44 protein-coding genes and 1 tRNA gene (1 of these 45 cut by a window edge) are annotated in these 57,671 nt (G+C 58.4%); 33 read left to right on the plus strand and 12 right to left on the minus strand.

The window, feature by feature from the left end:
- The 15 genes from cpaB to lpxB all read left to right on the plus strand — a co-directional run.
- Positions 1 to 467: the 3' portion of a Flp pilus assembly protein CpaB gene (gene cpaB, locus ACXAH0_RS03520; protein WP_475182228.1), read on the plus strand. It extends 331 nt beyond the left edge of the window; 467 of the gene's 798 nt are visible here — the last part of the coding sequence; the start codon falls outside the window, past its left edge; the stop codon is at positions 465 to 467.
- Positions 468 to 840: 373 nt separating this feature from the next.
- Positions 841 to 1,668 carry a 30S ribosomal protein S2 gene (rpsB, locus tag ACXAH0_RS03525; RefSeq protein ID WP_475182231.1) on the plus strand — a complete coding sequence of 276 codons (828 nt, stop codon included), beginning with the start codon at positions 841 to 843 and terminating at the stop codon, positions 1,666 to 1,668.
- A 143-nt stretch (positions 1,669 to 1,811) separates the two neighbouring features.
- Positions 1,812 to 2,729 carry a translation elongation factor Ts gene (gene tsf / locus ACXAH0_RS03530; protein WP_475182235.1) on the plus strand — a complete coding sequence of 306 codons (918 nt, stop codon included), beginning with the start codon at positions 1,812 to 1,814 and terminating at the stop codon, positions 2,727 to 2,729.
- Between the two features lie 69 nt (positions 2,730 to 2,798).
- The gene (gene pyrH / locus ACXAH0_RS03535) at positions 2,799 to 3,518 is read left to right on the plus strand and encodes a UMP kinase (protein WP_475182240.1); all 720 of its coding nucleotides are present in this window, start codon (positions 2,799 to 2,801) and stop codon (positions 3,516 to 3,518) included.
- 111 nt (positions 3,519 to 3,629) lie between these two features.
- A complete protein-coding gene (frr, locus tag ACXAH0_RS03540) occupies positions 3,630 to 4,193 on the plus strand; it encodes a ribosome recycling factor (RefSeq protein ID WP_475182245.1) in 564 nt (187 codons plus the stop codon).
- A 30-nt stretch (positions 4,194 to 4,223) separates the two neighbouring features.
- Complete coding sequence (locus ACXAH0_RS03545; RefSeq protein WP_475189131.1) at positions 4,224 to 4,985, plus strand: isoprenyl transferase; 762 nt, start codon at positions 4,224 to 4,226, stop codon at positions 4,983 to 4,985.
- 15 nt (positions 4,986 to 5,000) lie between these two features.
- Positions 5,001 to 5,843, plus strand: a complete 843-nt coding sequence (locus ACXAH0_RS03550; protein WP_475189134.1) for a phosphatidate cytidylyltransferase — start codon at positions 5,001 to 5,003, stop codon at positions 5,841 to 5,843.
- 9 nt (positions 5,844 to 5,852) lie between these two features.
- Positions 5,853 to 7,061, plus strand: coding sequence for a 1-deoxy-D-xylulose-5-phosphate reductoisomerase (gene dxr, locus ACXAH0_RS03555; protein ID WP_475189136.1), 1,209 nt, complete (start codon positions 5,853 to 5,855; stop codon positions 7,059 to 7,061).
- A 108-nt stretch (positions 7,062 to 7,169) separates the two neighbouring features.
- Positions 7,170 to 8,312: an RIP metalloprotease RseP gene (rseP, locus tag ACXAH0_RS03560; RefSeq protein ID WP_475189139.1), complete on the plus strand. Its 1,143-nt coding sequence runs from the start codon at positions 7,170 to 7,172 to the stop codon at positions 8,310 to 8,312.
- Between the two features lie 302 nt (positions 8,313 to 8,614).
- A complete protein-coding gene (gene bamA / locus ACXAH0_RS03565) occupies positions 8,615 to 10,858 on the plus strand; it encodes an outer membrane protein assembly factor BamA (RefSeq protein ID WP_475189141.1) in 2,244 nt (747 codons plus the stop codon).
- 78 nt (positions 10,859 to 10,936) lie between these two features.
- Positions 10,937 to 11,974 carry a UDP-3-O-(3-hydroxymyristoyl)glucosamine N-acyltransferase gene (lpxD, locus tag ACXAH0_RS03570; protein WP_475189142.1) on the plus strand — a complete coding sequence of 346 codons (1,038 nt, stop codon included), beginning with the start codon at positions 10,937 to 10,939 and terminating at the stop codon, positions 11,972 to 11,974.
- Between the two features lie 52 nt (positions 11,975 to 12,026).
- The gene (fabZ, locus tag ACXAH0_RS03575) at positions 12,027 to 12,491 is read left to right on the plus strand and encodes a 3-hydroxyacyl-ACP dehydratase FabZ (RefSeq protein ID WP_475182267.1); all 465 of its coding nucleotides are present in this window, start codon (positions 12,027 to 12,029) and stop codon (positions 12,489 to 12,491) included.
- Between the two features lie 6 nt (positions 12,492 to 12,497).
- Complete coding sequence (lpxA, locus tag ACXAH0_RS03580) at positions 12,498 to 13,295, plus strand: acyl-ACP--UDP-N-acetylglucosamine O-acyltransferase (RefSeq protein WP_475182270.1); 798 nt, start codon at positions 12,498 to 12,500, stop codon at positions 13,293 to 13,295.
- 3 nt (positions 13,296 to 13,298) lie between these two features.
- Positions 13,299 to 14,183, plus strand: coding sequence for an LpxI family protein (locus ACXAH0_RS03585; protein WP_475189145.1), 885 nt, complete (start codon positions 13,299 to 13,301; stop codon positions 14,181 to 14,183).
- A gap of 8 nt (positions 14,184 to 14,191) precedes the next feature.
- Entirely contained in the window at positions 14,192 to 15,376 is a 1,185-nt protein-coding gene (gene lpxB, locus ACXAH0_RS03590; protein ID WP_475189146.1) for a lipid-A-disaccharide synthase, read from the plus strand.
- Positions 15,377 to 15,517: 141 nt separating this feature from the next.
- On the opposite strand, the gene ACXAH0_RS03595 is transcribed toward lpxB, so the two are convergent.
- The 3 genes from ACXAH0_RS03595 to gltX all read right to left on the minus strand — a co-directional run bounded on the left by ACXAH0_RS03595 (position 15,518) and on the right by gltX (position 21,302).
- Positions 15,518 to 17,944, minus strand: a complete 2,427-nt coding sequence (locus tag ACXAH0_RS03595) for a methyl-accepting chemotaxis protein (protein WP_475189148.1) — start codon at positions 17,942 to 17,944, stop codon at positions 15,518 to 15,520.
- Positions 17,945 to 18,357: 413 nt separating this feature from the next.
- Positions 18,358 to 19,650 (minus strand): citrate synthase, encoded by a 1,293-nt coding sequence (gene gltA, locus ACXAH0_RS03600; RefSeq protein ID WP_475182283.1) that lies wholly within the window; start codon positions 19,648 to 19,650, stop codon positions 18,358 to 18,360.
- Positions 19,651 to 19,877: 227 nt separating this feature from the next.
- Positions 19,878 to 21,302 carry a glutamate--tRNA ligase gene (gene gltX / locus ACXAH0_RS03605; protein ID WP_475189150.1) on the minus strand — a complete coding sequence of 475 codons (1,425 nt, stop codon included), beginning with the start codon at positions 21,300 to 21,302 and terminating at the stop codon, positions 19,878 to 19,880.
- Between the two features lie 138 nt (positions 21,303 to 21,440).
- Between gltX and ACXAH0_RS03610 the strand changes: the two genes are divergently transcribed.
- Positions 21,441 to 23,864, plus strand: coding sequence for a ComEC/Rec2 family competence protein (locus tag ACXAH0_RS03610; RefSeq protein ID WP_475189152.1), 2,424 nt, complete (start codon positions 21,441 to 21,443; stop codon positions 23,862 to 23,864).
- 4 nt (positions 23,865 to 23,868) lie between these two features.
- Here the strand turns inward: ACXAH0_RS03610 and lexA are convergent, their stop codons facing one another.
- From lexA to ACXAH0_RS03625, 3 genes are all read right to left on the minus strand, one after another.
- A complete protein-coding gene (gene lexA / locus ACXAH0_RS03615; protein WP_475189154.1) occupies positions 23,869 to 24,579 on the minus strand; it encodes a transcriptional repressor LexA in 711 nt (236 codons plus the stop codon).
- Positions 24,580 to 25,340: 761 nt separating this feature from the next.
- Positions 25,341 to 26,210: a hypothetical protein gene (locus tag ACXAH0_RS03620; RefSeq protein WP_475189156.1), complete on the minus strand. Its 870-nt coding sequence runs from the start codon at positions 26,208 to 26,210 to the stop codon at positions 25,341 to 25,343.
- Positions 26,207 to 27,787 (minus strand): acyl-CoA synthetase, encoded by a 1,581-nt coding sequence (locus ACXAH0_RS03625; RefSeq protein ID WP_475182301.1) that lies wholly within the window; start codon positions 27,785 to 27,787, stop codon positions 26,207 to 26,209. The genes ACXAH0_RS03620 and ACXAH0_RS03625 overlap by 4 nt, the downstream gene beginning before the upstream one ends.
- 307 nt (positions 27,788 to 28,094) lie before the next feature.
- Here ACXAH0_RS03625 and ACXAH0_RS03630 point away from each other — a divergent pair, with 307 nt between their 5' ends.
- The 9 genes from ACXAH0_RS03630 to ACXAH0_RS03670 all read left to right on the plus strand — a co-directional run bounded on the left by ACXAH0_RS03630 (position 28,095) and on the right by ACXAH0_RS03670 (position 41,435).
- Positions 28,095 to 28,904, plus strand: coding sequence for an alpha/beta hydrolase (locus tag ACXAH0_RS03630; RefSeq protein ID WP_475182306.1), 810 nt, complete (start codon positions 28,095 to 28,097; stop codon positions 28,902 to 28,904).
- A 232-nt stretch (positions 28,905 to 29,136) separates the two neighbouring features.
- Positions 29,137 to 30,771 (plus strand): sensor histidine kinase, encoded by a 1,635-nt coding sequence (locus ACXAH0_RS03635; RefSeq protein WP_475189158.1) that lies wholly within the window; start codon positions 29,137 to 29,139, stop codon positions 30,769 to 30,771.
- Between the two features lie 35 nt (positions 30,772 to 30,806).
- Positions 30,807 to 33,014: a bifunctional diguanylate cyclase/phosphodiesterase gene (locus ACXAH0_RS03640; protein WP_475189160.1), complete on the plus strand. Its 2,208-nt coding sequence runs from the start codon at positions 30,807 to 30,809 to the stop codon at positions 33,012 to 33,014.
- Between the two features lie 232 nt (positions 33,015 to 33,246).
- Entirely contained in the window at positions 33,247 to 33,993 is a 747-nt protein-coding gene (locus ACXAH0_RS03645) for an SRPBCC family protein (protein ID WP_475189162.1), read from the plus strand.
- A gap of 117 nt (positions 33,994 to 34,110) precedes the next feature.
- Positions 34,111 to 34,602: a (2Fe-2S)-binding protein gene (locus ACXAH0_RS03650; protein WP_475189164.1), complete on the plus strand. Its 492-nt coding sequence runs from the start codon at positions 34,111 to 34,113 to the stop codon at positions 34,600 to 34,602.
- A 196-nt stretch (positions 34,603 to 34,798) separates the two neighbouring features.
- Positions 34,799 to 37,159, plus strand: a complete 2,361-nt coding sequence (locus ACXAH0_RS03655; protein ID WP_475189166.1) for a xanthine dehydrogenase family protein molybdopterin-binding subunit — start codon at positions 34,799 to 34,801, stop codon at positions 37,157 to 37,159.
- Between the two features lie 75 nt (positions 37,160 to 37,234).
- Entirely contained in the window at positions 37,235 to 38,035 is an 801-nt protein-coding gene (locus ACXAH0_RS03660) for an FAD binding domain-containing protein (RefSeq protein WP_475189168.1), read from the plus strand.
- Between the two features lie 320 nt (positions 38,036 to 38,355).
- Complete coding sequence (locus tag ACXAH0_RS03665) at positions 38,356 to 40,110, plus strand: type I secretion system permease/ATPase (RefSeq protein ID WP_475189170.1); 1,755 nt, start codon at positions 38,356 to 38,358, stop codon at positions 40,108 to 40,110.
- On the plus strand, positions 40,107 to 41,435 hold the full coding sequence (locus tag ACXAH0_RS03670) for an HlyD family type I secretion periplasmic adaptor subunit (protein WP_475182339.1): 1,329 nt from the start codon (positions 40,107 to 40,109) through the stop codon (positions 41,433 to 41,435). Before ACXAH0_RS03665 ends, ACXAH0_RS03670 begins: the two co-directional genes overlap by 4 nt.
- Before the next feature lie 170 nt (positions 41,436 to 41,605).
- On the opposite strand, the gene ACXAH0_RS03675 is transcribed toward ACXAH0_RS03670, so the two are convergent.
- Genes ACXAH0_RS03675 through ACXAH0_RS03695 form a run of 5 tightly spaced genes read right to left on the minus strand, consistent with a single transcriptional unit; the run spans position 41,606 to position 47,084 of the window.
- Positions 41,606 to 42,811 (minus strand): molybdopterin molybdotransferase MoeA, encoded by a 1,206-nt coding sequence (locus tag ACXAH0_RS03675; RefSeq protein ID WP_475189172.1) that lies wholly within the window; start codon positions 42,809 to 42,811, stop codon positions 41,606 to 41,608.
- On the minus strand, positions 42,811 to 43,323 hold the full coding sequence (gene moaC / locus ACXAH0_RS03680; protein ID WP_475189174.1) for a cyclic pyranopterin monophosphate synthase MoaC: 513 nt from the start codon (positions 43,321 to 43,323) through the stop codon (positions 42,811 to 42,813). Before moaC ends, ACXAH0_RS03675 begins: the two co-directional genes overlap by 1 nt.
- Positions 43,324 to 43,335: 12 nt before the next feature.
- Positions 43,336 to 44,148: an indole-3-glycerol phosphate synthase TrpC gene (gene trpC / locus ACXAH0_RS03685; RefSeq protein WP_475189176.1), complete on the minus strand. Its 813-nt coding sequence runs from the start codon at positions 44,146 to 44,148 to the stop codon at positions 43,336 to 43,338.
- Between the two features lie 4 nt (positions 44,149 to 44,152).
- Entirely contained in the window at positions 44,153 to 45,166 is a 1,014-nt protein-coding gene (gene trpD, locus ACXAH0_RS03690) for an anthranilate phosphoribosyltransferase (RefSeq protein ID WP_475189179.1), read from the minus strand.
- A 25-nt stretch (positions 45,167 to 45,191) separates the two neighbouring features.
- Positions 45,192 to 47,084: a SurA N-terminal domain-containing protein gene (locus ACXAH0_RS03695; RefSeq protein ID WP_475189182.1), complete on the minus strand. Its 1,893-nt coding sequence runs from the start codon at positions 47,082 to 47,084 to the stop codon at positions 45,192 to 45,194.
- 229 nt (positions 47,085 to 47,313) lie between these two features.
- Between ACXAH0_RS03695 and tpiA the strand changes: the two genes are divergently transcribed.
- The 7 genes from tpiA to ACXAH0_RS03730 all read left to right on the plus strand — a co-directional run bounded on the left by tpiA (position 47,314) and on the right by ACXAH0_RS03730 (position 56,352).
- Entirely contained in the window at positions 47,314 to 48,072 is a 759-nt protein-coding gene (tpiA, locus tag ACXAH0_RS03700; RefSeq protein ID WP_475189186.1) for a triose-phosphate isomerase, read from the plus strand.
- 119 nt (positions 48,073 to 48,191) lie between these two features.
- Positions 48,192 to 48,578, plus strand: coding sequence for a preprotein translocase subunit SecG (gene secG, locus ACXAH0_RS03705; RefSeq protein ID WP_475182366.1), 387 nt, complete (start codon positions 48,192 to 48,194; stop codon positions 48,576 to 48,578).
- A 133-nt stretch (positions 48,579 to 48,711) separates the two neighbouring features.
- Entirely contained in the window at positions 48,712 to 50,340 is a 1,629-nt protein-coding gene (locus ACXAH0_RS03710; protein ID WP_475182369.1) for a CTP synthase, read from the plus strand.
- A 74-nt stretch (positions 50,341 to 50,414) separates the two neighbouring features.
- Positions 50,415 to 51,293 carry a VOC family protein gene (locus ACXAH0_RS03715; protein ID WP_475189189.1) on the plus strand — a complete coding sequence of 293 codons (879 nt, stop codon included), beginning with the start codon at positions 50,415 to 50,417 and terminating at the stop codon, positions 51,291 to 51,293.
- A 136-nt stretch (positions 51,294 to 51,429) separates the two neighbouring features.
- Positions 51,430 to 52,593, plus strand: coding sequence for an efflux RND transporter periplasmic adaptor subunit (locus ACXAH0_RS03720; protein ID WP_475189192.1), 1,164 nt, complete (start codon positions 51,430 to 51,432; stop codon positions 52,591 to 52,593).
- The gene (locus ACXAH0_RS03725; protein ID WP_475189194.1) at positions 52,594 to 55,743 is read left to right on the plus strand and encodes an efflux RND transporter permease subunit; all 3,150 of its coding nucleotides are present in this window, start codon (positions 52,594 to 52,596) and stop codon (positions 55,741 to 55,743) included. It begins immediately after the preceding gene.
- Between the two features lie 222 nt (positions 55,744 to 55,965).
- Positions 55,966 to 56,352 (plus strand): thiol-disulfide oxidoreductase DCC family protein, encoded by a 387-nt coding sequence (locus ACXAH0_RS03730; protein WP_475189197.1) that lies wholly within the window; start codon positions 55,966 to 55,968, stop codon positions 56,350 to 56,352.
- Positions 56,353 to 56,515: 163 nt separating this feature from the next.
- On the opposite strand, the gene ACXAH0_RS03735 is transcribed toward ACXAH0_RS03730, so the two are convergent.
- Positions 56,516 to 56,591 (minus strand) — tRNA-Lys (locus tag ACXAH0_RS03735).
- A 502-nt stretch (positions 56,592 to 57,093) separates the two neighbouring features.
- Between ACXAH0_RS03735 and ACXAH0_RS03740 the strand changes: the two genes are divergently transcribed.
- A complete protein-coding gene (locus ACXAH0_RS03740; RefSeq protein WP_475182385.1) occupies positions 57,094 to 57,387 on the plus strand; it encodes a hypothetical protein in 294 nt (97 codons plus the stop codon).
- The last annotated feature ends 284 nt before the right edge of the window (positions 57,388 to 57,671 follow it).

Consider the following 57,671-nt stretch of genomic DNA (forward strand, 5'->3'; position numbering starts at 1 on the left):
GTGAGCGTCTGATCCAGTCGGACAAGGGCTATATGGCCACCATGCTGCCCAAGGGCAAACGGGCAATTGCGGTGCGGGTTGAGCAGGAAACCTCCGCAGGCGGATTCATTCTTCCAGGTGACAAGGTGGATTTGATCCTTTCCCGGGAGGTGGAAGGGGTTGGGGTCGCCAGCGAGACCATTCTTGAGAACATCCGCGTCCTGGCAATCGACAGCACCACGGCCGGAGAGCAGGAGCAGAAGAACCTGTCGCCAAAGCGCACGGCAACCCTCGAGCTGACACTGTTTCAGTCGGAAGTCGTGGTTCAGGCCCAGCAGGTGGGCTCGATTGCCCTGGCTCTGCGCAGCGCCGAAGATTCGGCCGACAATGCGGAAGTTGCCGAGCGGCACCGGTCGCAGGTGTTTGTCCGCGTGCAGCCCGATCACTGGTCCGTCGGCTCCAGCCAGGGCGGCAATGTGCTCGATTGACCCTGGCTGGTCTTATCCATCTCTTTCCAATAGACTTGGAACCGCCTTTGACCGGCGTTCTTGACCTCGTGCTGCGCGTCGTCTGTCAGATTTGACACGTCCGCATGCGGGCAGTGCGGCTGGCGCCAGCCCCTTGCGCGGCAGATCTGGCAGTTTTCCTCCACCACCGGAGCACTTGTGTCCTTGAAAACGGACGACAAAACCGGGTTTTGGGTCTTGAAATAAAATTCTCTGCCCACTATAAGGCGCCCATTCCACACGCAAGGGGCGGAACCTGAGCTTATCGGGGTCCATCCGGTGGCCGACAGGAGTGATCCTCCGGCCCACATCCTCTTGCGGAGGTTAAACCGGAAAAATCAGGAGATTAAGGGCCATGGCATTGCCCGATTTCACCATGCGTCAGCTGCTCGAGGCTGGCGTTCACTTTGGTCACCAGAAACACCGTTGGAACCCGCGCATGGGTCAGTACATCTTTGGTGTACGCAACGATGTTCACATCATGGACCTGTCCCAGACCGTTCCGCTTCTTCATCAGGCGCTCAAAGCTGTGTCTGATACGGTTGCCGGCGGTGGCCGCGTTCTGATCGTCGGCACCAAGCGTCAGGCTCAGGAAGCCGTGGCGTCTTCTGCCCGCAACTCCGCTCAGTATTTCGTCAACGCACGCTGGCTCGGCGGCATGCTGACCAACTGGAAAACCATTTCCCAGTCCATTCAGCGTCTGCGCAAGCTGGAAGAGACCCTGTCTTCGGATGCGGCCAACGCCCTGACGAAAAAAGAGCGTCTCTTCATGGACCGCGAGCGTGAGAAGCTTGAGCGGAACCTGGGCGGTATCAAGGATATGGGCGGTATCCCGGACCTGATCTTCGTGATCGACACCAACCGGGAAGCCATTGCCATTCAGGAAGCACGCCGTCTGGGAATTCCGGTGGCTGCGATCCTCGATTCCAACTCCAATCCGGATGGCATCACCTATCCGGTGCCGGGCAACGACGATGCCGGCCGTGCGCTTTCGCTCTACTGCGACCTGATCGCACGTGCTGCCATTGACGGTATTTCCCGCGCCCAGGGCGCTGCCGGCATGGACATTGGCGAATCGGAAGAGGCTCCGGTGGAAGAAGCCCTGGCTGAGACAACCGAAGAAGCTGCTCCGGTGGCGGAAGACGCTCCGGTTGAAGCCGAAGCGGTTGCTGCCGAAGCCTGAGCTAAGGCTGCCGCGGGTTTACGCGGCAGTTTGTTGTTGAATTCGCAAGACGGGCCGCAGTTTGTTGCGGTCCCGTCATAAAGGCGCGGAAAGCCATCGGCTAAACCGTGTCTCATCTGAAACCCCCATCCACGAGGCAATCGATGAGCATTACCGCTGCGATGGTAAAAGAGCTCCGCGAGAAATCCGGCGCTGGCATGATGGACTGCAAGACCGCACTGAATGAATCAGGCGGCGACATGGAAGCGGCTGTTGACTGGCTGCGGACCAAGGGCCTGGCAAAGGCCGCCAAAAAGGCTGGCCGCGTTGCGGCAGAAGGCCTGGTTGGTGTTGCTTCTGGCGGCACCAAAGCGGCTGTGATCGAGCTGAACTCTGAGACCGACTTCGTTGCCCGCAACGAAGGGTTCCAGGAGCTCGTGGCCAAGGTCGCCAAGGTTGCCGTGGCAACCGACGGGTCCGTTGAAGCTTTGGCTGCGGCTGATCTTGACGGCAAGCCGGTTGCTGATGCAATCACCGAAGCGATTGCGACCATTGGCGAGAACATGACCCTGCGCCGCTCTGCGCTGTTGTCTGTCTCTGCTGGCGTCGTGTCCACCTATGTTCATGGCAAGGTGGCCGACGATCTCGGCAAGATCGGCGTTCTGGTCGCGCTGGAATCCTCCGGCGATGCGGCCAAACTCGATGCTCTTGGCCGTCAGATCGCCATGCATGTTGCGGCCACCAGCCCGCTGGCCTTGAATACGGACGCGCTTGACCCTGCTGTTGTGGAACGCGAAAAGACCGTGTTCTCCGAGCAGGCCCGCGAGTCCGGCAAGCCGGAAAACATCATTGAAAAAATGGTGGAAGGCCGTTTGCGCAAATTCTACGAGGAAGTTACCCTCGTTAAGCAGGCCTTTGTGATCAATCCGGATCAAACGGTTGAACAGGCTGTCGAAGCGCTTTCGAAAGAATTGGGGACTGAAGTCAAACTCTCCGGCTTTGTCCGCTTCGCCTTGGGCGAGGGGATCGAGAAAGAGGAGCAGGACTTTGCCGCAGAGGTGGCGGCAGCCACCGGGCAGTAAGCTCAAGGAAAAGCGCCGGCAAGACCGGCGCTTTTTTTTTAGAAAGACAATTCTAAAACGGGTGAACTCATGTCGAATTCTTTGCGTTGGAAACGGATCCTCCTGAAACTCTCCGGTGAGGCCCTGATGGGGTCACAGGCATTCGGGATCGATCCGGCCATTGTGCAAAGAATTGCCAAGGAAATCGCTGATGCGGTGGCGCTTGGCGCCCAGGTCGGCGTGGTTGTCGGCGGCGGTAACATCTTCCGTGGCGTGGCGGTTGCGGCCAAGGGCGGCAACCGGGTCACTGGCGACCATATGGGCATGCTGGCCACTATCATGAACAGCCTGACCCTGGCTGACGCGCTGCGTCGGCTGAAAGTGAATGCGCGGGTGCTTTCCGCCGTTGCGGTGCCCTCGATCTGCGAGACGTTTTCCCAGCGTGTGGCCGACCGTTACATGGAAGACGGGGACGTCATCATCTTCGCCGGCGGCACAGGCAATCCCTTCTTCACCACCGACAGCGGCGCAGCCTTGCGCGCAGCTGAAATGAAGTGCGATGCCTTCTTGAAGGGCACGCAGGTGGACGGTGTCTATTCGGAAGATCCGAAAGAGAACCCGGACGCGGAGCGCTATGAAACGCTCGGCTATGAAGAGGTTATCACGCGCAACTTGAAGGTCATGGATACGACCGCGATTGCGCTCGCGCGGGACAACTCGATCCCGGTGATCGTCTTTTCCATTCACACCCCTGGAGCCCTGGTAAGTGTCCTGCAGGAAACAGGTACTTATACAGTCGTGGGCGACTGAAACTTTTAAAGACTGATCGTCCGTCAAGCTCTTGTGTTTCAGCGCGTTTGTGCCATGTTGGCGCGCGCTGGGACTCTATTTTGCCAATTACAAAACAAAAGTGAGGTCAAGATGTCGGTTGAAGGTGTCGATTTGGATGATTTGAAGCGCCGGATGCAGGGAGCCCTGTCGGTGCTGAAAACCGATTTCGCCGGACTTCGTACCGGCCGCGCCTCTGCTTCCATGCTTGATCCGATCTCCGTGGATGCCTATGGCCAGGCCATGCCGATCAACCAGGTTGCCACTGTGTCCGTGCCGGAGCCGCGTATGGTGGCGGTGCAGGTGTGGGACAAGGGCATGGTGGCTGCCGTCGAAAAGGCGATCCGCGAATCAAGCCTTGGGCTCAACCCGGTTGTGGATGGACAGCTTCTGCGCTTGCCGATCCCCGAACTCAACCAGGAACGCCGCCAGGAACTGATAAAGGTGGCCCACAAATACGCCGAACAGGCCAAGGTGGCTATCCGCCATGTGCGCCGTGATGGCATGGATGACGCCAAAAAGGCAGAAAAAGACGGCGAAATTTCCCAGGATGACAGCCGTGTCGCCTCCGATGAGGTCCAGAAACTGACCGATCAGATGATCAATGAAGTGGACAGCATGCTGGAGAAGAAAGAACAGGAAATTTCGCAGGTCTAGGGGCCTCGGATCCGAGACGTGGGGAAGCCGATGAGCGTCAGCCCGAATCCGCACTCACCTGCCGGGGATGAAACCTTCTCCAAGCCGCCGCACCACGTTGCTTTCATCATGGACGGCAATGGCCGGTGGGCGACCGCCCGGGGGCTGCCGCGTACCGAAGGGCACCGGCAGGGACTGGAGGCGTTGCGGCGGACCATCCGCCATGCCGGCAAGCTCGGGGTCAAGATCGTTACGATCTATAGTTTTTCCTCGGAGAACTGGAGCCGGCCGGCAACGGAAGTCTCCTTTCTCATGGGGCTTTTGCGGCGGTTCGTGCAACGGGACCTGAGCGAGCTTCATGAGGCCAATGTCCGGATCAGGATCATTGGAGGCCGCGCCGATCTGGAGCCGGGCATCCTAAAACTGCTGGAAGAAGCTGAAGAGCTGACCCGGGACAATACGGGCCTGGATCTGGTGGTGGCCTTCAACTATGGCTCGCGCTCGGAAATCGTGCGGGCCGTTCAGCATCTCGCGCAGCGGGTGCAGGACGCGGAAATGCGGGTGGAAGAGATCAGCGAAGAGATGATCACCCGTTCGCTTGACACGGGTGGTCTGCCGGATCCGGATCTGATTGTTCGCACCAGCGGCGAATTGCGCCTGTCCAACTTTCTTTTGTGGCAGGCAGCCTATTCGGAATTCTATTTTTGCGACCTGAACTGGCCGGATTTTGATGAAACGGCGCTTGAACAGGCGCTCCAGTGCTACAGCAATCGCCAGCGGCGATATGGCGGCCTTGATGCCAAGGCGCTCTGACGTGGCGCCCTTGTGATGGCGGATACCGGACCAATCGAAAAGAAGACGGCGGACTTGAAGCTGCGCCTGATCTCGGCGGCAATTCTCGGACCGCTGGTGCTTGCGGTCACGTATTGGGGCGGCACTGCCTATGCGTTGCTGATCCTGGTGGCCGCGACGCTTTTCTTATGGGAATGGCGCACCATTACCGGGTGCCGGGAGGCGCTTGCCGGCACTCTGATCAGCCTGATCAGCCTGGTTGTGCTTGCGCTTCTCGGCAGTCTCGGCAGGCCGGGGGCAGGACTGGCCGTGCTGCTGCTGGGCGCATTGCTGACCCTGGCTCTCGGGCGGTTTGGCAGGGTTGGGCGCTGGGGCGCTGAAGGCTTGCTCTATAGCGGCTTTGCCCTGTTTGGCCTTCTGGCGGCGCGCAATGGCAGCAATGGCCTGATCTTCACTTTCTTTCTGCTGTTCGTGGTGTGGGCAACGGATATCTTTGCCTATTTTACCGGACGGGCCCTGGGCGGGCCGAAGCTGTGGCAGAGCGTATCACCCAAGAAAACCTGGTCCGGGGCCCTGGGCGGCCTTCTGTGCGCGGTGTTGTTCGGCACGGGGCTGGTGATGCTGCTTGGCGGAACGGCGCTTCTCGCCTGGGCAGGGCTCGCGGTTGTCCTGTCCGTCGTCTCCCAGGCGGGGGACTTGCTGGAATCGGCTATCAAGCGCCGCTTTGATGTCAAGGATTCCAGCCGCTTGATTCCCGGGCATGGCGGCATCATGGACAGGATCGACGGGCTGGTGGCCGCTGCGATCTTTGCCGTTTTCCTGGGGCTGGCCGCCGGAGGGTCCCTGGCGGACCCGATTGCGGGCCTGGGGCTGAGGTGATTTGGAGACATGGGTATGCCGGCTGAGGCGAGGGGAGCGGGCAGCGACGCCCCGGTGAAAATCACGGTGCTTGGGGCAACCGGTTCCATCGGCCAAAGCCTTGCGGATCTGATCGAGCGCAATCCTGGCCGCTTCGATGTGGTGGCGGTGGTTGCCAATCAGAATGCGGCTTCTCTTGCCAAGACCGCCCTGCGGCTCAAAGCCGATTCGGCCGTGCTCGCATGTGCCGAGAACCATGGTGAGCTTGCCGGACATCTCTCCGGCTCTGGGATTATGGTGTCTTCCGGCTCCGCTGCGGTTCTGGAGGCGGTCGACCGGGAGACGGATCTGGTGGTGGGCGCCATTGTCGGGTCTGCGGGACTGGAGCCGACCTTCCGGGCTATCCGCAAAGGGCGGCGTCTTGCGCTTGCAAACAAGGAATGCCTGGTCTGTGCCGGTGATCTGTTCATGTCCCGGATCCGGGAAACCGGCGCTGAGATGCTGCCTGTGGACAGTGAGCATAATGCGATTTTCCAGGTCCTTGAAACGGACAAGGCCGATCTTGTCGAAAAGGTCATCCTTACTGCGTCGGGCGGACCGTTCCGCACCTTCTCGCTGGAACAGATGGCCGGGGTAACGCCGCGCCAGGCCCTGAAACACCCCAATTGGGAGATGGGGGCCCGCATCACCATCGACAGCGCCTCAATGATGAATAAGGGCCTTGAGGTGATCGAGGCGGCGCATCTGTTTCCCGTGGCCCATGATCAGCTGGAGGTGTTGGTGCATCCGCAATCTGCGGTGCATGGGCTGGTTCAATATAAGGACGGTTCGCTTCTGGCTCAGCTTGGCAGCCCGGACATGCGCACACCGATCGCCCATTGCCTCGCCTTTCCAAGGCGCATGGAGGTTCCGGTGACGCGGCTCAACCTTGCGGAGCTCGGTTCCCTGACCTTTGAGGCCCCGGACCCGGTGCGCTTTCCCGCACTCCGGCTGGCGCTTGAGGCCTTGCAAGCGGGCGGTGGAGCTCCGGCCGCGCTGAATGCGGCCGACGAGGTCGCTATCGATGCGTTTTTGGCGCAGAAAATCGGCTTTCTCGATATTCCAAGGGCAATCGAAACGGTTTTGGAACAATTATCCGCCTCAGGAGTGCTCGGTCCGTCAAAAAGTGTTGACGACGTGCTCGCTCTGGATGTTGAAGCCCGCCAAAAGACAGTAGAATGGATCCAGTCGCAGTCTTGATGACAGGGATGCCGCTGTAAAAATTGCACCCATCATTAACGCGCCGTAATTCTCCTGTTAATAGAGTGCTGAGATAGTGCTCAAAAATGTGTCAGGTCGGATCCGTTCATGGAATTTCTTGGTTTTGCTTATTCCCTCGTTGTCGGAACAATTGTCCCGTTCCTGTTTGTTCTGACAATCGTCGTTTTTTTCCATGAGCTTGGTCATTTTGCCGTTGCACGCTGGTGCAGCGTGAAAGTGGATGCGTTTGCCGTCGGATTCGGCAAGGAGATCTTCGGCTGGAACGACAGGAAGGGCACCCGCTGGAAGCTCTGCATGATTCCCTTGGGTGGCTATGTGAAGTTTGCCGGGGATGAAAATGCGGCCAGCGTGCCGAACCGCGAGCTGATCGAAAAGATGAGCCCGGAAGAGCGCAAAACCGCTTTCATTGCCAAACCTGTCTGGCAGCGTGCGGCAATTGTGGCTGCGGGCCCAATCGCCAACTTCCTTCTCGCCATCGTGATTTTCGCGACGCTTTTCGTCTCGGCTGGCAAGCAGGGGCTTGTTCCGGTTGTGGACGAGGTGTTCCCGGGCGGAGCTGCCGAACGGGGCGGGATTGTGGCCGGGGATATTGTGAAGGAAATCGACGGCCGTGCCATCCACACGTTTGGTGACCTGCGCCAGGTGGTTCTGATGAGCGCCAATGTCCCGCTTGTGTTTGAAGTCGAGCGGGATGGCAAGCTGGTCACGTTAACCGTGACCCCGGATGCCAAGGAAAAAGAAGTTTTCCTCGGCGAGCGGCAGATGGCAGGGGATATCGGCCTGCGCGGGCGGGCTGATCCCGACAATATCGTACGCATCAAATACGGGCCGCTTGAGGCTGTTGCAGAGGGCACTCGGGAAACCTACCGGATCATGGAAGGCACGGTCAGCTATATCTGGGGGGTGATTACCCTCCGGCAATCGGCGGACCAGCTTGGCGGTCCGATCCGGGTCGCGGAAATTTCCGGCAAGGTGGCCGAGCAGGGCCTGATTCCCCTGATTTCACTCGCGGCCGTGCTGTCTGTCAGTATCGGCCTTATCAATCTCGCTCCAGTTCCGGTTCTGGATGGCGGGCATCTGGTGTATTTCGCGGCGGAGGCCCTGCGCGGCAAACCGCTTAGCGAGCGCGTTCAGGATGTCGGATTCCGCATCGGATTGGGCTTGGTACTTATGCTGATGGTCTTTGTTACCTGGAAGGATATCCTGCGACATGTGTCGAGTGATTCCTGATGGCCGTGACATTGACGCAACGTCCTCAGGCTAAATCGATTTCGGCCGCCAAGGGCAGTTGCGTTATCAGCAAAAACCTATACAACGTTCGTCGGTTCTGAGAATCTGCCGGGGTGATCGTGGGTTCTCAGATTGCGTATTTAAAAAAAAGGCATAGCGCGAATATGCAGCGATTGCAGAAACTTACACGGGCCGTGTTGTTGGCGGTGGCCGTGCTTTCGATCGGGTCGGTTTTGCCTGCGTCTCATGGGGAATGGTCCTTTGCAAGGTCCGCTGAGGCTGCAGTAGCCAGGTCCATTCAGGTGCAGGGAAATACCCGCATCGAGGATGAAACCGTCATCAGCTACATGACCATCGTTCCGGGGCGGTCCTACTCCGCCTTCGATGTCGATGAATCGCTCAAAGCGCTCTATGCAACAGGCCTGTTTTCCACTGTTGACATCACCCCGCGCGGCAGCACGATCATCGTGACAGTATCGGAAAATCCGATCATCAATCGCGTGTCTTTTGAAGGCAACAAGAAGATCAAGGATGACGCGCTTGGAACTGCTGTCCGGTCCCAGCCGCGTTCGACTTTGTCCCGTGCAAAGGTTCAGGCTGACGTTCAGAATATTCTGGAAGCCTATCGCCGCTCCGGCCGCTTCGGCGCATCCGTTGAGCCTCAGATCATTGACCGTGGCCAGAACCGGGTTGATCTCGTTTTTGAAATCAATGAAGGCGCCAAGACTGGTGTGGAGCGCATCAGCTTCATCGGCAATAAGGCCTTCAGTGACGGCCGCCTGCGGGACGTGATCCGGACCCGTGAAAGCGGCCTGCTCAGCTTCCTGCGCAGCACGGATACCTATGACCCGGACCGCCTGTCCGCGGACGAGGAACTGCTGCGCCAGTATTACAACAAGAAGGGCTATGCGGATTTCCGGATCGTCTCCGTGAGCGCTGATCTGGACCGCGAGCAGAACATCTTTTATGTCACCTTCACGGTTGATGAAGGTGAAAAATACGAAATTGGCGATGTGGAAGTGGTCTCAACCATTCCCGAAGTTGATCCGGAGGACCTGCGCAAACTCCTCCGCACGCGCAGCGGCCAGACCTTCAATTCCCTGCGGATTGAGCAGACCGTTGAAGACATGACTCTGCGTGTCTCCGAAGAAGGCTACGCCTTTGCCCGGGTCCGCCCGCGCGGCGCGCGCAACTATGACGACAATACGATTTCCCTGATCTACTATGTCGAAGAAGGCCCGCGTGCCTATATCGAGCGGATCAATGTGATCGGCAACGACCGAACCCGGGAATATGTCATCCGCCGTGAATTCGATATCGTTGAAGGCGATGCGTTCAACCGGGCGCTGATCGACAAGGCCGAGCGTCGGTTGAACAATCTTGGTTTCTTCGAGAAAGTTTCGATCACGACCCAGCAGGGCAGCTCGCAGGACCGCGTGATTGTTAATGTGCGGGTCGAAGAAAAGCCGACTGGCGAAATCTCCTTCGGTGTCGGCTACTCGACCGTGGATGGGGTGATCGGCGATGTCTCGGTCACAGAGAAGAACTTCCTTGGCCGCGGCCAGTTCGTGAAGCTTTCTGTCGGCGGTGGAACGGATACCCAGTCCTACGAGTTCCGCTTTGTAGAGCCGTTCTTCATGGGCCGCCGGGTTGCCTTTGATGTCGATCTGTACCGGAAGGTGGATGATGCCAACGACTACCGGTCCTTCGATCAGGAAAAGACGGGTGGCGGCTTCGGCTTCACTTTGCCGCTCCGGGAAGAAGAGATCACGCTCCGGCTGTTCTACAACATCTTCCAGGAGAAGAACTCCGATCCGGACAGCGAGTCCACGGACATCAATAACTGTAACACCTCGGATCTGTCCCTCGCGGTGTGTGACTCCCTCGGTACCTATCTGACCTCTTTGGTTGGCTATGACCTGCGCTACAACACGCTGGACCGCAACGTGGATCCGACCGATGGCATCTTTGCCTCTTTCGGTCAGCAATTCGCGGGTCTCGGTGGCGACAGCTACTATGTCAAAACCGAAGTTCAGGCCCGTGCCTACAAGGAGCTTCTGGCTGACTATGGTGTTGTCGGAAGCCTGCGGGTGCGCGGCGGAAACATCATGGCCCTTGGCGACGAACGCCTGCGGGTATCCGAGCAGTTCATGCTGGGCGGCAATCTGGTCCGCGGTTTCGAAAACCAGGGGATTGGTCCGCGGGACGCTTCGACCGAGGATGCTATCGGTGGCCGCTTCTACTTCGCCGCCACTGCAGAAGGCACGTTCCCGTTCCCGGTCATTCCGAAGGAATTCGGCCTGAGCGGCGCCGTCTTTGCCGATGCCGGGTCCCTGTGGGATGCGGACAGCGATTTGGTCAATCTGGTTGAAAGCAATGGTGGCAAGATCGACTCCGATGATCTGTCGATCAGAGCCTCTGTTGGCGCCGGGATCCGGTGGAACTCGCCCTTTGGCCCGCTGCGCGCCGACTTCGCGTACCCGGTCGTCAAGGAAGACTCAGACAAGACGCAGATCTTCCGCTTGAGCGGGGGGACCCGCTTCTAAAGCGCGGTCTGATAGGTTAGAAAACGGCCGCCGGATCCTTTCGGCGGCCTTTTTGTTGTCTTGTAATCAGGATTCGATATGTCCGAGCCCACGTTCTTCCAACGTCCTGCCCCTGTCTCCCTTCAGACGCTCGCAGAGTGGGCTGAAGCGGAAATCTACCGGGGGGAGGCGTCGCTTGAATTGTCAAAGGTGGCGCCTTTGGAAGATGCCGGACCAGGCGCGCTGGTCTTTTTTGACAACACGGCCTATCTCAAACAGCTGGAAACCACCGAGGCGGCGGCCTGTCTGGTCAATACTCGCCACAAGGACAAGGTGCCCGAAGGGGTTGCGGTGCTGGTCTGTGCAGATGCCTACCGGTCCTGGGCAAAGATCCTTGCAAAGCTTTATCCGGAGGCGATGGTGCCCCGGGATGTGGCGGGCGCTGACATCTCAGAGCGGGCCCATGTCGACCCGGCAGCGCGTCTGGAAGACGGCGTGAGGGTTGAGCCGGGTGCGGTGATCGGCGCGAAGGCCGAGATCGGGGCCGGCACGGTGATCCGGGCCAATGCGGTCATCGGGCGCGGTGTCCGGATCGGCCGGGATTGTGTGATTGGTGCAAATTGCACCGTGCAGCATAGTGTTTTGGGCAATCGGGTTTTCCTGCATCCGGGTGTGTGCTGCGGACAGGACGGGTTCGGCTATGCCATGGGACCTCAAGGGCATTTGAAAGTTCCGCAAATTGGCCGTGTCGTGATTCAGGATGACGTGGAAATCGGCGCCAACACAACCATTGACCGGGGGGCGAACCGGGATACGGTGATCGGTGAGGGCACCAAAATCGACAACCAGGTGCAGATTGGCCATAACGTGGTGGTTGGGCGCCACTGTGTTCTGGTCTCTCAGGTTGGGCTTTCAGGCAGTTGTACGCTGGAAGATTTTGTTGCCATCGGCGGACAGAGCGGCGTGCGGGGACATGTCACCATTGGCATGGGCGCGCAGGTTGCAGCAGTCAGCGTGGTCAATGACGATCTGGCACCTGGGGGGCGGTATGGGGGCACACCGGCAAAGCCCGTGAAACAATGGTTCCGGGAAGTGGCTGCGTTAAGAAAACTTGCAGAACGCGGCAGCGGCTCGTAAAGGGAACCCATCGCTAAAAACACAACGGAGTTAATCCGCCAAGGGGCACTACATGGAAGACGCAGAAAAAAAGACTCTTGCCAGCGCAGATATCATGAAAATCATGAAGCTTCTGCCGCACCGCTATCCTTTTCTTTTGATCGACAAGATCATCGAAATGGACGGCGATGACAGCTGTATTGGCATCAAGAACGTCACCATCAACGAGCCGCATTTCACCGGCCATTTTCCAGAACGGCCGGTGTTTCCCGGCGTTTTGCTGATTGAAGCTATGGCCCAGACCGCCGGAGCGCTGTGTGTTCACGCGCGCGGGGATGACGCGCCGCCGCAGCTTGTCTATTTCATGACTATCGACAAGGCCAAGTTCCGCAAACCTGTCGAGCCGGGCGATCAGGTTCATTTCCATGTGAAGAAGATCAAGCAGCGTTCAAACATCTGGAAATTCGATGCAGTTGCCATGGTGGACGGAACCAAGGTTGCGGAAGCGGAAGTCAGCGCCATGCTGATAGATGCGTGAGGACACATGACTGACATCCATGCAACGGCGATTGTGGAAGACGGGGCTGTCATCGGAGACGGGGTGCGGATTGGCCCTTATTCCATCGTTGGCTCCAATGTGGAACTGGCGGAAGGGGTCACGCTCGAGGCTCATGTTGCGGTGGCTGGTCACACGCGGGTGGGGGCGCGGACCCATATCTTTCCATTTGCCAGCATTGGCCACAAGCCGCAGGACCTGAAATTCGGCGGAGAGGAAACGCGTCTTGAAATCGGTGCGGACAACCAGATCCGCGAACATGTCACCATGAATCCGGGCACTGAAGGCGGGGGCGGCCTGACCCGCGTCGGGGACAACTGCCTGTTCATGATGGGCTCGCATGTGGGGCATGACTGCCAGGTGGGTAATCATGCCATTCTGGCCAACAATGCGACGCTTGCCGGCCATGTGGAGCTGGACGATTTTGTCATTCTGGGCGGCCTCAGCGCGGTGCGCCAATGGTCCCGGATTGGCACCGGCGCTATTGTCGGCGGCATGACCGGTGTGGAATTCGACGTTATTCCCTATGGGTCGGTGATCGGAGACAGAGCGCGTCTCGCCGGGCTTAATCTCGTCGGGCTGAAGCGAAAAGGTGTGCCCCGGGATCAAATTCATGCCCTGCGAGCGGCCTACCGGGCCTTGTTTGACAGCGAAGAGGGTACCTTGCGCAGCCGGGCGGAAGCTGTTGCCGGTGACAGCGCCGATCAGCCGCTGGTCAAGACAGTGACCGATTTCATTTTGGCCAAGGACGACCGCCGTTTCTGCACGCCGCGCAGCGAAGACTAAGCCATGAGGAAGCCGGAAGGCGGAGCCGGGGGGCGCCTGGCGTTGATCGCTGGCAATGGCAGCTTGCCCGGACAAATCGCCGATGCGCTTTTGGAGACGGGACGGGACTTTCGCATTGTTGCCATCAAGGGCGAAGCGGATGAGCTGACCCGCAAAAGGGCCAGTGCGGAGCTTGGTTGGGGCGAGATCGGGCGTCTCTACAGGTTCTTGAGCGCATCTGATTGCGACCAGGTTCTGTTGATCGGCGGCGTGTCGGCGCGTCCGGACTTTACGTCGATTTTCGGTGACTTTGGCACCTTGAAGCGGCTGCCGACCATTTTGCGGGCACTGGCAGGCGGGGATGACAGCCTGCTGACCAAGGTCATCCGTTTGTTCGAAGTCGAGGGGTACAAGGTTGTGGGGATCAGGGATGTTGCACCCCACTTGCTGGCGGCAAGCGGTGTCCTTGGCAAGGTGCAGCCGAAAAAGACCGACTGGCGCGATCTGGAACTGGCTCTGAAAGCCACGGAGAAGCTTGGGGAACTTGATATTGGGCAGGCCGCTGTCGCTGTGGGCGGGCGCGTGATCGCGCTGGAAGGGGCCGAAGGCACAGATGCGATGCTGGAGCGTTGCGCGGAGCTGAAACGCAGCGGCCGGGTCCGCTCCAAAGGCAAGGCCGGGGTGCTCGTCAAAACGGCCAAACCCAATCAGGATCTGCGGGTCGATCTGCCAACAGTCGGTCCGCGCACGATCGAGCTTGCGGTTGCTGCTGGCCTGGCCGGGATTGCCGTTGAAGCACAAGGAGCGCTGATCGCCGAAAAGGAAGAAACGCTTCAAAAGGCGAATGCTGCAGGGCTTTATCTGATCGGCATTGATCAGGACACGCTTGCGCTCGGTCCGGACCAATGACCGGACAGATGCCTTCGATTTGCCTGGTTGCCGGGGAGGAGTCCGGCGACCAGCTCGGCTCCGAACTCATGAAAGCTTTGAATGGCAGGCTCGGCGCTGGGGTGCGCTATTGCGGCGTTGGCGGCGAAAGGATGACCGGGCTTGGATTGACCAGTTTCTTTGACATGTCTGATGTGTCCGTCATGGGCATCAGCGCGGTGCTGAAGCGGCTGCCGCTGATTGTCCGGCGTGTCTACCAGACGGTCGATGCCGTTGTTGCTGCGGATCCGGATGTTTTGGTGATCATCGACAGCCCGGACTTCACCCACAATGTTGCCCGCCGGGTGCGCAAACGGGCTCCGCATGTCCCGATTGTCGGCTATGTTTCTCCGTCGGTCTGGGCTTGGCGGTCCGGGCGCGCGCGGAAAATGAGTGCCTATGTTGATGACTTGCTGGCTCTTCTGCCCTTTGAACCGGAGGTGCACCGGAGCCTGGGCGGACCGCGGACCCACTATGTTGGTCATCCCCTGAGTGAGAAGCTGGAGGATCTGCGGCCTTTTGGCGGCGAACGCACATCCCTTGGAGATGGCGCGCCGGTGCTGGTCGTTCTGCCAGGAAGCCGCAGCAGCGAGGTTGACCGGCTGCTTTCTGTTTTCGGCGAAACGGTGGCCCGCGTGAAGGCTGATATGCCCGAATTGACCGTGCTGCTGCCAGCCGTCAGTCACCTGGAAGAGCGGATCCGCAAGGAGGTCTCTGTCTGGCCATATGTGCCTGAGATCGTGACCGGGCTGGATGCCAAGCAACTGGCGTTCCGACGGGCTCACGCCGCCTTGGCAGCGTCTGGAACCGTCTCTCTGGAACTCGCCCTGTCCGGGGTTCCCATGGTGGTCGCTTACAAGGTGGACTGGTTCTTCCGACGCCTGAAAGAACTCAATCGCCTGTTCAGATTTTCCAGCGTGGAGTCCTTTGTTCTGCCGAATATCATCCTCGGCAAAAAGGCGATTCCCGAGTTTCTGGATGAGGAAGTCCGCCCAGACGTTCTGGCCAGGCATTTGAAAGCACTCTTGTCACCGGGCGAAGCTCGGGAGGAGCAGCTGGTAGACCTTGCCGAACTGGAGGGTCTGATGCGGCTTCCCGGCGGTCATAGCCAGAGCGAGGCGGCAGCGGAGGTTGTCCTCAACGCCCTTTCGGGCAAAACCGCCACACCGGCCTGAATGCTCCCGGTCTCCCTGGTTTCAGAACCACCATCCGGTTTGATAGGGAGCCGGGAATCTTGGAGCAAATCCGCATTCTATCGGATTTCTCTTTTGCTGCCCTGATGCCACGCTCATTCAGTTGAGGCTGGTACAGCTGTCTCAGGCCTGGGCCACATTGGTCAGGAAACGGGCAACCTCCTGATTGAGGTCTTCGGTCTTTTGAGACAGTTCCGTTGAGGAGGTCAGGACCAGATTGGCCGACTGGCTGGTCTGGGAGACAGCCTCGGAGAGGTTGGACATATTGGCCTTCACAGACCCGGTCCGCTCCGCTGCCCGTTGCACATTTACGGAAATCTCTTTTGTGGCCGTGCCTTGCTGTTCCACCGCCGAGGCGATGTTGGCAGTATATTTGTTCACCTCTTCCATCGTGTCCGTGATGTCCTGAATGGCGGAGACGGCATCATTGGTGGCCTGCTGGATTTCGGAAATCTGCGAGCTAATGTCCTCGGTCGCTTTGGAGGTCTGGGTGGCAAGTTCCTTGACCTCTGCAGCCACGACCGCAAATCCTTTGCCGGATTCGCCCGCCCGGGCCGCTTCGATGGTGGCGTTCAAGGCCAGCAGGTTGGTCTGTTCGGCAATTGCCTGGATGAGAGTGACCACTTCACCGATCTTGGTGGCGGCGCTGGACAGGCTCTTGACCTTGTCATTGGTCACATGAGTGCCTTTGGTCGCCCGGCCGACAACCTGGGTTGTCAGACTGACCTGACGGGCGATCTCTCCAATGGAAGTTGCCAGTTCTTCCGCCGCGCTTGCGACCGTCTGCACGTTCTGGGTGGCTTCATCGGTAATGCCGAATGTTGTGTCGGCCAGGCTGGAATTCTCCGTCGCAATCGTGCTCAGGTCCCGGGCCGTGCTGTCAAGAGTGGTGGCGGTCTCACCGACCGTGCCCAGAACCCTCGAAACGGTCCTGCGGAACTCCGTGACAAGCTGTTCGGTCTTCTGGGCCCGTTCTGAGCGCATATGCTGATCCTGTTCGGTTTCAGCCTGAAGGCGCAGCCGGTCGCGGGCATTGTCCAGGAAGACCTGCAAGGTGCGGTTCATGTCACCGATCTCATCGCCGCGGTCCGTTCCAGTGATCTCGATATCGGTGTTGCCTTGCGCCAGATGAGACATGGTCTGTGTCGTCCGGCGGAGCGGGCGGTTCACCGCGTAATTGAGAGCAAAGGCAAGTCCGGCCCCGGCACTGACCGCCGCCAGAAGCGCTACAATGATGATGCTGAGCGCGTTTTTGCTGCTGGTCTGGGCTGTTTCATTTTGTTCTTTGGAGATACCGGAAATCCGTGTGCTGACCGTTGCGGCCAGGGCTTTCATGTCTGAAATCTCTGACATGAGTTCGAATCTGTTTTGCGCCAAGCCCCGGAATGCGGTTCCGAACACTGACAGAGAGCTCTGTATGTCCGATACTTTCTTGGCAATGTCTGGAAAGCTGCTGGCGCTCTTTTCCAGCCGTGTTGTCAGGCCGGTCAGATCGGCCAGGCCTTTGGAGACAACTTGCTGCGCATGCCTGTCCGGTGAGATGATGAAGTGGAAGGCGGACGCCTTGACCGCGTTGGCATTGGTTTCAAGGCGCATAACCGTGTTTGCGACGTCATCAGCCACATAGAAGTGGCGGTTGATGTCATCTGCCTGTTTGTTGACAGTCTGGATCGCCACTGAGAGCTTTGTGCCGATTTTCTTGAGGCTTTTCACCAGATCGCTGAGTTGCAGTTTGGCAGCATCGGTCAGATCAAAGATCTCGATATAGTCTTTGGAGGCCATAAGCTTGGTCACTGTGCCGATGGCCGCCTCTGTATCGGTGCGCAGTTTTTCAAAATCGGCCTTATCAATTCCATCCACAGAGGTGGCGGTCATGCTGACTGCATCCGGCAGCAACGCCTTCAGGCCTGCCTCTATCTTGGCTAGCTCCGCCTTGTTGTTCTTGGCATCGGCAAATTGGTTCTGTAATTGAAGCACTTCTTCCAGGTAGTCTGATGTGGCTTCTCCGGCCTTGTTGGCGGACAGAATTGTCTTGCGGGCTTTCGCGTCCCGGTCACTAACCTTGTGCCGTGCGTCACTGGCTTTTGCCAGAATCGCGGTGGCCACCTTTTCCAGGTCTTTCAAGGAGCTTTCCAGCTCCTCCCGTTTTTCGGTCTGGGTCCGGGCAAGAGAAACGACTTTTTGAAAAGCGTCACGGAAATGCGCAACAGCCTTTGCTGCGTCCCTGACCTTGCTCGTGTCCGATCCGGAGGAGGACAGCTGACCCTCAAGCTGCACAAGCTCAAGGTCAAGCCGGTCGAGATCCTGCAGCGCTGCTTTGGCTGCGGCAGGCGTCCGGAGCGTGAGAAACTCTTCCCGCTTGCCAGCAAGGCTTTGAAGCTGGGCGATCACGGAGGTCGATTGTTTGGCGACCTGCATCCGGTCCGACAACGTCATCACACCATAGGCACCGACACCACCGACAATGCCGGTCAGAGCCACTATAGTTGCAAATCCTCCTCCGACCTTGATACCGAATTTGACGTCCGTTGCATATTTCCAAAAAGCCATATCGCCCTCGTGAAGTTTATATCACTTCTAATCGTCATAAATGCGGATACGAGGATAGGATTTAACTTGTTATTATTCCGTATACTTTGTGTTTTTGCTGTTAATTTGTGCAGAAAATAGTCGCTTCCGTTGAATGGAATCTAGATATTATATTGTTTTATTTAAATTGAAACAAATTTTTACTTTGCTCTTCGAGCGGGTTTTTGCGTATTCGTGATGTATTCGACTTGCTTTTGTTTTCAGCCTCATCCTGGTCGAAGTTTGGTGGCGTATTTTCGGAGGTGCTCTTCCGGTCTACGGCAGCTCTGATTGGAAAGTGTTTTCCATTCCCTTAAGGCAAAACGCCCTCCGGAAGCACCGAAGGGCGTTTGAATTTTGCGTCAGACTGTTCTCAAAACTTTTCGTTTGAAAGATTAGCGGCGCTGATCGATCGGCGTGTAGTCCCGCTTGGTCGCCCCGGTGTAAAGCTGGCGCGGACGGCCGATGCGCTGGGACGGATCTTCCACCATTTCCTTCCACTGGGCGATCCAGCCGACGGTGCGGGCCAGAGCGAACAGTACGGTGAACATCGTTGTCGGGAAGCCGAGCGCGCGCAATGTGATACCGGAATAGAAGTCGATATTCGGGTAGAGCTTTTTCTCGATGAAATACTCATCGTTGAGCGCGATTTTTTCCAGCTCGATGGCAACGTCCAGAAGAGGGTCGTCCTTGATACCAAGCTCGCCCAACACCTCATGGGTGGTTTTCTGCATGATGCGCGCGCGTGGGTCATAGTTTTTGTAGACCCGGTGGCCGAAGCCCATCAGACGGAACGGATCGTCCTTGTCCTTGGCGCGGGCGACAAATTCCGGGATGCGATCAACGGACCCGATCTCCGACAGCATGTTGAGTGCCGCCTCGTTGGCGCCGCCATGGGCCGGTCCCCACAGGCAGGCAATGCCGGCTGCGATACAGGCAAACGGGTTGGCACCGGAGGAGCCGGCAAGGCGCACGGTGGAGGTTGACGCGTTCTGCTCATGGTCCGCATGCAGGATGAAGATCCGGTCCATGGCGCGGGCCAGTACCGGATTGACCTTGTACTCCTCGCACGGCACCGCAAAACACATATGCAAGAAATTGGCGGCGTAGCCGAGATCATTGCGCGGATAAACGAAGGGCTGGCCGATATGATATTTATAGGCCATGGCTGCAATGGTTGGCATCTTGGCGATCATGCGCAGGGACGCCACCATGCGCTGATGCGGGTCGGTGATGTCTGTGGAGTCGTGGTAGAACGCGGACAGGGCGCCAACGGTTCCGACCATGATGGCCATCGGGTGCGCGTCCCGGCGGAACCCGGAGAAGAACCGGTTCATCTGCTCGTGGATCATGGTGTGATAGGTCACACGCTGAACGAAATCGTCCTTTTGGACCTTGGTCGGCAGTTCGCCGTAAAGCAGCAAGTAGCAGGATTCCAGAAAGTCGCCATGATCGGCAAGCTGTTCGATCGGGTATCCGCGGTAAAGAAGGGTGCCTTCGTCGCCGTCGATATAGGTGATCTTGGATTCGCAAGATGCGGTTGAGGTAAAGCCCGGGTCGTAGGTGAACATGCCAGTGTCCTTGTACAAGGACGAGATGTTCACGACCGACGGTCCGATGGATCCGTCAAAAACGTCGAAATCGTGGTCGGCGCCACCGACGTTGAGCTTGGCGTTGTTGTCGGCCATACAGAAACCCCTTCATTTATCCTGGTTTGCCCTCCAGAGTGTGTCCCGCAAACCGCGTTTGCCAGGATCCTGCCGGACGGCTCTTTAGAAAATTCGCGTCTTGCGTAGCCCATTTGCCGCAGTGCCGCAAGCAGGCCCGTGTAACGCTTTGGTCAAAGACCAGTTTTACGCGTGCCGCCAGGTGTGAAGGCGGCACCGCGTTGAAAAGGCTTTCGCTTCGGAAAGCCTTAGGCCGCCTGATCCTGGATCCGGTCGAGCGATTCCTGCCGGCCGAGGGCAATCAGAACGTCATAGATTCCCGGTGACGTGCCCCGGCCTGTCAGGGCTGCGCGCAGTGGCTGGGCAACTTTCCCGAGTTTAAGGTCTTTTTGCTCCGCATAAGCTTTTACGGTTGATTCCAGGGCTTCGGCCGTCCAGTCAGACACGTCCTTGAGCGCAGCGCCGAGCTCGCCCAAAAGGGTGCGGGCGTCATCGGTGAGAATTTTGTCAGCCTTTTCATCTGTCTCCAGCGGCCTCTGCCGCCATAGATAAGAAGCGCTTTCTGTCAATTCAACCAGCGTCTTGGCACGTTCTTTCAATCCGGGCAACGCAGCAAGGGCGGTGGCCCGGTTGGCCTCCAGCGCCATCCAGTCCAGTACGGCAGCGCCATCTTCAGCATGCTGGAGATAGACCCTCCAATGGTCCAGAAGCTCCGTATCCGGTGTTGCGCGCATATAATGCCCGTTCAGGTTTTCCAGCTTCTTGAAATCAAAGCGGGCGGCGGACTGGCCGACAGCGTCCATCCCGAACCAGCGGATCATGTCGTCCAGTGCCATGATTTCTTCATCCCCGTGGCTCCAGCCGAGGCGCGCAAGGTAGTTGCGCATCGCCTGCGGCAGATACCCCATGACGCGGTAGGCTTCGGCGCCTGTGGCCCCATGGCGCTTTGAAAGCTTGGCCCCGTCCGGGCCATGGATCAATGGAATATGGGCCATGGCGGGTACGGTCCAGCCCAGGGCCTGAAAGATCAGTGTTTGACGGGCCGCATTGGTCAGATGATCGACGCCGCGGATAATGTGAGTGATACCCATGTCATGGTCATCCACGACAACTGCCAACATGTAGGTGGGGGTTCCGTCCGAGCGCATGAGCACAAGATCGTCGAGATCCTTGTTCGGAATGACCACGCGGCCCTGCACCAGATCCTCAACGACCGTTTCGCCGTCCTGGGGAGCCTTGAGGCGGATCACCGGATCGATTCCGTCCGGCGCTTCTGAGGCTGGCCGGTCGCGCCAGGTGCCGTCATAGCGGGGCGGGCGGCCTTCAGCGCGGGCCTTTTCCCGCATCGCCTCGACCTCTTCGGGGGTCGAGTAGCATCGGTAGGCGGTGCCATTAGCCAGCATCTGCTCCACCGCTTCCTTGTGGCGACCGGCACGCGAATACTGGGAAATCGCGTCGCCGTCCCAGTCAAGGCCAAGCCAGGTGAGGCCATCGACCAAAGCGTCCACGGCCTCCTGGGTCGAGCGGGCCCGATCGGTGTCCTCGATCCGGAGCAGCATCTTGCCGCCATGATGTTTGGCGAACAGCCAGTTGAACAGGGCCGTGCGGGCGCCCCCAATGTGAAGGAACCCGGTCGGGGACGGTGCGAAGCGCGTGACGATCTCTTGTGCCATGGTGCTTTTTTTGAAAATCTCATCAATAAGGTGAGCGCGCGGGGCGCACTGCGTGTGTGGCGCGGTCTTATCACAGGCTTTGGCGCGGCTAAATAGGCTTGTCGGTTTTTCGAAGCCAGGCTGAAGGGGAGCGGAGCAGTGGCGGACGAGAACGCACCGCACGAAGACCTCAAAAGTCTTTCCGGGACGCCGAAAGCTCATACGTCTGTAGCTGCAGGTGCGCGCCAGAAAGAGACGGCCACTGGCAAGGCAGCTGATCCCGGTGCCGATCTGTGGATTTGGCTCGCGCGTTTTACGGCGAAACGGCCGGCCCAGTCCGGTTCTTATTGGCAGGAGCGTGGGCTGCTCTGGACCGCTTTTGCCTTCGCGGCCGGCATAGCGGTCTATATGGGACTGCCTCAAGAACCCTTCTGGCCCGCGCTTGCGGGTGTCCTCGCCCTGGCGTGTCTTGCGGCATTCAAAATGCAACGCACACGGGGGCTTGGGCCTATTATGGTGCTGCTTGTGTCTTTTCTGGCCGGTGCGACCAGCGGAGCCGTGCGGACAGCCTTTGTCGCAGCGCCGCGCCTTGGAGAACCCATGATTGCGACGCTCACAGGGACCGTTGTCTCCCGTGAAACGCGGGCCTCTGGAGTGCGGGTTGTGCTTGAGGTGACGTCTGTCAACGGCAAATCGTCCGGGGCGGTCGTCTTTCCGAAAAAGGTAAGGGTCCGGATACCGGCAGCGAGCCCGGCGCGAACCGGAACTTTGGTCCGTCTCAAAGCCCGTCTGTTTCCTCCGGCTGGGCCGGTTGTGCCGGGAGGATATGACTTTTCCCTCCGGGCCTATTTTTCGCAGATCGGGGCTACCGGGTTCAGTTTTGGCGTGCCGGAGGTTCTGGAGGCGCAATCCCTGCCTGCGGGGCTGCGTCTAACCGCCGTTGTCGGGGAGATGCGCAGCTGGTTTGCAAACAGGATCACAAAAATCCTGGGGGGCAGGCCGGAGGCGGGTCTTGTTGTGGCGCTGCTTGTGGGCGACAGGAGCGGTATTTCGGATCCGCAGGAAGAGAACCTTCGCGCGGCGGGGCTTGCCCATATTCTTGCAATTTCGGGATTGCATATGGCGCTCTTTGCTGGTGGCACCTATGGCGCGGTGCTTTTTCTTCTGGCCCTTTTCCCGCCAGTTGCCCTGCGCTGGCCAATTCACAAGATCGCCGCAGTGCTGGCGCTGGCGGCAGCGGTCTTTTATCTGGTTCTGTCCGGGGCATCGATTGCTACCCAGCGGTCGTTTTTGATGATCGGTCTCGTCTTTCTGGGCGTTCTGACCGGCCGCCGGGGGCTAACCTTGCGCAGTGTCGCGCTGGCTGCGCTTTTCCTGCTGGGTCTGGCGCCTGAGAGGCTGCTTTTTCCAGGTTTTCAAATGTCCTTTGCCGCGGTGATCTGCCTCGTGGCGGTTTACGAGCTCTGGCGGAACCGACCGGATCCGCTGATTCGCCAGACCCACAATGGGGGCAGGCCTTTGCTGCAGCTTGCCCGGTCTACCCTGCGCTGGTCGTTGGGGCTGGCTGTCACAGCGCTGGTGGCCGGACTGGCAACCGGGATCATTGCCGCCCATCATTTTGGGCGCATAGCCCCCCTGGGGCTTCTGGGAAACGTGCTCGGCATGCCGATCTTCACCTTGCTGGTCATGCCCATGGGGGTTCTGTCGCTTGTTCTGATGCCGTTTGGCTTGGCCTCTGTGCCCCTCAGCCTTATGGCCTTTGGTGTCAGGTTGCTTCTTGATGTGGCGGGCTTCGTGTCTGATCTTAGTGGAGCTGCAGGCGCCATTGGCCGGATTGGTCTGCCGGAGATGCTGGCTTTTTCAGCTGCCCTGTTCGGCGTGCTGCTGCTGCCGGGCCGGTGGCGCAGCCTGGCCTTTGGGCCCCTGATCCTTGGCCTGGTGCTTGTGCAGGTCAGCCGGCCGCCGGACATCCAGATTGCCGCTTCCGGAAACAAGCTCGCAGCCCGGGACCGGATTGGGGATTTGCGCTGGTTTGCCCGCCGGGACAGTTTTGCTGGTGATATCTGGTTTCAGACGGAGGGAGTTCCAGAGGGCGAAATTAAATCGCGCAGGATGAAAGCGCCTCAAATCGCCTGTGATCCCGGCGGCTGCGTGATACGCGCTTATCAAGTGGCCGGGGCGCACGTGCCTGACGGCTTCGAGCACAGGCCTCTCAAACTGGCTCTCACAAAGAGGCCTGAGGCATTTGAAATGGATTGCCGATGGGCTGATTTGATCGTGAGCGATCTGATTGCGCCCAAATCCTGTTCTGCTCCCCTTGTGATTGACAAATCCCTGCGCCATGCGCGCGGTGCTGTTTCGATCTGGCTGGCGCGCGCCGCTTCCCCGGCCATGGAAGAGGCTGTGCCGGAAGGGCAGGGAACCCGGAAACGGGAAAGAGAGGATCAGGCATCTGCCCCCAATGCGCTGAAAACACGGGTGCTGGCTGTCACGGACATCCAGTTTGCGCTTCAAAAGGAGCCCCGTCCGTGGAACCGGGCGGGGGAGGTGACGCGTACCAGCCTGCGCCAGGGAGGTGGCTAAACGGTCAATATTGGCGGAAGAGGGCGACAAGCCGTCCTTGAACACGCACCCGGCCGGGGCCGAAAATGCGGGTTTCGTAAGCGGGATTGGCAGCTTCCAGGGCAATTGAGGCGCCTTTCTTGCGCAGCCGCTTCAAGGTGGCCTCTTCATCATCCACCAGCGCTACCACGATATCGCCGCTATCGGCGCTTTCCGTACGGCGGATCAGCACGGTGTCGCCGTCCAGAATACCGGCCTCGATCATGGAATCGCCGCGCACTTCCAGAGCATAATGTTCGCCCTTGCCGAGAAGTTCCGGCGGCACTGTGATGGAATGGCTGTGGGTCTGGATCGCTTCGATCGGCACCCCGGCGGCAATGCGCCCCATGACCGGAATCTCCGTTCCCGCCACTTCAGGCTCCGGTGCAGGGCGAGCCGGTTCCGCCTTGCCAAGAGACCCTTCGATGACTTCGGGGGAAAAGCTGCCACGCTGGCGGGGGGCGCCGAGGCCCGGTGCAATGGAATCCGGCAGCCGGACCACTTCCATGGCGCGGGCCCGGTTCGGCAGGCGGCGGATGAAGCCGCGTTCTTCCAGAGCCGTGATCAGCCGGTGAATACCGGACTTCGACCTGAGGTCGAGAGCGTCCTTCATTTCATCAAAGGACGGCGGAACACCGGTTTCTTTCAGTCTTTCATGAATGAACATGAGCAGTTCATACTGCTTGCGCGTCAGCATATCGGCATTCCTTGACCATGAGAAGGTTCTGGTACAAATCAAGAACACATTACCTGTTCTCATTGTGTTCCGCAAGCGTAAATGTTCTCTTACTGTTCTGCCGGGCCACTTGTGGATCTGTCAGAGTAAAACGGCACTGGCAGTTGCACTTTTGGCCGTATTGATTGCTGGCTGGGCGGCATGACAAAACTCAACCGTACGATGAATGGTGCTCCGGACTGAAAATCGGGAACTTTTGCATTCATCGGGCAATTGGCCCCGTTTTGCTCCGCTGGCTCAATTCTTCACTACAGAATAGTCTGCGTCGGCGGCGCAGAGATTTGGTCATGGGGTGCTGTTGTGTTGTCTGATTGCAATAGATGTTGTGTAGCCGCATACACCTGCACGAAGCTGCCCAGACTTCCTAAAACTTGGTTGTCCGAACAACGGACAAACTTATTCGAAAATTTTTAAAGATGACACTGACAACGACCCGGATACAGTCTTGAAAACCGTATGCTACGCATGCCACGGAACGAATAATCCAGAAGGACTGTCTTGCTTTGGAAATGCCCCGCAAGGTTTCCATGCTTCAACGTCTTTTCCCTATTTCTACGTTTTATAGAAGTCCGGATTGAAAACCAGCTGCTCCTGAAAATTAGAACCGCGAAATCCCGCGTTTTCCCGGACAAGACTTTCTGGTGCCGATGAAATTCGGCCCGTGCCATTTAAGTCCGGTGCGTACACTTGTGCGCTTTGGAAACCGGCGTTTCAAGTCGGGGTCATCCGTTCTCCCTGACGATCAGCAGCTCGCACGTTACCAGCGTCGGCGCGCCGCCGGGGACAAGTATACCCTCAAAGAGAGCACCGGTCAGGTCCGCGCAGCGGACCGGGACAGCGGGCGGTGTTCCTTTTTCCGCTCCAGCTCCCGGGCGCAACAGGATTTCGGAAATCAGGCCTGTCATGGGCGCGCTGTCGGTGAACCGGGCTCCGGCAAGGCTGCCGAGGCCGTAAACGCAATAGGGGCCAGGGCCAAGTGTGGCTGCCAGGCTTTCGATGCTGGTGGACAGGTCCTCAAACGGGGCGAGGGTCGTGATCAGTGCATTATGCGTTGGCCGCGGGGAGGCGCTGTCCTCTGTCCTGGTCCGGAACAGCGTGAATTCGGTTTCCGGGTCCAGCTCCGCCTCGAACCGCGCGCCCCTGAGGCCCCAGCCGGAGACTGTGATGTCCTGCGTGGCCGTCAGCGTGTGGGGCAGCAGGTGGCCGAGGCGTTGCTTGTTCCCGTCCTGCCAGAAGCCGTGAATATGGGCGAACCAGCTCCCGTCCTTCCAACCCAGGATGGCGACAGCCTCCTCAAGGACAGCAGCGGCGGAGTGGTGGGTGTCGCTGTACCAGGCGGCGTGCCGGTCGTCGATGGCCCGGTCGGGCATGACGTAGTCGAAGGCCGAGAGGGGGAGGCCGGACAGATCCAGAACGGCGGAGGAAAAGCCGGACGCAGCAGCCCACGCGCCAAGATTGGTCAGGAGCGGTGTGCCGGCGGGCACGGGAACCGCTATCGGAATGGCGTCGCAGAGCGCAAAGGGGCGCCTGTCGGCCGCGGCAGGGCCCGGATGGCGGATATCGGCAAGGGCTGACGGTGCTGGCCGTCTCATATCAGGCCCCGGCTGGTCAGGACGTCCCGAACCAGTTTCTTCGTGACTTTGCCATAGGCGCTGGTCGGCATCGCATCCACAAAGAGATAGCGCGCGGGCATCTTGTATCGGGAGATCTTGCCGGTCAGAAACTCTGTCAGCTCCGCATCTTGAACCTGCTGCCCGGTCTGCGCCACACAGACGGCAAGGCCGGTCTCTCCCCAATGCGGATCGGGAATTCCGAGAATGGCCACTTCCGAGATCGCCGGATGGGTGAGAAGAATTTCCTCGATCTCCTTCGGATAGACATTCGAGCCGCCGGAAATATACATGTCCGAGGCCCGCCCGGTCAGGTAGAGGTAGCGCTGCTCGTCCATATGGCCGAGGTCGCCGGTGCGGAACCAGCCATTGCGGAAGGATTTTGCATTGGCGGCCTCATCGTCCAGATAGCCGGAACAGACGGCGGCGCCTATCACGCAGACCTCTCCGGTTTCGCCTGGGCCAAGATGGTTTCCCGCCTCGTCCTGAATGCTGATTTCGATGCCGGTGCGTTCGGTGCCGCAGGTGCCGATGCGGCTAGACGGACCATCTTCGGCGAAATGGTCCTGAGGGCGCAGAACAGTGATGTTGCCGGTCACTTCGCCTAGGCCGTAATATTGCACAAGCACCGGCCCCAGCCTGGCAAGTGCCTTTTTCTGGTCTTCCCGGTACATGGGGGCGCCCGCATAGATGACATGGCGCAGGCTGGAATGGTCGAAGTCATCGGCAGCCGGGTCTTCCACCAGCCGTTTGACAATGGTCGGAACCGTGAAGAGATTGCTGATCCGGTGTTTCCCGATGAGCTCGAAAGCCGCCGCCGGGGTGAACCCGCCGCGCGGCATCAGGACATGGGAAGAGGCTGCCGGGAGCTGGGCGATCAGCTGCAGGCCCGCTCCGTGGGAGAGCGGTGCGATAACAAGGGATGCGTCCTGCTCGGTTGTGCCGGGCAGAAGATCTGCGAGATAATTGACCGTGACAAATCCGATCTGGCCGTGTGTCAGCACGACAGCTTTTGGACGGCCGGTTGACCCAGATGTGAAAAACAGCCAGCACGGATCATCATGCTCAACGGCTGTATTTCCGGCTGTTTGTCCCAAATAGCGGTCGATCAGGGATTCATAGGACGGGGCGGGGGCGCCTGGTCCTATGGAAAGAGAGCCCTTGAGCTGAGGCCTTTCAGCGGAGACAGCGTTGGCTTGTGCTTCAAAGCGGGCATCGAAGATGAAGACATCCGCTTCTGCCTTCTGGCTGGCATAGGCGGTTTCCCCCGGGGCCTGACGGAAATTGCAGGGGACCCAGACCGCTCCAAGCCGGAACGCGGCCAGCATGACTTCCACCATCTGGTTGGAGTTCTCCGCCTGAACCAGAAGGCGGTCCCCCTTGGCAAGGCCGTACTCGGTCTCCAGGGCGCAGCAAAGGGCTGAAACGCGCCGGTCAAGGTCTGCCCAGTTCCAGGTCTTCCCCTCCCAGACAAGGGCCGGACGGTCTGGGAATCTGGCAGCGTTTCGGGTCAGAAAATGCGCAAGATTGGGCACGCGCGCAGAACAGCGTTGCATCATGTGTGAATTGCCTCCCGTTCGGAGGGGCTGACGAGACAACTTCACATTGGCCCCTGCGGATGTTTTCTCTTGCGCGCAGATTAGAGCAAGGCTCCGGCAATCGAAACAGAAGAGGTCTTTTAAAACAGAAGAATGTGATCCTGTTGGAAAACCGGCCTTTGAAAGGTTCGCGCTGGCCCTTTTGGGAGGTCATGCGTCAGACCGGGGCCGCGCATGCACAGGAGCGCACAGGCTTTGCCATTTCATGAGCCGGTAATTTGTGTATGTTGGCCGGGCTTTCAAATTTCCTTCTTTTCAGGTTTCCAAGATGAGTGAAAGAACGCGCGCCGACTGGGATGATGCTTATGCGAACGGCTCCTATATCCCCGGTGCTGAACAGTATCCTCTGCGCTGGGCGGAGAAGGCGGAGGCTTTCCGGAAGGGCTGGGAGGGCAAGCGACTAAATGTTGCCTATGGGGACGGGCAGCGCCACCGGTTTGACCTGTTTTTTCCAAAGAGTGGTACAGCGCAGGGGCTGGTTGTTTTTGTCCATGGCGGCTACTGGCTGAAATTTGACAAGAGCTTCTGGTCGCATTTGGCCGCCGGCCCTCTGTCGCAGGACTGGGCCGTGTGTCTTCCCAGTTATGATCTTTCTCCTGCCGTTTCACTGTCAGAGATCCGGGAGCAGGTCGGCGCTGCGATCCTTAAAGCCGCCGGACAGGTGAAGGGGCCGGTTCGTCTTGCCGGTCATTCCGCGGGCGGGCACCTGGTGACCCGAATGCTATGTGAGGATACCCCATTGACCCAGCCGGTTCTGGAGCGGATTGCGGCGGTTGTGTCCATCAGCGGCCTGCACGATCTGAGACCCTTGAGACATACAAGCATGAATGACTCCTTTGGCCTGAGCGAAAAAGACGCTGTTCTGGAAAGCGCCGCGCTGCAGACCCGGCTCGGCACTTGCCCAGTCACAGCCTGGGTGGGTGCAGATGAGCGGCCGGAGTTTTTGCGCCAGTCAAAGCTGTTGGCCGAAGCCTGGCCAGGCACGCGCTACAGGGAAGAAACGGGCAAGCACCATTTTGACGTGATTGATGGTTTGCTGGATGCCAAAAGCGCTGTGACAAAAACGCTTCTGTTTTGATGGAGGTTGCGTTTATCTTAAGAAAATGGAAGGAAAAATTGCATTGTCGATGATTTAATTTACAATTGATTTTTATGGAAAATTTAGAAACCCTAAGCAAAATCCGAAACTAAGGTTGGCCGCCGGTAGAACGGTGCCGATATCATGACTTTAGAAACACCGGAATTGCTGTTTGAAACCTTGAGCAAAGGTTTCCCGGGGGCGGCATGTGACGCCGGTGCAGGTGAGAACAATGAGGAGACTGATCTCCTCGGAATTTGGGGTGGGTGCCTTGAGCGTGAGCGGCAGTGCGTCGTTGCCATATACTCCCAAAGAGATGGGCCGGGTCAGCCTGTCGCGTACGTTCATTCTTTATACGCTTGGCCTGTTTGCGGTGCTTGGCGTTGTTTTCATTGGGATTTTGACGAAAATCACCTGGGATGCCTCCCACGCCAGGGCCATTCGCGTGACCGAAGCTTTCTTTCAGGCGACTGAACGCCCGTTTGAACGGGCGATCTGGACGGTCAATGCAGATGCCACTTTGCAGCTTATCCGTGGCCTGGAAAGTCTTGAAGTGGTTGAGAGAGTCTGGGTGGAAACTCCGGATACCGGGAACTTCGGTGAGGAGGTCGAAGGCCCGCGCCGCAAGGAGGCTCTGAGCTACACGCTGAATTCCCCCAGCACGATCCTGCACAAGGATGCCATCGGGCAGGTTTTCATTCTGATCGACCGCAACACGATATCGAATGAGATCGTCTCAACTGTTGGCTATACGGTTGCAGCGATCATCGTTTATCTGATGCTCTTGGCCGTTGTTATCCGGGCCGTGTTCCGCCGTTTGATCGGTCAGCCGCTATCGGCCATTGTCGAATATCTGTCGACGCCGCGCCTGATCGAGGCGCCGCCCAGTGCGCGGCTGATGCCAGACCGGGCCGACGAGATTGGTATTCTGGCCGAAAGCCTGCAATCCATGGTTTACCGGCGGCATCTCGATCTGAAAAAGATCCAGGAATACCAGACCAATCTGGAAGAACTGGTGACCCACCGGACCGAGCAATTGAAGCTGGTGCAGGAAGAGCTGATCCAAGCGGACAATCTTGCGGCGCTGGGCGCACTCGTGGCGGGGGTCTCCCATGAGCTCAACACGCCTTTGGGCAATGCGTTGATGGCGGCAACGACCATCAAGGATTCAACTGACAGCCTGACGCGGGAGCTTGACCAGCAGAGCCTGAGCAAGGACAGGCTGGAACGGGAGGTCCAGCGTATTTCCGATACGGCAGGGATTATTGAAAAGACACTTGGGCGCGCTCGTGAGCTTGTGGGCAATTTCCGGCAGGTTGCCGTTGACCGTCAGAGCGAAAAAATGCGCCAGTTTAACTTCGACCATATCATCCGGGAGACGCTTGCGACATTACAGCCGACTCTGAAGAAAACCTCATTTAACGTAGAATTGGATTTGGCGGCAGACAGAATCATCGAGAGTTATCCCGGGGCGGTCAGTCAGTTGGTGTCAAATCTGGTCGAAAACGCCATGAAACATGCTTATGAAGGCCGGAACGAAGGCACCATCAGGATCAGTTCGAAAATTGTCAGAGGTGCTCCGGGCAATGACGACGGGGAAGAGGGGGACAAGATCGTTTTTGTCTGCAAGGACTTTGGTGTTGGTATTCCGGAGAAGAATTTGAAAAAGGTGTTTGAACCCTTCTTCACTACGAAATTCGGCAAAGGCGGGTCGGGCCTCGGCATGGCGATCTGTTATCAGCTTGTCACGGAAGCATTGAGCGGCACGATTGCCGTTTCTTCCAGAGTAGGTGCAGGGACGGAATTCACAATTGAGTTGCCTGTCAAAGCTCCTTCGGGGAGATCGACCGCAAGGAGTATTCACTGATGGTCATGGACTTTCTTGTCCCCTCTGAGCCTGAGGTGACCAAAACGACAAAGGCGCCATGGAAAATCCTTGTCGTGGATGACGATCCGGACGTTCATGACGTGACTAAGATTGCCGTCGCCGGCTATGAATTCGAGGAACGTCCCTTTGAGCTGCTGCACGCGCTGTCCGCACAGGAAGCGCGGGATATGCTCAAGACCCATGACGATATTGCGGTTGCTCTGATTGACGTGGTCATGGAAAGCGATACGGCGGGTCTCGGGCTTGTCCGTTGGATCCGCTCTGAACTTGGCAACAAGTTTACCCGTCTGATCCTGCGCACCGGTCAGCCCGGCTATGCACCGCAGACTGATGTGATCATGAAGTTCGACATAGACGGCTATGCTGAAAAGGCGGAGCTGTCCCGGACCAAGCTGATTACCACAATCATCACCTCCCTGCGCGGTTACACGCTGGTGATGTCGCTGGAGGCGAACCGGCAGAAACTGAAGCAGCTTAACGCGCATCTGTCTTCGATCGTCGAAAAGAATGGCTTGAGCGAATTTGCCGATACGGCGCTCAAGCACTTTGAAGAGCTTGTCGGAAAACCGCTTGATGCGATGATCTGCGGTTTGGAAGCATTGCCCGATGTGGGCAGCGCGGATCTGTCAACCGTCCGGGTTCTGGCGGCCAGCGGCGAGTTTGAAGACAAGGTCGACCTGCCGCTCGGGGTGGTCGGGGAAGACCATGTGCGCACGACGATTGTGGATTGCATCGAAAGCCACCAATCCTGCCCGTCGCTTTACGGGATCGCCATGCCGTTATTGACGCGAAATGGTATGGCCGGGGCGTTTTACGTCGCTCTCACCGAAGCAGAGTTGGATGATCTGGTTGGCTCTGAAGTCGTCCAGCTCTTCATCTCCAATGCTGCGCTTGGGTACGAGAAGACCGGCCTTCTGGAACATATTCGCAATCTGGCCTACGTGGATCGGGTCACAGGCTTGTCGACGTTTTCCGGCTTTCTGGAGACCTATCAGCGCAATGCAGACAAGCATGGCACGCTGCTTGTTGTACACACGGATATCCAGCGGTTCCGGATCATTGCCGACGGAATTGGCGATGAAAAGGCCGGGGCGGTTCTCAAACGCACCGGGCACAGGTTGTCCCAGACCTTCCCCGAAGCCTTGACGATTGCACGCAAGGAAATCGATGAATTCCTGATCCTGCTGAAAGGCGGCGAAGAGAACCGGATTCAGGATGTGGTTGCGCGGGTCGAGGAGGCCTTCCAGGAGCCGATCAGCCTTGGTGACAACCAGATCACTTTGCGGCTGCGGCTCGGCTTTACGGTCGCCGATGCCAGGAACCTGGATGCCGAGGAAGCGGTCCGCTATGCCTCGATTGCATTGAATGATGTGCGCCAGAAGCGTTTGACCAATCACGCCGTATTCCATCCGCTTATGCAAGAGGCGGCTCTGGAACGCTTGCGGCTGGCCTCGCTCCTGACCGGCTCGGGCAACCGTACGGAGTTTTCGCTGAACTATCAGCCGATCATGCAGGCGCGTGACGAGAGCATTGCCTCCTTTGAGGCACTGATGCGCTTCCGCACGCCATCAGGCAGCTTCCTGAACACAGCACGCATGATTGAGGCAGCGGAAGCCAGCGGATTGATCACGGAAATCGGCGCCTGGATGTTCAAGCATGCCTTTTCCCAGTTCAGCCAGGTGGGAGGGCTGTCTGATGACGTGCGGCTGAATGTCAATCTATCTCCTATGCAGGTGCAGGAAAACCGCATCTACAAGGACATTGAAAACGCGGCCACGGCTGCAAACCTGTCCCTGGACCGGCTTGTGTTCGAGGTGACCGAAGGCCTGTTCCTGAGCAATGACCAGGTGACGATCTCCCTGTTGAGCTGGCTTCGTAACAAGGGCGCCAAGGTTGTCATCGATGATTTTGGGACCGGTTATTCGTCTTTCAGCTATCTGCGCAAGCTGCCCGTGGACGGCATCAAGATCGACCGCAGTTTCACGATGAACATGGAAACAGACACGGATGCGCTGGCAGTGGTGAAGTCTATTATGGCGGTAGCCCAGGCGCTTGGTCTCAGCGTGACGGCGGAAGGGGTGGAAACATCTGAACAGAAGAAGATCATGCAGTCACTGCAATGTGATTTTCTGCAGGGGTATTTTTATGCCAAGCCGCTCGCGACGGCGGAACTTGGTAATTTTATTCACGCAATTGCCGAAACAAACGAGGCGGATAGCTGATCAGGTCCGGTTCGACTTTCGCTTGCGCCGTTTTCCTTCGGTTTTTCTTGGTCCTTGCAGGCCGGGGATTGCCTGATCAGGTTTTCTTACATTCTCAGGACATAAGCGATTGAAATTTGTGCCGAAGCAGGCTCAGATAACGAAAATTGCGCGTCTCGAGGTGCGATCCTGGGTCTGGGGCGCTCGCGATATCTTTTAAAAAACGACGAAAAATCATGTGAGGGAGAGCAAGATGGAGATGAATGGCTCCCACCGGATTCCAGCCAGGAGAGAGGTTGTCTGGGACGCTCTCAACGATCCGGAGGTGCTTGCTGCCTGTATTCCGGGCTGTGACAGTCTGGAAAAGACCTCCGATACGGAGATGACGGCGCAGGTCACGACAAAAATCGGACCGGTCAAGGCGAAGTTCAAAGGTGCCGTTACCCTGGAAAACATCACGCCGCCGGAAAGTTACACCATATCGGGAGAAGGCAAGGGCGGGGTTGCCGGGTTTGCCAAGGGCTCTGCCAATGTGCAGCTCACCGAAGACGGGGATGAGACCGTCCTGACCTATGACGCAAAGGCACAGGTCGGTGGTAAACTGGCGCAGCTTGGCAGCCGCTTGATCGATTCTACCGCCAAGAAAATGGCGGAAGATTTCTTCGGAAAGTTTACCGATCTGGTGTCGCAGGGCCAGCAGCCCGCCGGGGAGGACGCCCCCGTACAAACATCTTCAGCGGCAACCGCCTCGAGCACTGCCCCGGTTGGCGAGGGGCTTGACCCTGGGCTTGCCGAGGAAGCCAAGCGGATCGCCATTGAAGACGCCCCTGCCGAAGTGATTCATGCGCTTGAAGACGCCGAGCACGCGGTGGAAGAGACCTTGCACAAGGCAGAGGAAAACCTTGAAGTGGCTGCCGGCCGTAACGCTTTTGGCGGGCCCATGGTCTGGGGCTTGGCTTTGCTGGGTGTGCTGATCCTGGCTCTTGCACTGGCAAGTTGACCAGTTCGGCACCAATTTGATTTGATAGGAGTGACACTGCGGAATAAGCGCTGTCGAAAACACGGGGAACGCCGGGAGACACGCTGACTCTACGACATATATGAGGGAGAGAAATTTATGTCGAAAATATCGATGGTTTTGAACGGAAAGTCGGTTTCGGCTGACGTTGAGGACCGGACGCTTCTGGTCTCCTTCATCCGCGATGCGCGCGGATTGACAGGGACCCATGTGGGCTGTGACACCTCGCAATGCGGCGCCTGTGTTGTTCATGTGGACGGCAAGGCTGTGAAATCCTGCACCATGCTGGCCGGCCAGGCGGAAGGTTGTGATGTCGTTACCCTTGAAGGGGTCGGCTCGGCGGACAATCTGCATCCTGTTCAGGCCGCGTTCCGCGAATATCATGGCCTTCAATGCGGCTTTTGCACGCCGGGCATGATTATGTCTGCCATCGACATGATCAACCGGCATGGGCCTGGAAATCTCGATGAAGCCACCATCCGCGATGAGCTGGAAGGCAATATCTGCCGCTGCACCGGCTACCACAACATCGTGAAAGCGATCAAAGCTGCCTCCGACCAGATGGCCGGCGTGGCTCAGGCCGCCGAATAGGCGGGTGTTGGGTGGCTGGAGCAGGGCTTGATGAGTTTTGAAGTTCTGATCCCGGCCAGGGTGAACGCGCAATCGCGGCGCAAGGGAAAAGGCCGCGGTTTTTCAAGAAATTGAGCCGGTCCGTTTGGCCGGGCTGCAACGGGACGGAGGAGCGTCCGGCAGCCGAGCGCATGGACAGGGTTTTGGGAGAGAGACTATGGCAGTTGAGGGCATTGGCGCACGGGCGCTGCGCAAGGAGGACAAGCGCTTTATCACCGGCAAGGGGCAATATACGGACGACATGGTGCTTCCGGGCATGGGCTATGCCGCCTTCGTTCGCTCGCCCCACGCCCATGCGAAGGTAAAGGGCATTGACCCAAGCGCAGCGCTAGCCATGCCCGGCGTGGACGCGGTCCTGACTGGGGATCAGCTGGTCGGCGACGGGATCGGCAATCTGATCTGTGGCTGGATGATCCATTCCAAGGACGGCACGCCGATGAAGATGGGCGGCTGGCGCGCGCTGGAACCGGAAATCGTGCGCCATGTTGGCCAAGCGGTTGCCGTTGTGGTTGCGGACACCCAGGCGCAGGCCCGGGATGCGGCGGATCAGGTGACTGTCGAGTATGAAGAGCTGCCGTCCGTGGTCGATGCGCTGGCTGCATTGGAGCCCGGAGCGCCGCAGTTGCATCCGGAAGCCGAAGGCAACCTGATCTATGATTGGGAGATTGGTGACGAAGCAGCGGCCAATGCGGCGTTTGACAGTGCCGCCCATATCACGCGCATGGAAATCCGCAACAACCGTCTGGTCCCCAACCCGATGGAACCCCGCGCAGCGCTGGCAAGCTACAATGATGCAGAAGAGCACCACACACTCTACACTACGTCCCAGAACCCCCATGTGGCGCGCCTTGTGCTGTCCGCCTTTTATAATGTCGCCCCCGAGCACAAGCTGAGAGTGATCGCCCCGGATGTGGGCGGCGGCTTCGGCTCGAAAATCTATATCTATCCGGAAGAAATGGTCTGCCTCTGGGCCTCCAAACGCGTGGGCCGTCCGGTCAAGTGGGTGTCTGACCGCACCGAGGCGTTCCTGACCGATGCCCATGGCCGGGACCATGTGTCGGAAGCGGAACTGGCGCTGGATGCAGACAACCGCATCACCGGCCTGCGGGTGAAAACCATTGCCAATCTGGGCGCCTATATGTCGCTCTTTTCCTCGTCCGTTCCGACCTATCTTTATGCAACCCTGCTGTCGGGTCAGTACAACATTCCGGCGATCCACGCGAATGTCAAAACGGTCTACACCAATACAACGCCGGTGGATGCCTATCGCGGCGCGGGGCGGCCCGAAGCGACCTATCTGCTGGAACGCATCATGGAAACGGCGGCGCGCGAGGTCGGGCTGTCTCCGGCAGAGTTCAGGCGCAAGAATTTCATCCGCCAGTTCCCGCATCAGACGCCAGTGATCATGTGCTATGATGCCGGGGATTATGATGCGACGCTCGATGCAGCACTGGCGGCGGCCGATTATGCTGGGTTCGCAGCCCGAAAGGCGGAAGCAGCATCCCGCGGCAAGCTGCGCGGCCTCGGTCTGTCCTGCTATATCGAGGCCTGCGGGATTGCGCCATCGGCAGCGGTTGGCTCTCTCGGAGCCGGGGTCGGCCTTTGGGAATCGGCAGAAGTCCGGGTCAATCCCGTTGGCACCGTGGAAGTGCTCACGGGGTCCCACAGCCATGGCCAGGGCCATGAGACCACCTTTGCCCAGTTGATCAGCGAGCGTTTCGGCTTGGACAGCGATGCCGTCTCCATTGTTCACGGCGACACGGACAAGGTTCAGTTCGGCATGGGCACTTACGGGTCGCGGTCCGGAGCCGTGGGCATGTCCGCCATCGTCAAGGCACTCGACAAGGTTGAGGCCAAGGCCAAGAAGATTGCCGCGCATCTGATGGAGGCCTCGGAAGGGGACATCCAGATTGAAGGCGGTGAGCTGAAGGTGGCCGGAACGGACAAGAAGCTGAGTTTCACCGAAGTCGCTTTGGCAGCCTACACTGCCCATAATTTGCCGGAAGGCATGGAGCCGGGCCTGAAGGAGGGGGCGTTCTATGATCCCACCAACTTCACCTTCCCCTCAGGGGCCTATGTTTGCGAAGTGGAGGTGGACCCGGAGACCGGCAAGACGGAGATCATCAACTTCGTGGCGGCCGATGATTTCGGCAAGGTCATCAATCCGATGATTGTGGAAGGCCAGGTGCATGGCGGGCTGGTACAGGGTATCGGTCAGGCGCTTCTGGAAAACGCTGCCTATGATGAGACCGGACAGCTTTTGACGGCATCTTACATGGACTACACCATGCCCCGAGCGGATGATGTGCCGTCGTTCAATCTGTCGACCCATGAGACCCTGTGCCCGGGGAACCCGCTTGGCATGAAGGGCTGTGGGGAGGCGGGGGCGATCGGGTCGCCTCCGGCCGTGATCAACGCGATCACCGATGCTATCGGCACCAATGACCTGACCATGCCGGCAACCCCCGAAAAGGTCTGGCACCTTTGCCAGGCCGGACTTCGGCAAGCTGCAGAATGATCGAAAGCCGGGCAGGGGTGTCCTGCCCGGTTCCGCCTGTTTGAAACGCACACTTGCATCTGGGAGAAACCAGACATGTATGAAACAACCTATCACCGCGCCGGTTCGGTTTCTGAGGCAGCCGATCTGCTGACCAAGGCCGATGACGGTAAATTTCTCGGCGGTGGGCAGACGCTCCTGCCGACCATGAAACAGCGCCTTGCTGCGCCGACCGATCTGGTCGATTTGACCCGCATTGCCGAGATGAAGGGCATTTCCGAGGCGGGTGGTATGCTCACCATTGGCGGGGCAACCACCCATGCGGAGGTTGCGTCTTCCAGCGTCGTCCGCGACAAGTTGCCGAGCCTTGCCGGGCTTGCGGGCGGCATTGGCGACCCGGCGGTGCGCCATATGGGTACGATCGGCGGCTCCATTGCTAACAATGATCCGGCAGCGGATTATCCGGCCGCACTGGTCGCTCTTGGTGCCACGGTGAAAACCAGCAAACGGGATTTGTCCGCAGAAACGTTTTTTTCCGGTATGTTCGATACTGCCCTCGAGGAGGACGAGATCGTCGTCTCCGTCTCCTTCCCTCTCATTGAAAAGGGCGCATACGCGAAATACCCGAATCCGGCATCGCGCTACGCCATGGCGGGCGTTTATGTGGCCAAACATCTGGATGGCACGGTCCGGGTCGCGGTGACCGGTGCCGGGGACGATGGTGTGTTCCGGGTGGACAGTATGGAAGCGGCGCTGTCTGCCAGTTGGTCACCGGATGCGGTGGCTGGCATTCAGGTGGATGCGGGTGGTCTGTTGAGCGACATCCACGGCTCGGCAGCCTATCGGGCGAATCTGGTTACCGTGATGGCCAAGCGGGCAGTTGCCGCCGCAGGCTGACCGAGTTCTCCACAATCGTCATAATTTTGATAGCCCGGCTTGCTAAAAGCCGGGCTTCTTCGTTTTTCTGGGTGAAACATTGAAAAACTTACAGAAATTTGTACCTAGCGGAGCTTTTAGAGGCAGGTGAGCTGAAGTCTTGGTGCTATATCCGGTTCTTTGGGGAAGGACTGGTTTGACAAATGGGTTTTGGAAAAATTGAATCCCAAAATCTAAAGGCGGGCAATCTAGACTAAAAAGCACACAAGCTTTCAGTTTCGTTGACTTATGGTGAGCGCGTCTTTGCGCCTGGGTCAATGAATGGTGGGATAGAGGTAATTATGGCTGGAGCACATCAACGGGCTGCCGGTGGTGCGATGAGCGCGCGGGACAATCCTGTGTCTATCGCGTTCCGACCGATCAAAACGGCCTTCTGGGGCGTTGCGGTGGTCAGTTTTGTCATCAACATCTTGATGCTGACCGGCCCTGTGTTCATGCTCCAGGTCTATGATCGGGTGCTGGCCAGCGGATCGGTTCCGACACTGGTCGTGATTGGCGCCCTGGCGATGGTGCTCTACGTGTTCTATGGCATTTTGGAGGGCCTCAGAGGCCGGATCCTGTCGCGCCTGGGACAAAGGGTCGATGCCAGACTGTCCAGCCTTGTCTACAAGATCTCAACCAGCCTGCCGGTCCGGCTGGGACGCAATGCCTCCCGTTTGCGTCCGGTTCAGGATCTGGACACGATCCGGCAGTTCCTCTCCGGCCCCGGACCTGCGGCAATTTTCGACATTCCGTGGTTGCCGCTCTATCTCGGAATCGTGTTTCTGTTCCATCCGCTTCTGGGCGCTGTTGGTCTTGCCGGAGCGGTGATCATTTCGATCCTGATTGGCCTCAATGAAATGATGTCCCGGGAGCCGACCGAGGATGCCGCCGGACAGTCAGGCAAGCGCAACGCGGCCGTTGAGAGCGGTCAGCGCAATTCCGAGGTGGTTGCGGCCATGGGCATGCAGCCGACCCTGACCGCCCGCTGGGACGCCCAGAACCAGGAATATCTGGCCACCCAGCGCCGTGCGTCGGACAGGACCAGCGCCTTCGGCACGGCGATCAAAACGATCCGGTTTGTTCTCCAGTCGGCAATTCTGGCGGTTGGTGCCTGGCTGGCGATCAAGCAGGAAATCTCCCCCGGTGTCATGATTGCTTCCTCGATCATGACGTCTCGGGCGCTTGCTCCCATTGAACAGGCGGTGGCCCAGTGGCGCGGCTTTGTCGCGAGCCGTCAGGCGCTGCGCCGCCTGAAAGAGGTGCTGCAGGTGGCAGAGACGGACGAAGATGTCATGGACCTGCCGCTACCGGTCAAGGGCATCACCATGGAGCAGGTATTCTGCGGCCCGTTTGGCGAGAAAATGCCTTATGTGCAAAATATCAGCCTTGAACTTGCGGCCGGGGATGGGCTTGGAGTGATCGGCCCGTCCGGGTCCGGAAAGTCCACATTTGCCCGGGCCCTTGTCGGCGTCACACCCGCGCTCAAAGGGGTGATCCGCTTTGATGGCGCTGAGCTGAGCCAGTGGGAAAGCTCTAAACGGGGCGAATTTATCGGCTATCTGCCACAGGATCTGCAATTGTTTGATGGCACCATTGCCGAAAACATAGCCCGCTTCCGGGAAGATGCGGCTCCGGAAAAGGTTATTGAAGCCGCCAAGCTGGCCGATGTGCATGACATGATCGTGGCGCTGCCAGAGGGCTACAATACGGTGATCGGCCGCAGTGGCCGGTCCCTGTCCGCGGGCCAGCGCCAGCGGCTTGCCCTTGCCAGAGCGCTTTACAACAATCCGTTTCTGGTGGTTCTGGACGAACCGAATTCCAACCTGGATGCGATCGGCGAAAGCGCGCTTACCAATGCGATCAAGGCTATGCGGGAGAAGGGGTCTATTGTTGTCGTGATTGCCCATCGGCCGAGCGCGATTGCGACCGTGGATAAAATTCTCTGTCTGAAGGACGGCAAGATGGCGGGCTTTGGGCCTAAGGAAGATGTGCTCAAACAGGTTGTTCAACCGGTCCAGCCAATGCGGCAAGGTGTTGGGAGCGTCGTGCGATGACGAAGAACAAGTCTCAGGACGGCAGCGCCCCGGCAAATGCCGCAGACGAAGCCCTCAGCAAAACGGTTCGCGGCCATTTGCTGTTTGCCCTTTTCGTAACCGGCTTTGTGGTGATCGGGATCGGCGGCTGGGCGACTTTCATGGAAATTTCCGGTGCGGTTGTCTCATCCGGGACGGTGGTTGTGGAAAGCAGCACCAAGCATGTGCAGCACCGCGAAGGCGGCATCGTGAAGGAAATCCGGGTCAAGGATGGCGATCAGGTGAGGGCAGGCGATCTTCTGATCAGCCTGGATGACACGGTTACCCGGGCGAACCTCTCCGTGATCACCAAACAGTTGCGGGAACTCAGCGCTCAGGAATTGCGCCTTGAGGCGGAGCGGGATGATCTCCCGGCAATTTCCTGGCCTCAGGAGCGGATTGCAGCCCTTGGCGACGTTGAGCGCGGCCAGCAATTGTTGCTGGAAGCCCGGAGGAAATCCAAGGAAGGCCGCAAGAACCAGCTGGAGGAACAGGTTCGCCAGTTCAACAAACAGGCGGACGGGCTTGAAGCCCAGGTTTCGGCCAAGGAAACGGAAATCGAGTTGATCCGGGAAGAACTTGCCGATCTCGACAATCTTCTGACCAAGCAGCTGGTGTCCAAGAGCCGGGTGACGGCGCTGCGCCGTGAATCTGCTCGCCTTGAAGGGGAATATGGCGATCTGATCGCGCAGATCGCCCGCACCAAGGAAGCGATCAGCGAACGTCACATCCAGATTTTGCAAATTGAGGAATCCTACCGCGCTGAAGTTCTGGAACAGCTGCAGGAAGCCAGGTCGCGGGTCGCCCAGCTTGAGGAACAGAAAATTGCCGCAGAAGACGAGCTGACCCGCGTCGACATCGTCGCGCCGCGCAACGGCTATGTCCACCAGTTGTCCGTCCATACGATTGGCGGGGTCGTCTCTCCGGGAGAAACGGTGATGCAGATTGTTCCGGAGGAAGATCAGCTGATCATCGAAGCGCAGGTCCAGCCGGTCGACATCGATCAGCTTGCGCCGGGGCAGGAAGCCCGGGTCCGGTTCCCAAGTTTTGACCAGCGCACGACACCGGAATTGAAAGCCCAGCTCTTGACCGTTTCGGCTGACCTTAACCAGGATGAGCGGACCGGTCTGAGCTACTACACGGCCAAACTGGTGATCAAGGACCACGAACTGGAAAAACTTGGCTCGCAGACGCTGGTGCCGGGCATGCCGGTGGAAACCTTTCTCCAGACCGGGGACCGCACCATCTTGAGCTATCTGGTCAAACCGGTCATGGACCAGATCGCCCACGCCATGCGCGAGCGCTAACAGTGCGCCTTTTCGTTGTCCCGGATCCTCTGCTCCTGCTCCCTTTATGCCCTCCTCAAATGCATGTTGTGAGCTGAGTGCATGGAATCGGATTCGTCTTCCATATCAGGAAGTCTGAGGTTTCAAGGCAAGAGACACGCCAGTTTGAATTCATGTGGACGCGGCATGCGCTAAAGACCTAGGATGGGCACGTCGGTGCCCGCTTCCTCTGCCGGGGCGTGGGGCGGGCGGATGATCAGGGCGCCCGAGCGGGCAAGAAGCGCCAGCATGGAGCTGTCCTGCTTGTCAAATGGGGTGGCGATCAGCTGGCCATCCGGGGTCCGGTTAAGCGTAGCCCGCACATAGTCCTGGCGGCGGTCATTTTCCGGCAGCGGAGCGCCAAGACGGGCGGTTTGTGCATCTGGTTCTCTCGCAGGATATCCGAGCATCTGGCGGATCAGAGGTTTCAGGAACAGCAGGCTGCAGACAAGGCTGGAGACCGGATTCCCGGGGAGGCCAAGCACTTTGGTCTGGCCCAGATGTCCGGCCATCAGGGGTTTGCCGGGCCGCATCGCAATGCGCCAGAATGCCAGATCCATGCCTTCCTGCCCAAGAACCTCCTGAACCAGATCATGATCACCCACGGATGCGCCGCCAAGTGTGACCAGAATGTCAGCCTGTTGATCCAGAGCCTGCCGCACATGGGTGGCAAGGGCTACAGGATTATCCGGCGAGATGCCAAGATCGAGCGGTGCCCCGCCGCAATCCTCCACCAGGGCGGCGACACCGGCATGGTTGGACGCGATGATCTGGTCTGGCCCCGGTTCGGTGCCCGGTCTCACCAGCTCGTCGCCGGTAGCCAGAATGGCAATCTTCGGTTTGCGCACCACAGGCAGTGAGGGATGGTTCATCGCCGCAGCCAGTGCCAAATGCCGGTAGGAGAGAGTGAGCGGGGCTCGGAGCAAAACCTCGTCTTTTGAAAAATCCAGGCCCGCCGGGCGGATAAAGGCGCCCTTGGCCGGCATGTCCAGAACCGCAATAGCATCGCCAGTGCGGTCGGCATTTTCCTGGATGAGGATCGTGTCGGCTCCTTCGGGAACGGGGGCTCCGGTGAAAATACGCACGGTTTCGCCGGGCCTGATTGACCCGTTGAAGCTATGCCCGGCAGGGGCTTCGCCTATGACGCTAAGCCGTGTGCCCGCGCCTTTCAGGTCATCATGGCGGATCGCATAGCCATCCATGGCCGAGGCGGCAAAAGGCGGTTGGGTGCGGGTGGAGGTGAGGTCCGCAGCCAGTGTGCGGCCATTGGCGTCTTCCAGGGAAACCTGTTCACTTCGAAGGCGCTCGACCCCTGACAACAGCTTTTCCAGCGCTTCGGCCACCGGCATCAGGCCCATCAGGTGCCTCCTTCGCTGCCGTCTTGTTCCAGGGTCCAGTGACCCGACTTGCCTCCGGCTTTTTCCACCAGACGGATGTTGCCGATCACCATGCCCCGGTCCACTGCCTTGGCCATGTCATAAATGGTCAGACAGGCGAGGGAACAGGCCGTGAGCGCTTCCATTTCCACGCCGGTCTGGCCACTCACCTTCGTGGTGGCCGTCACAACAAGGCCAGGCAGGCTGTCATCGGGATCAATCTCGATGGAGACCTTTGAAAGCATCAGCGGATGGCAGAGCGGGATCAGCTCATGGGTTTTTTTGGCGGCCATGATGCCTGCCAGCCTTGCGGTTCCGATTACGTCGCCCTTTTTGGCGTTTCCGGAGCGGATAAGCTCCAGGGTCTCCAGCCGCATGGTCACGGTGCCTGTGGCAACGGCAATCCTGTGCGTGACGTCTTTGCCCGAGACATCGACCATATGGGCAGCCCCGGTCTCATCAATATGGGTGAGGGTCTTGTCCCTGTCAGGCATAGCGGCTCCGGTTCAGTCCGGTTTGGCGGGCGCGTGGCGCGTCAGCAAGCGGCGGGTTGCTTCTGCCACATCTTCCTGGCGCATCAGGCTTTCGCCGATCAGGAAGGTGGATATGCCCACGTTGCCCATCCGGGCAAGATCGTCCGGAGTAAAGAGGCCGGATTCGCCGACAACTATCCGGTCCCGAGGCACAAGGGGCGCCAGATCTTCACTGGTCTCAAGACGGGTTTCAAAAGTCTTGAGGTTCCGGTTGTTGATGCCGATCAGCTTGGAGGACAGGTTCAGCGCCCGGTCCAGTTCTTCCCGGTTATGGACTTCCAGAAGCACGTCCATGCCGAGGCCGAAGGCTGTCTGCTCCAGATCGGCTGCTGTTGCATCATTGACGGCTGCCAGAATGATCAGGATGCAATCTCCGCCCCAGGCCCGGGCCTCATAGACCTGATAGGGCTCATAGAGGAAATCCTTGCGCAAGGCGGGCAGGCTGACAGCCTCCCGTGCGGTGGTGAGAAAGTCCGGGCTCCCCTGAAAGGAGGGGGTGTCGGTCAGCACCGACAGGCAGGCAGCCCCGCCTGCCTCATAGGCTTTGGCAAGGGCAGGCGGGTCGAAATCCGCCCGGATCAGGCCCTTGGACGGGCTGGCCTTCTTGATTTCCGCAATCAGGGCATAGCCGCCTGCGCGGTGTTTGGCTTCCAGCGCTGCGTGAAATCCACGCGGGGCCGGAACGTCTTCAATCCGTGCCTTCAGATCTGCGAGGGGGGTCCGGCTCTTTGCCGCGGCGATCTCTTCACGCTTATAGGCTTCGATTTTTTGGAGAATGTCGGCCATGTCACTATCCGTTTGAGGCGTCAACCAGCAGCTCAAGCGTGCTGGCGGCATCGCCATTGTCGATACTGGCCGCAGCCATCTCGACGCCGTCTTTCAGGTTTGTGACCTTGTCTGCCACCAGAAGCGAGGCGGCTGCATTGAACAGCACGATATCCCGATAGGCATTTTTGGCACCGGCCAGCACTTCGCGAAGCGCCTTAGCGTTTTCTGCCGGCAGCCCACCCTTCAGCTCTTCGCCTCTGGACAGGGGCAGCCCAGCATCTGCAGGCGAGATCTCGAAGGACCGGACGGTGCCTTTTTTCAGCTCTGTGACATAGGTCGGACCGGTCGTTGTGATTTCGTCCATTCCGTCGGACCCGTGTACGACCCATGCCTTGTCGGACCCGAGTTCCTTCAGAGACTGAGCGACCGGTACAACCCATTTCCGAGCGAAGACGCCGACCATCTGCCGTTTGACACCTGCCGGATTGGACAGGGGCCCCAGAAGATTGAAAATTGTCCGGGTTCCAAGCTCCATGCGCGTCGGGCCCACATGTTTCATGGCCGCGTGATGCAGCGGGGCAAACATGAAGCCGATCCCGGCCTTTTGCAGGCAATCAGTGATCTTGTCCGGACCAATGTCAATATTGATGCCCAGTTCGGCCAGCGCTTCGGCAGAGCCGGATTTGGAGGACAGGGACCGGTTTCCATGTTTGGCAACGGGCTGGCCGCATCCGGCCACCACCAGCGCGGTGCAGGTCGAAATATTGTAGCTGCCGGAATTGTCGCCGCCAGTGCCCACGATATCGATGGCATTGTCCGGGGCGGTCACTTTCAGCATCTTGGAGCGCATGGTGGCCACAGCGCCGGTGACTTCGGCAATGCTTTCGCCGCGCACCCGCAAGGCCATCAGGAAACCGCCAAGCTGGGACGGGGTCGCCGATCCGGACAGGATCACCTCAAAGGCCACCTTGGCCTCTTCCAGAGACAGCGCCCGACCATCGGCAACCTTGGCCAGAATGTCCTTGAATGGGGTCATGCTGTTAATCCCACCTGCCTCGGCATCAGTTCTGTGCCAGTCCGATGATCTGGGAAATGCCAGCCTGATTGATTTCAACGCCGGCGGCGTCTTCCTGGTCGGTGATGAACTGGCCAATCAGGGAATCGCGCATTTGGTCGGAAAGCTGCGTGTCCAGTACGGTCATTTCAGGGGCTGACGGGTTAAAGTCAGGACGGGAAATATCAGAGACGGTCAAAACGATGCGTTTGGCGCCGTCCGCCGATGTGGCAAGTGCGTTGGTTCCTGCCGGACCGCTGAACACAGCGGCCAGAGCGTCGGCTCCGAAGTCAGCATTCGGACGGTTCCGCATCAGTTCCTGGGCCGTCAGGACCTCAAGACCGGCATCGGTGGCAACGGTTGCCATCGGGCTGCCGCTTTCCAGTTTGGTCAGGAGGTCGGTTGCCTTATCCCCAAGCCGCTTGGTGAGTTCTTCGGCCTTCCAGGCGGCAATGACGTCGTCGCGAACCTCGTCGAGTGCGCGCTCGCGTGAGGGGATCACCTTTTCAACTTCATACCAGAGAAAGCCCTGATCGCCCATTTGCAGGACGTCGTTTTCAATGCCTACATCGCTGTCGAAGGTTCCCGCGACAAGGCCCTCGGCCTTCGGCAGATCCGCCCCGGTGCCGTCTTCCAGCTTTCCGTCTTTGTCGAAGGGAGCGACCGTTATGACTTTCAGATCGAAGCGTTGGCCGATTTCGTCCAGCAAGGCACCGCCGGCCCGGGCATCTTCAATCTCATCCATAAGATCGAGGATTTCCCGTTCGGCCTGTTCTCTTGCCAGTTCCTGAACAATCTGGTCCTTGACTTCTTCAAATGGCTTGGTGCTTTCGGGCAGAATTTCCTCAACATTCAAGATGACGGTTGAGAATTTGCCGTCCACAGCGCCGCTGGACGCGCCTGCGTCCAGGCCAAAAGCCGTGTCGCCCAGCTTTTCGTCCAGGAAGTCGGTCTTGCTCATGACGCCGAGATTGACGTCATTGTTGGTCAGATTGCGTTCCTTCATCAGATCGTCAAAGGTCTTGCCATCCTGAAGTTCGGTGGCGGCCTTCTCAGCCTCATCCTTTGACGGGAAGGACATTTGCCGGATTTTGCGCCGTTCGGGCTGGTGAAAGTCATTGGCCCTTTGCTCATATTCGGCGCGGGCGTCGGCTTCTTCGATATCCTGCGGACGCGCTAGTGTGTCCGGTGTCAATTCAATGTACTTCATTTCCCGGTATTCGTGGGCCCGGAAGCTGTCTTTCTTGCCGTCATAATAGGCGGTCAGAACATCGGCAGACGGATCTTCAATGGGACCGATCGTGTCGGCGGTGACCATAAGATAGTCCACACTGCGGGCTTCGGACTGATATTCGTTGAGCACTTTCAGGTAGGTTTCCGGCGCGCTGAGGTCGCCAGCAAGTCCCTGCACGAGCTGGTTTCTCTCAGCCACCCGGCGCCGTTGAATGACATAGGCATCCTCCTGGTAGCTGTTATTGCGCAGAACCTGTTCCAGACGGTTGCGGTCATAGCGGCCATTAAGGCCCTTGAAGGCCGGATCGGCCTGAATGATTTTGGCCAGCCTGGCATCGGATACACCCAGTTTCAGCTCCTGGGCTGTGTTGTTCAGCGCCGCCTCGGCGATCAGGCGGCCAAGGGCCTGCTGGGGCACCCCAAGGGCGGCGCCTTCCTGATTGGTGAGCGGGCGGCCGAATTGCTGCGCGAGCCGGTTAAGGTCCTGCCGGTAGGTGCGCTCGAAATCCAAAAGGGTAACTTCTGTGTCCCCGACCTTAGCCGCCGTATTTTGGCCAAAACCCTGTAGAAAATCCGTAACACCCCAGATGGCGAAGCTGAAAATGAGCAACGCGATAAACAGTTTGGCAATCCAGGTGCCAGCGCCCTTGCGCAGCGCGTCAAGCATGACGACTTCCTTTATATTTTTCTTTCATACAGCCGATTTTCGCAACTGGCCGGTGGACCTTCCGAAACCGGAGCGGGCGGATCATAGTGAGGAGGGGCCTCCGCTGCAAGGCGGCCCTTGATAAAGTTCGGCTGAGCAACGGATTTCCCGGCTGACCGGCGATTGCAACACACCGCCGCATCTGCTCTAAGGCAGGCACTGATGATCCATCTGCGGGAGTTGAGACCTTATGACCACCAGAATCAAACCGCTTGTCTCAGGAAACTGGAAGATGAACGGGCTAAAAGCCAGTCAGGATGAGTTCAGGAAAATGCAGGCCGGTTTGAACGAGGCTCTTGCTGAGAAGGTGGAGACGATGATCTGTGCTCCGGCCACGCTTGTGGCAGGTCTTGCGGAGCTGGCGGGCAAGGGCGCGCTGCAAGTCGGCGGGCAGGATTGCCACGCGGCCGCCTCTGGTGCCCATACCGGAGACGTGTCGGCCGAGATGCTCAAAGATGCAGGGGCTTCTGCCGTGATTGTTGGCCACTCGGAGCGGCGCTCGGACCACGGGGAAAGCGATGCGGCTGTGAAAGCCAAGGCGGAAGCAGCCTGGCGCGCCGGTCTTGTCGCCATCATCTGCGTTGGGGAAACGGAGGCCGAACGCAAGGCAGGCCGGGCGGTTGAGATTGTCGATGGTCAGCTTGCCGGGTCGGTTCCGGACGGGGCAACGGCCAGGAACACGGTCATTGCCTATGAGCCTGTCTGGGCCATCGGGACGGGCCTGACCCCGACCGTGCAGGACGTGGCAGAGATGCACGGTGCGATGCGGGACGTCTTGAGCCGCCGTTTTGCTGCGGAAGGCGCGGCAATGCGGCTTCTTTACGGTGGGTCGGTCAAGCCTGGCAACGCGGCTGAGTTGATGGCTGTTGCCAATGTGGACGGGGCTCTTGTGGGCGGTGCAAGCCTCAAGGCTGATGATTTTCTCGGTATCTTGAGCGCATATAGCTGAAGATGACGGGGATGCGGGGCTTGAAGCTTCTGTGATCAAGGCGCAATTGAAGGGTGGAAAGCTGACGGCGTCTGGTGTAGAAGGCCGCCAAACCTGAATTCAATACAGAATGGTATTCGATGGAAACCGTAGTCATCGTTATCCACCTCATGGTCGTTCTGGCCCTGGTGCTTGTTGTCCTCCTGCAGCGCTCCGAAGGCGGTGCGCTTGGTATTGGCGGCGGGGGCGGAGGCGGTGGCCTGATGTCCAGCCGCGGCACGGCCAATGTTCTGACCCGGGCGACCGCCATTCTTGCAGTGGCTTTCTTCGCGACGTCTCTGGCTCTCAGCCTGATCGCAAAAAACGCTGAACGCCCGGGCTCGGTTCTCGATGCGCTTCCGGCCGCTTCTGAAGAAGCGCCTGCACCGGCGGACGGCGCTGCAAATGGCGGCAACGGCGGCATCCTCGATTCTCTGAAACAGCAGAGCGAAGAGCCTTCCGGCCCGCAGGTTCCCGCCGCTCAGTAACGCGGCGTCGGCAGCCTGCCGGTCCTTTCACCTGACATATGCCCTGCGGCTTCCCTCGCAGGGCATTTTTATGTGTTAAGAACGCAACTCCCGAGTGGCCAAATAGCGCTCGGCAAGGATATGGTATTGGTCCATGGCGCGATATATTTTCATCACTGGCGGCGTGGTCTCCTCGCTTGGAAAAGGTCTTGCTTCTGCGGCACTGGGCGCATTGCTCCAGGCGCGTGGCTACAAGGTGCGCTTGCGCAAGCTTGACCCTTATCTTAACGTAGATCCGGGCACCATGAGCCCTTATCAGCACGGCGAGTGTTTTGTCACCGATGATGGTGCGGAGACCGACCTTGATCTGGGGCACTACGAGCGGTTCACGGGACGTCCGGCGAACCAGCAGGACAACATCACCACCGGCCGCATCTACCAGGACATCATCGCCAAGGAGCGGCGCGGTGACTATCTGGGTGGAACCGTTCAGGTCATCCCCCATGTGACGGATGCGATCAAGAACTTCGTCCTGACCGGCAATGAAGACTATGACTTTGTGCTGGTGGAAATCGGCGGCACCGTTGGCGACATTGAAGGTCTGCCCTTCTTTGAGGCTATACGCCAGCTTGGCAATGATCTGCCGCGCGGCGATGCGGTTTATGTGCATCTGACACTGATGCCCTATATCCCGAGCGCCGGCGAGATGAAAACCAAGCCGACCCAGCATTCGGTGAAGGAACTGCGCTCCATCGGCATTCAGCCGGACATTTTGATGATCCGCTGCGACCGGCCGATTCCCGAAACGGAAAAGCGCAAACTCTCGCTCTTCTGCAACGTGCGTGAAAGTGCTGTCATTCCCGCTTATGATGTCAAATCCATCTATGATGTGCCGATTGCCTATCACGAGGAAGGCCTGGATGATGAGGTGCTGGCGGCTTTTGGCCTGAAAGGCGCGCCGGCTCCGGTTCTTGACCGCTGGGAGGGCATTTCCGAAGCTGTGGCCAACCCGGAAGGCGAGGTCAAGATCGCCATTGTCGGCAAATACACGGTGCTGAAAGACGCCTACAAATCCTTGATCGAAGCCCTGGTCCATGGCGGTATCGCTAATCGGGTGAAGGTCAATCTGGAGTGGATCGAATCGGAGATCTTCGAAAAGGAAGATCCAAGTCCCTATCTTGAAGGTGTGCACGGCATTCTGGTACCGGGCGGCTTTGGCGAGCGGGGGGCGGAAGGCAAGATTGCCGCCGCGCATTTTGCCCGGACCCGCAACATCCCTTATTTCGGTATCTGTTTCGGAATGCAGATGGCGGTTCTGGAAGCTGCCCGCAATCTGGCGGGTATTTCTGACGCCAATTCCACCGAATTCGGCCCCGCCAAGGAGCCGGTTGTGGGCCTCATGACCGAGTGGACGAAGGGCAATGACAAGGAACTGCGCGCTGCTGATGGTGATCTGGGCGGCACCATGCGTCTTGGTGCTTATCCGGCGGCCCTGAAACCGGGCTCCCAGATTGCAGATATCTATGGCACGACGCATGTTTCGGAGCGGCACCGGCACCGCTATGAGGTCAATATCGGCTATCGGGAGCAGCTGGAAGCCTGCGGCCTGATTTTTGCGGGCACCTCTCCCGATGGGGTTCTGCCGGAAACGGTCGAAATCGAGGGCCATCCCTGGTTCATCGGGGTGCAGTATCATCCGGAGCTGAAATCCCGCCCGTTCGAGCCGCATCCGCTCTTTGCCTCTTTCGTGGGCGCTGCCCTGCAGCAGAGCCGGATGGTCTGACCGGTCCCGCCTGACACCTTTGCGCGTGGCTTTGGTTTTGGCGGAATTCGGAACACTTTTGCAAAGGAATGGCCATGGCGCGCGGTCTGGATCATCTTGTTGTTGCCGTCAATGATCTGGACGCGGCGGGGCAGGCCTATGAGGCTCTCGGGTTTACGGTGACGCCTGAAAACCGCCACCCCTGGGGTACGGCCAACCGGCTGGTGCAGCTCGACGGCTTTTTCCTTGAATTCCTCAGTGTGGCCGAGCCGGACAAGATCCCGGCCCCCCAAGGCAGCGAGTTTTCGTTTGGCGCCTTCAACCGGGATTTTCTGCGCAAGCGGGAAGGGGCTAGCATGCTGGTTCTGGAAAGCGCGGGCGCGGCCGGAGACCGGCAGGCTTTTGAAGCGGCCGGACTGACGTTGTTCGACCCGTTTTCCTTTGAAAGGGTGGCCAATCTGCCCGACGGCAGTACGGCAAAGGTCGCCTTTGACCTGACACTGCTCCAGGATCCGGCGAGTCCGGGACTCGGCTATTTCACCTGTGACAACCGCTATCCGGAAAATTTCTGGAAACCGGCCTTTCAAGCACATGCAAATGGGGCTCACAGTGTGCTGGCCGTGCACATGGCCGCAAACAATCCAGCTGCGCATGCGCCGTTTCTAAAAGCCTTTTCAGGCGGGTCTGTAGTTGAAAGTGCGCAGGAAACGCTTGTTGTGCCAACACCGCGCGGGCAGATTCTCGTGCACACACAGGCTGCCTATAACGACCTGACCGGAAAGGCAGCGGCGTCTGTCGGGACTGGAGATCTGCCGGTGATTGCCGCTGTGGAGATTGCCTCTTCAAAAGTTTCGGCCCCACACATTACGGCCGCTGATGCGCTGTTCGGGTTGACCGTAATTCTGGTCCCGGCAACCTGTGACCGGAACCGTTCGCACGTGTTTGAATGCGGTGACACACAACGCGGCGTTTAAGATTGAAGACGTAGCGTTAATTTTCTAGCTGCTGCGGCAATTGGCATTTAGAATTCTCTTGTTGAATGCGCCAGTCCTTTTATAGTGAACGCCAAAACATGCGCGTGCCCATGCGGGCCGACAGCGGAGTTCACGAATGGTTTTCCAGCGTTTTGCCTGTGTCCCAAGCCGAGCCACCCTTGCGGTTGCAGCAGCAAGTCTTCTTGCGGCCTGTTCGGATGAGTCGAAGACTGCCCAGGCCCCGGCAGCCCCACCGCCTTCCGTGACCGTTGCCAAGGTTACCTCAGAGGACGTTCGCCAGAGCGAAACATTTGTCGGGCAGATTGCGGCTGTGGATCAGGTAGACCTTGTCGCCCGTGTCAGTGGTTTCCTGGAGAAAAAGGCCGTGCCTGACGGGTCGTTCGTGAAGAAAGACGAGCTGCTCTTCACCATCGAAAAAGCGGAATATGAAGCGCAACTCACCAATGCCAAGGCGGATCTTGCCAGTGCCAAGGCAGATGAGGCCCTCAAGGCGGCGGATGAGAAGCGCGACAAGGACTTGGTGGAAAAGGGGCACGTATCGGAAGCAGCTTACGAATCGACGCTGGCACAGCTTCAGCAGGCCCAAGCCTCGGTCGAGGCGGCCCAGGCCTCGCTCCAGCAGGCGGAACTCAACCTCAGCTACACGGATATTTCTGCACCGTTTCCAGGCCAGATCGGCAAGAGCACCTACAGTGTGGGAGAAGTGGTCGGACCGTCGACTGAGTCATTGGCCAAGCTGATCCGTCTTGCGCCGGTCTATGTGAATTTCTCGGTGAGCGAGGCGCAGTATCTGAATGCGGTGAAAACCCACCATATCAACCCTGCCGACCTCACACCGGATCAGGCGCCCGCCATAAGTCTCATTCTGCCCAATGGCCAGAAATATGGTGAGACCGGCAAGATCGTCTATATCGACAACAAGGTGGATTCGACCACCGGAACCATCTCGTTCCGGGGGCAGTTTGAAAACAAGGATGTGCGGCTTCTGTCCGGGACATATGTGACTGTAGTTCTGGAAGCCCCCAAGAGCGAGACGGCTCTGGTGGTGCCGCAGGCCGCGATCCAGCGGGATCAGCAGGGGGCGTTTGCCCTTGCGGTGTCAGACGACAAGAAAGTCACCCAGAAATATGTTGAACTGGGCCAGCAGGTCGGCACGAATTTTGTCGTCACCAAGGGGTTGGAAGAAGGCGAAGAAGTCATCACCGAAGGGCTTCAGAAAGTCCGCCCGGGAGTTGAGGTTGAGCCCGTCCTTGCTTCGAAGCCGGCGGAGCAGAGCTAAATGTTTTCACGCTTTTTTATCTACCGGCCGAAATTCGCGCTGGTGATTTCCATTGTCATTACAATTGCTGGTGTTCTGGGATATGTATCCCTGCCGGTTGAACAGTTTCCCAACATCACGCCGCCGGTGGTCAATGTGTCGGCCACGTATACCGGAGCGAATGCGGAGGTGCTGGAAGAGACCGTTGCTGCGCCGATTGAGGCGCAGGTCAACGGTGTGGACGACATGCTCTACATGCAGTCGACCAGCAATGATAGCGGCAGCTATTCGCTGAACGTGACCTTTGCGGTCGGAACCGATCCCGATATTGCAACGGTGAACACCCAAAACCGGGTGTCCCAGGCCACCAGCCAGTTGCCGAGCGAGGTGACCGCGAATGGGGTGACCGTTCAAAAAGCCAGCACGAATATGCTGCTGGTGGTCACACTTTATTCGCCCAACGGCACCTACGACCCGGTGTTTCTGTCCAACTACGCGTCGATCAACCTGAAGGACGCGCTTGCGCGTGTTCCCGGTGTTGGCCGTGCGGATGTAATGACCGATTTCGCCTATGGCATGCGGATCTGGTTGGATCCGGACCGGCTTGCCAGCCTAAACATGACGCCGAGCGATTTCATATCCGCAGTGCAGGATCAGAATATCCAGGTGGCGGCAGGTCAGATTGGCGCGCCGCCTGTTCCGGAAGGTCAGCAGTTTCAGTACACCATCAAGGCCAAGGGGCGCTTGTCGACCCCGGAAGAATTCGAGAAAATCGTTCTGCGCACCGGTGACGACGGTGCAGTGGTGACGATTGGCGATGTGGCGCGGGTGGAATTGGGCGCCCAGTTATACAATGCGTCCGGAGAATTCAACGGCAAGCCGTCCACGGTCCTTGCGATCTACCAGGCACCAGGCGCAAATGCGCTGGATGTGTCTGAAAATGTGCTGAAGCGCATGCAAAATCTGGCCAATGATTTTCCCGAAGACATGGCCTATGGGGTTCCTTTCAACACGACGGACTTTGTTCAGGCCTCGCTCGATGATGTGATCACCACTTTGTTCCTGACCTTCCTGCTGGTGGTCTCTGTGGTGTTCATCTTTCTGGGCAACTGGCGCGCAACGATCATTCCGACCGTGGCCATTCCGGTATCGCTGATCGGCACCTTTGCTGTGTTGTTGGCTCTTGGCATGTCGCTCAATACGATTTCGCTGTTTGCTCTGGTGCTGGCCATCGGCATCGTGGTGGATGATGCCATTGTCGTGGTGGAGAATGTGGAGCGTATCATCGCAGATGAGGGGCTGGCGCCCAAGGAGGCTACCGAAAAGGCGATGATGCAGATCACCAGTCCGGTGATTGCGACCACGCTTGTGCTGCTGGCCGTATTCGTGCCCACGATCTTCATGCCTGGAATCACCGGTCGGCTTTATTCCCAGTTTGCGGTCACCATTTCGGTCTCCGTGGTGATCTCCTCGATCAACGCCCTGACCTTGTCACCGGCACTCTGCGGCCTGATCCTGAAGGCCCGGTCCGGTCCGCCGAGGGGTATTATGGGGCTGTTCGACAAGGGCATTACCGGGGTGCGCAACGGCTATACCGCAATTATCCGCCGCTTGGTGCGGGTGGCTTTTGTGGGGCTGGTCGTGGTCGGCGGTGCCGTTGCAGTCATCCTGACCCTGTTCACGTCATTGCCGCAGGGCTTTCTGCCCTCGGAGGATCAGGGCTACCTGATGGTTGATGTGCAGCTTCCCGACGGGGCTTCCCTGCAGCGCACGGAAGAGGTGACCAAACGGGTGGTGGAGTTGACCCAGGCAACGCCTGGGGTGGAGAATGTCGTGATCGTCAACGGCTTCTCCATTTTGAACGGTGCGACCTCGTCCAACGCGGCTCTAGTGATTGCCACCATGAAGAACTGGTCGGAGCGTCAGGAGCCAGGCCTCAGGATCAATGCGATCCTGGGCAAGTTCTGGGCTGATTTCTCCACCATTCCGGGCGCCAATATTATTGCCTTCAACCCGCCGCCCATTCCAGGGCTCGGCACGACCGGTGGTGTCCAGATGATGCTGCAACAGACCGGTGGCGGCACGCCGCAGGATCTGGCATCTGCGGTGGGCTCCATGGTCTATTCGGCCAACCAGAGCCCGGAAATCTCTCGGGCCTATTCAACCTTCCGGGCCAATGTGCCCCAGGTCTTTGTCGATCTGGACCGGGAGAAAGCCAAGACGCTCGGGATTGATGTCTCCAATGTCTTCACCACATTGCAGGCCTATCTAGGGTCCTATTACATTAACGATTTCAATATTTTCGGCCGGGTCTACAAGGTGATGATCCAGGCCGAGGGTCAGTTCCGTGACCGGGTTGAGGATATCGGCCGTCTCTATGTACGCTCGACAGATGGAACCATGGTGCCTCTGCGCACTATCGTGACGACGGAGAACGTGCTCGGACCGCAGATCCTGACCCGATACAATCTGTTCCGCGCAGCCGCCGTCATGGCGGATCCGACCCCGGGGGCCTCCACAGGCGTTGTCATCAACGAGGTGGAGACAGCGGCCAAGGACGCGCTGCCGCCTGGCTATTCCTATGAATGGACGGGAACGGCCCAGCAGCAGCTGGATTCCGGGCAGGTCGTGCTCTTTATCCTGCTGTTGTCGGTGCTCTTCACCTATCTGTTCCTGGTGGCGCAATATGAGAGCTGGACCATGCCCGTGGCGATCCTGATGTCGGTTACGTTTGCGCTGATGGGGGCGCTGGTGGCGGTTCTGGTGACCGGCGGAGACGTGAATCTCTATACGCAGATCGGGATGATCATGCTGATCGGAATGGGGGCGAAGAACGCGATTCTGATCGTGGAATTCGCCATGGAGCAGCGGGATGGCGGCAAGAGCATCGTTGAAGCGGCCACCGAAGCGGCCCATCTGCGCTTTCGGGCTGTGATGATGACGGCCTTGTCATTCCTTCTCGGCGTCGTGCCGCTTATGACAGCCTCCAGCGCGGGGGCTGCCAGCCAGAAGGCGATCGGCTTTGCGGTGTTTGGCGGGATGCTGTTTGCGACCGTGATCGGCGTTCTGATGATCCCAATCCTCTATGTTTGCCTTCAATATATGCGCGAGAAGGTCAAAGGCTTCTTTGGTGCTGACACCACGGCCGGGCGGGGTGCTCCCGCCAGTTAGGCCGTGTCGCCTTCATATGGTTTTGATCCGTTTTGTCTGTTGCGTGGCATCTTTGATATCAGGCCGCGACAGTCAAACCCAAAGAAACGCGATGCGCTCAGGACGGCATACCGGACACTTGCGCGCATTGGTTTCTTTGAGCGCACCGCCATGCGTTTAAGCGTATTCCAATCCGGCCGCACCTGCCCGCCGTAGACGATAGGCATTATGTCAGGAGGCGGTATGATTTCGGTCTATTACGACGGCAAGTGCGGGCTGTGTTCCCGCGAAATTGGCTATTTCAAAAAGAGACCTTCAAAACAAGCGATCGTCTGGCATGACATTGCCAGTGACCCGTCGGCGCTTGCTGGAACCGGTCTCTGCCAGGCGGATGCCTTGTTATATCTGCGTGTGCGGGATGGTGCCGGAGATCTCAAGACAGGTGTTGATGCCTTTATCGTGCTCTGGAGCCAGTTCGCCGGCTGGTCCGTTCTGGCAAGGCTTGTGTCCCTGCCGGGCACCTACAGTTTCACAAGTTGGCTCTATCGCCACTTCGCCCACCGCCGCTTCAACCGGTATCCCCATTGCCGTGTCAGCATGGGAACAGAGGAGAGCACCGGGCGGATGTGAAGAGCGTTCGGAGGTCAGCGTCACAGCAGTATTGCAAGGTTTCGGACGCTATGTACAAGTGGCCGGAAAAGCGGGGATCGAAAAGGACAAGGAAAACGGTCCCATTCATTCAACCAATGAAGCAAATTCTTTGAAAAGGAGCTTTAAAACCTGTCCGGAACTTTGGTGAGCCGACAGGGGTTCGAACCCTGGACCTACTGATTAAAAGTCAGTTGCTCTACCAGCTGAGCTATCGGCTCTCACCAATTTCCGGAGCAATGCGGTGCTGATTTGATGGCGCCGCCGCGTTGGTGGCGTGTGTTTATGACGACACCGGGGACATTGCAAGAGGCAAAATTCATTTTTTCAACAGCCCTGCGGAAAACTGACAGGAATTGGCAAAATGGTCTGCTGAAGCGGGCCTTCTGATCCCGGCGCATCTTTCAAACCCTGTTTATCGACCGTTTAAGGGCAAAGTGTTGTTTTAAGGTGACGAACCACGCCCAAAGAAGTGTTCAGCGGGCCGTATTTGCTTTTAAGGCTGGACGTTTAGAGCGAGGGCCTGATATATGTGCGGAGGTTTGAATATAATGAATATTGTCTACTGAACGGCAGTTCAGGTTAGGCAGAAGTAATAGAAATACCTATATTTCTAAATTAAATATTCATTGCATTGAAAATAATGGTTATTCTACTGGAAAAACTGTCAGGTGGCGCGGTTTTGATTTGTGATGTAAGTTTATTGTGGACGAGCGAGGTTACATGCAAACAACAACAATTGACACACAGACGAACTCTGTTGAGTTCGATTTCGTGAAAGGGCACATCGCCGCGACGATGACGCTCATTCACGCCCTGATTGAACAAGGCGTTATTGACCGCGACCGGCTTGATACGTTTTTTGAAGGTTTCATTGGAGATTTGCCCCATAGCCGGGAAACTCTTGGCTTGCGTTTGATTATCGACCAATGGCGTCAGGGATTGCGGGATGGTAAACCCGAAGAAGAACTGTCCGGGATGCTTTTTGAAGTGATCCGGGGAGGGCGGACGAACTAGATTTGCCCCTAACCCGTGGCCCTGGGGTGGGGGCCTGGGTTTTTTGAAAGAGACATTTGTCGAAGGGTCAGGCGCTTTGGCGCCTTTTTTGATTCTAGCGCTTCGTTTTGATCTGTTTTTCCGCCAATGTGAGGCCCTTGGACAGGGGGAATTATACCAACCTCAATAGATAGAAACCCATCTGATGGCGCTGGTCCGGATTGGCTGGCAAGGCGCGTTGCGCAGGACGGCCTTTATGGCCGTTCAAGCGGCGCAACGCAGTCCGGCGGGCCGGAGCAGGCCAC

It is taken from the genome of Roseibium sp. AWQ4_290, from assembly GCF_056160985.1.

Bases quoted from the DNA above. Each gene is read 5' to 3' on its own strand.
- ACXAH0_RS03635 (WP_475189158.1), top strand. From the start codon at position 29,137: ATGAGGAGACTGATCTCCTCGGAATTTGGGGTGGGTGCCTTGAGCGTG.
- ACXAH0_RS03625 (WP_475182301.1), bottom strand. From the start codon at position 27,787: ATGATGCAACGCTGTTCTGCGCGCGTGCCCAATCTTGCGCATTTTCTG.
- lpxD (WP_475189142.1), top strand. From the start codon at position 10,937: ATGTCCGAGCCCACGTTCTTCCAACGTCCTGCCCCTGTCTCCCTTCAG.
- rpsB (WP_475182231.1), top strand. From the start codon at position 841: ATGGCATTGCCCGATTTCACCATGCGTCAGCTGCTCGAGGCTGGCGTT.
- lexA (WP_475189154.1), bottom strand. From the start codon at position 24,579: ATGCTGACGCGCAAGCAGTATGAACTGCTCATGTTCATTCATGAAAGA.
- ACXAH0_RS03740 (WP_475182385.1), top strand. From the start codon at position 57,094: ATGCAAACAACAACAATTGACACACAGACGAACTCTGTTGAGTTCGAT.
- pyrH (WP_475182240.1), top strand. From the start codon at position 2,799: ATGTCGAATTCTTTGCGTTGGAAACGGATCCTCCTGAAACTCTCCGGT.
- ACXAH0_RS03550 (WP_475189134.1), top strand. From the start codon at position 5,001: ATGGCGGATACCGGACCAATCGAAAAGAAGACGGCGGACTTGAAGCTG.
- secG (WP_475182366.1), top strand. From the start codon at position 48,192: ATGGAAACCGTAGTCATCGTTATCCACCTCATGGTCGTTCTGGCCCTG.
- gltA (WP_475182283.1), bottom strand. From the start codon at position 19,650: ATGGCCGACAACAACGCCAAGCTCAACGTCGGTGGCGCCGACCACGAT.
- ACXAH0_RS03720 (WP_475189192.1), top strand. From the start codon at position 51,430: ATGGTTTTCCAGCGTTTTGCCTGTGTCCCAAGCCGAGCCACCCTTGCG.
- ACXAH0_RS03545 (WP_475189131.1), top strand. From the start codon at position 4,224: ATGAGCGTCAGCCCGAATCCGCACTCACCTGCCGGGGATGAAACCTTC.
- rseP (WP_475189139.1), top strand. From the start codon at position 7,170: ATGGAATTTCTTGGTTTTGCTTATTCCCTCGTTGTCGGAACAATTGTC.
- frr (WP_475182245.1), top strand. From the start codon at position 3,630: ATGTCGGTTGAAGGTGTCGATTTGGATGATTTGAAGCGCCGGATGCAG.
- trpC (WP_475189176.1), bottom strand. From the start codon at position 44,148: ATGGCCGACATTCTCCAAAAAATCGAAGCCTATAAGCGTGAAGAGATC.
- lpxA (WP_475182270.1), top strand. From the start codon at position 12,498: ATGACTGACATCCATGCAACGGCGATTGTGGAAGACGGGGCTGTCATC.
- lpxB (WP_475189146.1), top strand. From the start codon at position 14,192: ATGCCTTCGATTTGCCTGGTTGCCGGGGAGGAGTCCGGCGACCAGCTC.
- fabZ (WP_475182267.1), top strand. From the start codon at position 12,027: ATGGAAGACGCAGAAAAAAAGACTCTTGCCAGCGCAGATATCATGAAA.
- ACXAH0_RS03730 (WP_475189197.1), top strand. From the start codon at position 55,966: ATGATTTCGGTCTATTACGACGGCAAGTGCGGGCTGTGTTCCCGCGAA.
- ACXAH0_RS03725 (WP_475189194.1), top strand. From the start codon at position 52,594: ATGTTTTCACGCTTTTTTATCTACCGGCCGAAATTCGCGCTGGTGATT.
- dxr (WP_475189136.1), top strand. From the start codon at position 5,853: ATGGGTATGCCGGCTGAGGCGAGGGGAGCGGGCAGCGACGCCCCGGTG.
- ACXAH0_RS03585 (WP_475189145.1), top strand. From the start codon at position 13,299: ATGAGGAAGCCGGAAGGCGGAGCCGGGGGGCGCCTGGCGTTGATCGCT.
- ACXAH0_RS03710 (WP_475182369.1), top strand. From the start codon at position 48,712: ATGGCGCGATATATTTTCATCACTGGCGGCGTGGTCTCCTCGCTTGGA.
- ACXAH0_RS03660 (WP_475189168.1), top strand. From the start codon at position 37,235: ATGTATGAAACAACCTATCACCGCGCCGGTTCGGTTTCTGAGGCAGCC.
- tpiA (WP_475189186.1), top strand. From the start codon at position 47,314: ATGACCACCAGAATCAAACCGCTTGTCTCAGGAAACTGGAAGATGAAC.
- gltX (WP_475189150.1), bottom strand. From the start codon at position 21,302: ATGGCACAAGAGATCGTCACGCGCTTCGCACCGTCCCCGACCGGGTTC.
- ACXAH0_RS03665 (WP_475189170.1), top strand. From the start codon at position 38,356: ATGGCTGGAGCACATCAACGGGCTGCCGGTGGTGCGATGAGCGCGCGG.
- ACXAH0_RS03655 (WP_475189166.1), top strand. From the start codon at position 34,799: ATGGCAGTTGAGGGCATTGGCGCACGGGCGCTGCGCAAGGAGGACAAG.
- ACXAH0_RS03670 (WP_475182339.1), top strand. From the start codon at position 40,107: ATGACGAAGAACAAGTCTCAGGACGGCAGCGCCCCGGCAAATGCCGCA.
- moaC (WP_475189174.1), bottom strand. From the start codon at position 43,323: ATGCCTGACAGGGACAAGACCCTCACCCATATTGATGAGACCGGGGCT.
- tsf (WP_475182235.1), top strand. From the start codon at position 1,812: ATGAGCATTACCGCTGCGATGGTAAAAGAGCTCCGCGAGAAATCCGGC.
- trpD (WP_475189179.1), bottom strand. From the start codon at position 45,166: ATGACCCCATTCAAGGACATTCTGGCCAAGGTTGCCGATGGTCGGGCG.
- ACXAH0_RS03675 (WP_475189172.1), bottom strand. From the start codon at position 42,811: ATGGGCCTGATGCCGGTGGCCGAAGCGCTGGAAAAGCTGTTGTCAGGG.
- ACXAH0_RS03630 (WP_475182306.1), top strand. From the start codon at position 28,095: ATGAGTGAAAGAACGCGCGCCGACTGGGATGATGCTTATGCGAACGGC.
- ACXAH0_RS03620 (WP_475189156.1), bottom strand. From the start codon at position 26,210: ATGAGACGGCCAGCACCGTCAGCCCTTGCCGATATCCGCCATCCGGGC.
- ACXAH0_RS03695 (WP_475189182.1), bottom strand. From the start codon at position 47,084: ATGCTTGACGCGCTGCGCAAGGGCGCTGGCACCTGGATTGCCAAACTG.
- ACXAH0_RS03645 (WP_475189162.1), top strand. From the start codon at position 33,247: ATGGAGATGAATGGCTCCCACCGGATTCCAGCCAGGAGAGAGGTTGTC.
- ACXAH0_RS03650 (WP_475189164.1), top strand. From the start codon at position 34,111: ATGTCGAAAATATCGATGGTTTTGAACGGAAAGTCGGTTTCGGCTGAC.
- ACXAH0_RS03715 (WP_475189189.1), top strand. From the start codon at position 50,415: ATGGCGCGCGGTCTGGATCATCTTGTTGTTGCCGTCAATGATCTGGAC.
- ACXAH0_RS03595 (WP_475189148.1), bottom strand. From the start codon at position 17,944: ATGGCTTTTTGGAAATATGCAACGGACGTCAAATTCGGTATCAAGGTC.